43 protein-coding genes, 1 tRNA gene and 3 pseudogenes are annotated in these 43220 nt (G+C 45.9%); 13 read left to right on the top strand and 34 right to left on the bottom strand.

Features of this window, described 5'->3' with window-relative positions; translation table 11 throughout:
- Positions 1-125 precede the first annotated feature (125 nt).
- From HMPREF9443_RS00360 to HMPREF9443_RS00370, 3 genes are all read right to left on the bottom strand, one after another.
- On the bottom strand, positions 126-671 hold the full coding sequence (locus HMPREF9443_RS00360) for an HD domain-containing protein (RefSeq protein ID WP_009144473.1): 546 nt from the start codon (positions 669-671) through the stop codon (positions 126-128).
- Positions 672-970: 299 nt separating this feature from the next.
- On the bottom strand, positions 971-1273 hold the full coding sequence (locus tag HMPREF9443_RS00365) for a hypothetical protein (protein ID WP_009144474.1): 303 nt from the start codon (positions 1271-1273) through the stop codon (positions 971-973).
- On the bottom strand, positions 1274-4447 hold the full coding sequence (locus HMPREF9443_RS00370) for a helicase-related protein (RefSeq protein WP_050787072.1): 3174 nt from the start codon (positions 4445-4447) through the stop codon (positions 1274-1276).
- A 413-nt stretch (positions 4448-4860) separates the two neighbouring features.
- Between HMPREF9443_RS00370 and iadA the strand changes: the two genes are divergently transcribed.
- A complete protein-coding gene (gene iadA / locus HMPREF9443_RS00375; RefSeq protein WP_230197122.1) occupies positions 4861-5895 on the top strand; it encodes a beta-aspartyl-peptidase in 1035 nt (344 codons plus the stop codon).
- Positions 5896-5993: 98 nt separating this feature from the next.
- Here iadA and HMPREF9443_RS00380 read toward each other — a convergent pair whose 3' ends face one another.
- The 4 genes from HMPREF9443_RS00380 to HMPREF9443_RS00395 all read right to left on the bottom strand — a co-directional run bounded on the left by HMPREF9443_RS00380 (position 5994) and on the right by HMPREF9443_RS00395 (position 10278).
- Positions 5994-6950, bottom strand: coding sequence for a TIM barrel protein (locus HMPREF9443_RS00380; RefSeq protein ID WP_009144478.1), 957 nt, complete (start codon positions 6948-6950; stop codon positions 5994-5996).
- Positions 6951-7506: 556 nt separating this feature from the next.
- Positions 7507-8316 (bottom strand): ABC transporter ATP-binding protein, encoded by an 810-nt coding sequence (locus HMPREF9443_RS00385; protein ID WP_009144480.1) that lies wholly within the window; start codon positions 8314-8316, stop codon positions 7507-7509.
- Positions 8316-9338, bottom strand: coding sequence for a FecCD family ABC transporter permease (locus HMPREF9443_RS00390; protein ID WP_009144481.1), 1023 nt, complete (start codon positions 9336-9338; stop codon positions 8316-8318). The genes HMPREF9443_RS00385 and HMPREF9443_RS00390 overlap by 1 nt, the downstream gene beginning before the upstream one ends.
- Entirely contained in the window at positions 9328-10278 is a 951-nt protein-coding gene (locus HMPREF9443_RS00395) for an ABC transporter substrate-binding protein (RefSeq protein WP_009144482.1), read from the bottom strand. Before HMPREF9443_RS00395 ends, HMPREF9443_RS00390 begins: the two co-directional genes overlap by 11 nt.
- A 199-nt stretch (positions 10279-10477) precedes the next feature.
- Here HMPREF9443_RS00395 and HMPREF9443_RS00400 point away from each other — a divergent pair, with 199 nt between their 5' ends.
- The 3 genes from HMPREF9443_RS00400 (at position 10478) to fba (ending at position 12343) form a co-directional block, all read left to right on the top strand.
- Entirely contained in the window at positions 10478-10675 is a 198-nt protein-coding gene (locus HMPREF9443_RS00400) for a DUF896 domain-containing protein (protein ID WP_009144483.1), read from the top strand.
- Positions 10675-11328, top strand: a complete 654-nt coding sequence (locus HMPREF9443_RS00405; RefSeq protein ID WP_009144484.1) for an RluA family pseudouridine synthase — start codon at positions 10675-10677, stop codon at positions 11326-11328. The genes HMPREF9443_RS00400 and HMPREF9443_RS00405 overlap by 1 nt, the downstream gene beginning before the upstream one ends.
- An 85-nt stretch (positions 11329-11413) precedes the next feature.
- The gene (gene fba, locus HMPREF9443_RS00410) at positions 11414-12343 is read left to right on the top strand and encodes a class II fructose-1,6-bisphosphate aldolase (protein ID WP_040564486.1); all 930 of its coding nucleotides are present in this window, start codon (positions 11414-11416) and stop codon (positions 12341-12343) included.
- 90 nt (positions 12344-12433) lie between these two features.
- Here fba and HMPREF9443_RS00415 read toward each other — a convergent pair whose 3' ends face one another.
- Entirely contained in the window at positions 12434-14041 is a 1608-nt protein-coding gene (locus HMPREF9443_RS00415) for an MBL fold metallo-hydrolase RNA specificity domain-containing protein (RefSeq protein ID WP_009144486.1), read from the bottom strand.
- Between the two features lie 580 nt (positions 14042-14621).
- On the opposite strand from HMPREF9443_RS00415, the pseudogene HMPREF9443_RS10925 reads away from it, so the two are divergent.
- A pseudogene (locus HMPREF9443_RS10925) lies at positions 14622-15461 on the top strand (KilA-N domain-containing protein).
- Positions 15462-15630: 169 nt separating this feature from the next.
- Here the strand turns inward: HMPREF9443_RS10925 and HMPREF9443_RS00425 are convergent.
- Positions 15631-15707 (bottom strand) — tRNA-Pro (locus HMPREF9443_RS00425).
- A gap of 82 nt (positions 15708-15789) precedes the next feature.
- Positions 15790-16125 (bottom strand): hypothetical protein, encoded by a 336-nt coding sequence (locus HMPREF9443_RS00430; RefSeq protein ID WP_040564488.1) that lies wholly within the window; start codon positions 16123-16125, stop codon positions 15790-15792.
- A gap of 165 nt (positions 16126-16290) precedes the next feature.
- Between HMPREF9443_RS00430 and mscL the strand changes: the two genes are divergently transcribed.
- From mscL to HMPREF9443_RS00455, 5 genes are all read left to right on the top strand, one after another.
- Positions 16291-16719 (top strand): large conductance mechanosensitive channel protein MscL, encoded by a 429-nt coding sequence (gene mscL / locus HMPREF9443_RS00435; protein ID WP_040564500.1) that lies wholly within the window; start codon positions 16291-16293, stop codon positions 16717-16719.
- Positions 16720-16885: 166 nt separating this feature from the next.
- Positions 16886-18109: a tyrosine--tRNA ligase gene (gene tyrS, locus HMPREF9443_RS00440; RefSeq protein ID WP_009144492.1), complete on the top strand. Its 1224-nt coding sequence runs from the start codon at positions 16886-16888 to the stop codon at positions 18107-18109.
- 103 nt (positions 18110-18212) lie between these two features.
- A complete protein-coding gene (gene brnQ / locus HMPREF9443_RS00445; protein ID WP_009144493.1) occupies positions 18213-19538 on the top strand; it encodes a branched-chain amino acid transport system II carrier protein in 1326 nt (441 codons plus the stop codon).
- Between the two features lie 40 nt (positions 19539-19578).
- A complete protein-coding gene (locus tag HMPREF9443_RS00450) occupies positions 19579-20442 on the top strand; it encodes an Mrp/NBP35 family ATP-binding protein (RefSeq protein WP_050787075.1) in 864 nt (287 codons plus the stop codon).
- Positions 20443-20467: 25 nt separating this feature from the next.
- Positions 20468-20947 (top strand): YbaK/EbsC family protein, encoded by a 480-nt coding sequence (locus tag HMPREF9443_RS00455; RefSeq protein WP_009144495.1) that lies wholly within the window; start codon positions 20468-20470, stop codon positions 20945-20947.
- Between the two features lie 149 nt (positions 20948-21096).
- On the opposite strand, the gene HMPREF9443_RS00460 is transcribed toward HMPREF9443_RS00455, so the two are convergent.
- The 19 genes from HMPREF9443_RS00460 to HMPREF9443_RS00535 form a co-directional block, all read right to left on the bottom strand.
- Positions 21097-21672 carry a 4Fe-4S binding protein gene (locus HMPREF9443_RS00460; RefSeq protein ID WP_009144496.1) on the bottom strand — a complete coding sequence of 192 codons (576 nt, stop codon included), beginning with the start codon at positions 21670-21672 and terminating at the stop codon, positions 21097-21099.
- Positions 21665-21856: a 4Fe-4S binding protein gene (locus tag HMPREF9443_RS00465; RefSeq protein ID WP_009144497.1), complete on the bottom strand. Its 192-nt coding sequence runs from the start codon at positions 21854-21856 to the stop codon at positions 21665-21667. The genes HMPREF9443_RS00460 and HMPREF9443_RS00465 overlap by 8 nt, the downstream gene beginning before the upstream one ends.
- A 15-nt stretch (positions 21857-21871) precedes the next feature.
- Positions 21872-23134 (bottom strand): FAD-dependent oxidoreductase, encoded by a 1263-nt coding sequence (locus tag HMPREF9443_RS00470; protein ID WP_009144498.1) that lies wholly within the window; start codon positions 23132-23134, stop codon positions 21872-21874.
- Positions 23135-23181: 47 nt separating this feature from the next.
- On the bottom strand, positions 23182-23943 hold the full coding sequence (locus HMPREF9443_RS00475; RefSeq protein ID WP_009144499.1) for a DUF134 domain-containing protein: 762 nt from the start codon (positions 23941-23943) through the stop codon (positions 23182-23184).
- Positions 23944-24042: 99 nt separating this feature from the next.
- Positions 24043-24561, bottom strand: coding sequence for a DUF6125 family protein (locus HMPREF9443_RS00480; RefSeq protein WP_009144500.1), 519 nt, complete (start codon positions 24559-24561; stop codon positions 24043-24045).
- A gap of 315 nt (positions 24562-24876) precedes the next feature.
- A complete protein-coding gene (locus tag HMPREF9443_RS00485) occupies positions 24877-25962 on the bottom strand; it encodes a Coenzyme F420 hydrogenase/dehydrogenase, beta subunit C-terminal domain (protein WP_087942286.1) in 1086 nt (361 codons plus the stop codon).
- Between the two features lie 245 nt (positions 25963-26207).
- A complete protein-coding gene (locus tag HMPREF9443_RS00490) occupies positions 26208-28691 on the bottom strand; it encodes an excinuclease ABC subunit UvrA (protein ID WP_009144502.1) in 2484 nt (827 codons plus the stop codon).
- Positions 28692-29122: 431 nt separating this feature from the next.
- Positions 29123-29638 carry a metallophosphoesterase family protein gene (locus HMPREF9443_RS10200; RefSeq protein ID WP_009144503.1) on the bottom strand — a complete coding sequence of 172 codons (516 nt, stop codon included), beginning with the start codon at positions 29636-29638 and terminating at the stop codon, positions 29123-29125.
- Between the two features lie 15 nt (positions 29639-29653).
- On the bottom strand, positions 29654-29890 hold the full coding sequence (locus tag HMPREF9443_RS10205) for a metallophosphoesterase (RefSeq protein ID WP_009144504.1): 237 nt from the start codon (positions 29888-29890) through the stop codon (positions 29654-29656).
- 42 nt (positions 29891-29932) lie between these two features.
- The gene (locus tag HMPREF9443_RS10930; RefSeq protein WP_326569829.1) at positions 29933-30205 is read right to left on the bottom strand and encodes an AAA family ATPase; all 273 of its coding nucleotides are present in this window, start codon (positions 30203-30205) and stop codon (positions 29933-29935) included.
- Positions 30206-30579: 374 nt separating this feature from the next.
- The gene (locus tag HMPREF9443_RS00500) at positions 30580-31083 is read right to left on the bottom strand and encodes a tRNA(His) guanylyltransferase Thg1 family protein (RefSeq protein WP_009144506.1); all 504 of its coding nucleotides are present in this window, start codon (positions 31081-31083) and stop codon (positions 30580-30582) included.
- Positions 31073-31636 carry an RNA 2'-phosphotransferase gene (locus HMPREF9443_RS00505; RefSeq protein ID WP_009144507.1) on the bottom strand — a complete coding sequence of 188 codons (564 nt, stop codon included), beginning with the start codon at positions 31634-31636 and terminating at the stop codon, positions 31073-31075. The genes HMPREF9443_RS00500 and HMPREF9443_RS00505 overlap by 11 nt, the downstream gene beginning before the upstream one ends.
- A gap of 14 nt (positions 31637-31650) precedes the next feature.
- The gene (locus HMPREF9443_RS00510; protein ID WP_009144508.1) at positions 31651-31842 is read right to left on the bottom strand and encodes a hypothetical protein; all 192 of its coding nucleotides are present in this window, start codon (positions 31840-31842) and stop codon (positions 31651-31653) included.
- Positions 31843-31923: 81 nt separating this feature from the next.
- On the bottom strand, positions 31924-32889 hold the full coding sequence (locus HMPREF9443_RS00515; protein ID WP_009144509.1) for a WYL domain-containing protein: 966 nt from the start codon (positions 32887-32889) through the stop codon (positions 31924-31926).
- Positions 32890-33486, bottom strand: a complete 597-nt coding sequence (locus tag HMPREF9443_RS10935) for a WYL domain-containing protein (RefSeq protein WP_222859527.1) — start codon at positions 33484-33486, stop codon at positions 32890-32892.
- Between the two features lie 74 nt (positions 33487-33560).
- A complete protein-coding gene (locus tag HMPREF9443_RS10940; RefSeq protein WP_222859528.1) occupies positions 33561-34139 on the bottom strand; it encodes an ArsR/SmtB family transcription factor in 579 nt (192 codons plus the stop codon).
- Between the two features lie 310 nt (positions 34140-34449).
- Positions 34450-34710, bottom strand: coding sequence for a hypothetical protein (locus tag HMPREF9443_RS00525; RefSeq protein ID WP_040564492.1), 261 nt, complete (start codon positions 34708-34710; stop codon positions 34450-34452).
- A gap of 278 nt (positions 34711-34988) precedes the next feature.
- The gene (locus HMPREF9443_RS00530; RefSeq protein ID WP_009144513.1) at positions 34989-35702 is read right to left on the bottom strand and encodes a response regulator transcription factor; all 714 of its coding nucleotides are present in this window, start codon (positions 35700-35702) and stop codon (positions 34989-34991) included.
- Positions 35692-36837: a sensor histidine kinase gene (locus tag HMPREF9443_RS00535; protein ID WP_222859529.1), complete on the bottom strand. Its 1146-nt coding sequence runs from the start codon at positions 36835-36837 to the stop codon at positions 35692-35694. The genes HMPREF9443_RS00530 and HMPREF9443_RS00535 overlap by 11 nt, the downstream gene beginning before the upstream one ends.
- Positions 36838-36938: 101 nt before the next feature.
- On the opposite strand from HMPREF9443_RS00535, the gene HMPREF9443_RS00540 reads away from it, so the two are divergent.
- Both HMPREF9443_RS00540 and HMPREF9443_RS00545 read left to right on the top strand, forming a co-directional pair.
- Complete coding sequence (locus HMPREF9443_RS00540; protein ID WP_009144515.1) at positions 36939-38279, top strand: TrkH family potassium uptake protein; 1341 nt, start codon at positions 36939-36941, stop codon at positions 38277-38279.
- A gap of 20 nt (positions 38280-38299) precedes the next feature.
- A complete protein-coding gene (locus tag HMPREF9443_RS00545) occupies positions 38300-38947 on the top strand; it encodes a potassium channel family protein (RefSeq protein ID WP_009144516.1) in 648 nt (215 codons plus the stop codon).
- A gap of 89 nt (positions 38948-39036) precedes the next feature.
- Here HMPREF9443_RS00545 and HMPREF9443_RS00550 read toward each other — a convergent pair whose 3' ends face one another.
- The 5 genes and pseudogenes from HMPREF9443_RS00550 to HMPREF9443_RS00570 form a co-directional block, all read right to left on the bottom strand.
- The gene (locus HMPREF9443_RS00550; RefSeq protein ID WP_009144517.1) at positions 39037-39567 is read right to left on the bottom strand and encodes an LOG family protein; all 531 of its coding nucleotides are present in this window, start codon (positions 39565-39567) and stop codon (positions 39037-39039) included.
- Between the two features lie 340 nt (positions 39568-39907).
- Complete coding sequence (locus tag HMPREF9443_RS00555) at positions 39908-40684, bottom strand: ZIP family metal transporter (RefSeq protein WP_009144519.1); 777 nt, start codon at positions 40682-40684, stop codon at positions 39908-39910.
- A 513-nt stretch (positions 40685-41197) separates the two neighbouring features.
- Positions 41198-42094, bottom strand: coding sequence for an SIR2 family NAD-dependent protein deacylase (locus HMPREF9443_RS00560; protein WP_009144522.1), 897 nt, complete (start codon positions 42092-42094; stop codon positions 41198-41200).
- Positions 42060-42554: pseudogene (locus tag HMPREF9443_RS00565) on the bottom strand (macro domain-containing protein); the annotation flags it as partial. The gene HMPREF9443_RS00560 and the pseudogene HMPREF9443_RS00565, both read right to left, overlap by 35 nt.
- A 55-nt stretch (positions 42555-42609) precedes the next feature.
- Complete coding sequence (locus HMPREF9443_RS00570) at positions 42610-43005, bottom strand: pyridoxamine 5'-phosphate oxidase family protein (RefSeq protein ID WP_009144524.1); 396 nt, start codon at positions 43003-43005, stop codon at positions 42610-42612.
- Between the two features lie 59 nt (positions 43006-43064).
- Here HMPREF9443_RS00570 and HMPREF9443_RS10460 point away from each other — a divergent pair.
- Positions 43065-43220: pseudogene (locus tag HMPREF9443_RS10460) on the top strand (winged helix-turn-helix transcriptional regulator); the annotation flags it as partial.

The raw sequence follows: 43220 nt of genomic DNA on the forward strand, positions 1-43220 counted from the left end.
GAAATTTGCGCAAAACTATTGACAGTACCCCCGGCTGTTGTTTTCTGATTATATTGTAGCGTGAAAATAAGCAAAGCGCCCCACCCGAATGCATAATTTCGGGTAGGGCGAGGGGAAAATTTTTTTTAGCTTTGCAGCATAAAAACTTTTGAATATAAGTCTGACAGCTCTCTAAAGGCATGCTCTGTAGTTTTATCGGCAGCAAATACAGCCATTCTCTGAACCATTTCCTTATAATACATGCCAACCGCTTCACAAGGAGCATCAAGAGCATATATTGCCGCTTCGTCATCTTTATACACACGGTAAACAGAACGTAGCTCACTTACAGCTAAGGCCAGAGCCAGAAGCTGAATTTCTTTATCATCAATTTTAAAGATATCATTGAGGTATTCCAGCTTGCGTAAAAACCAAGGAACCGTTTTGTCCTCTGTATAAGCAGAAAGCAGCTGCGCTACCCTCAGACCGAAGCGTTCCTTTATGTCCTTTAAGTTCAGCAGCTTATCCGTAACGGCGGGCGCAAGCAGTCCGCTGATTACAAGAGATAGCGAAGCGCCCAAATCTCCGAGCAGGCTTGCTGTTCCCATCGCTTGCAAAATAAACGGCGTTTCCGTATCGAGTATCTTTTTGTCAGCATATACCTCGGCAGCGAAGGAAATCGTTATAACCATTAACAATTAAAAATTTTATAAAGAATGCATAATTAAAATCTTTGCTATCTAAACAAATACAAAATTTTAAATATTCAATGACAAAATATTGGGAACATATATCTCCAAACATTAAAAACACAAACCACGGCTCCCCAAAAAATCTCGACCAGCCTAACACGCAATTGTAACAAGTTGAGCCACAACTGTAAAACAGTCATTTCGCACTCATGTTAAAACACGTCCCATAACGTTGGACCAATTCCAACAAAAGCGACCAACTTTTTACGGTTGATCGCCTTTGGTTTGGGCATTTGCTGTCAATTTGCGTTTTCAATCAATTTTTTGGCATAGCTTCGCTGCGTGCTTCTGGAATTTTCAACATATCCTACGTTCTTCAGCTGTACCGCCATAACGATGATATTCTTTTTATCTGGTGTTTTATAATTACCCACATGAACGGAACCTTCAATATGAGACGAAAAATTCGTGAATTCCTTTCTAAACTTATCTGGAGATACCATGCTGACCTTAGGGAAAATTTCTCGAATCAAGTCAACATAGTTCTTTGTATCATACGAGCTTTTCAGTATCATTTCTATTTTTTTAACAACGGCATTCATTTATCGTGTACCTCCCGTTTTCAGATAGCAGGAAAGAACAATCTGTTTTTCCCCATCTACCTGTGTTTTCTGGCTCTTGCGTTCCTCGAAGTAAGTTGGAGGTACTAATTTCATGACTTCATAGTAAAGCTCCAGAACATCTCCAACAACTTTGCTCTTTTTCATGACATCCTTAGAAACCTTGGCCGGAATCTCACCGTTTTCCCAGAGCATAATAAGTTTGTCAATCATCTGCTCCTGGTCATCGGTAAGGCGTGGCTCCGTTTTCATGGCTTTCAGCAACCGGATAATTTTTGCATCGTTGCCTGCAACCATTACTTTTTCCATGGATACTTCTTCCTCTGCAACAAGCATCTGATCAAAGGCATCACTGTTACTATCAAACTGTTCATAAAATCTGCTTGAAACGCTGACTTTTTCATCATCAGGTTCTGCTTTAATCAAATCAATCGCCTGCATAAAAGACATCTGTTTTGTTTCGACCTCATCACTGAGGAAAAATGTCTTTAATGCGCCCTGCCGGATAAAGGTAACGGTAGAATCTCCTATTACTTTTTCAGAATTCTTACCGGCCTTTGCTTTTTTCGGCAAACGCTTAATCAAAGAAAATAATTTCGGATCATTGTCACGAATCTGACGAATAATAGCCAAATAAGCTAATTCAGGGTTCGTACTTTCTTCTTCACTGTCCAAATCGGATGTCAAATCTGAAAACAACTTCTTTGAAGATACTTCTTCCTCATCAGACAAATACTTAAAATCCTCGCCCAGAGTATCATGGAAAGCCTGTAATTTTTCCAAAATACGTTCTTCCAAAGGCATCTGTTTCTTACTCTGTGCCGTTGGGAAGAAATTAAATACATAGATACGGTCATATTCTGTACCTACACGGTTGATACGACCTACACGCTGCATAATGCGGGTTGGATTCCAGGGAAGATCATAATTCACAAGAACATTCGCACGATGCAGGTTGATACCTTCTGCCAACACATCTGTTGTGATAAGAAGGTCATATTTATTGTTGTTTTTATCTTTGAATTTTGGATTAAAACTATCTTCGATTTCAACTTTCAAAGCAGCACTGCTCTGACCGCTGAAATAGATAATTCTTTCTCCGTAGATTTCTTTCAATTCCTCATACAGATACTGTGCTGTTTCTGTAGATTCGGTAAAAACAATCGCCTTTTTTCCTTTCATCTTGGGATTCGTTGTAAGATTGCTCTTGAATTCATCCAACTTCGGATCTGTTTCAATCAACGACCAAATGAACTGCATGGATTTCAACTGCGCCAGATCTGCCTGCAAATCACGGAAGAACTGAGAAGAAAACTCCTTCGCTTCAAATTCCATAACGTCCTGCTGTTCAATCAAATACATCAGTTTCTGCGTATTTCCATCGTCCAGCAGATCATATACATTCACTTTCTTACTGATATAAATCTTTCCGTTCTTGGACATTTCAATGAATTTCTCATAGGATTCAATAAAACGATCCAAGGTCTTACGAAAAGCATAAAAACTACTCTCCAAGCGTTTTACAAGGATTCCCTTCATAAAGCCGCCCATATTGCGCTGAGCAGCAAGCATCGTTGCATACTTCTTTTTGTCTTTCAGATACAGCAAAGGTGTATAACGAGCATATTTGAAATCCTTGATAATATTGATCGTCTGAGAAAAAGCATCATCCGTTTCCTCATCAAAAGAGTAGATGATTTTCTCCGGGCTTCCAACCTTCGGAAAAGTCAATCCCTGCTTCGCAAGATCATCCGCATAATAATGTTGAATTTCACTTCTGGTACGGCGAATCATAACCTCACGAATCAGTTTGTCACGGATTATCTCAGAATTTTCCCGAAGCTGTTCCATATATGCCGCCGAGCCTTTCGGCTTTTTGGCAAGCTTCGCATTTAAACCACGGAAAAAGCCTTCGATATTTTTGATTCCGTTGATTGTACCGCTTTGCTTTGCCTGAAATAAATAAATCTGATTTTCCACATCGCTGGTATAATTGTTAATGGGAGTTGCCGAAATCAAAATGACTTTCTTACCACGACATATTTGGTGTAATTCAGTAAAAGCCTCTGTACTGCTATTGCGAAAACGATGTGCTTCGTCCACAAACACATAAGAATACTTTTCTGTGCCTTTTGCGATGATTTTATCCAGTTTACCCAACGATTCCACATCACAGCGAGCAACATCGAATTCTTGCAAAACACTTCTCCAGTAGTCCACCAAAACCGGCGGGCAAACAATTAGTTTATAAGTGTTGCGATTAAAACTATTGGCGAGCATAGCGCAGATATAGGTTTTACCAAGGCCGACAACATCCGAAATAAATACGCCATTATACGCATCCAGCTTCTGCCTTGCCTGTGTTACTGCATCCATTTGATACTGTAAGCGCATATACCCTTCCGGAAGTAACGTTTCGAAATTTTCCTTATCTGCGTTGATTTCTTCTTTGAAAAATTCATACAATGTTTTTAGATATAGCTGATACGGAGTAATATCGTTTCTCATCCAAGTGTGCTGTTCTACGGCTTCGATATATGTCTCACAAATATCCGTTCCTTTCACCCACAGCTCCTCAAATTTATCCAATGCAAATTTGACATCTGCGTAATCTTTCAATTCCACATTAAATTCAAGGTTATTTACCAAACCTGCTTCAGAAAAATTGCTGGAACCGGTAATTACGCTTCCAAATGTGTCTGGAACCTTCTCTTGATCCTTGCGCATAATATAAACCTTTGCATGAATTGGTGCTTCGGTATACATACGCATTTCAAGTTTTCCGGATTTCAGCCAATCCATAAAAACACGAACGCCTTTTTCCACCTGCGCAGAGCTTGCTGCTGACTCAAACTCTTTTTCTATTTCGTCTGCAATAATATTTTTGCCCTCAGCAGTCGAAATAGAAGCATATTGGGATTCATCCTTTGCACGGTCGATGATTTTAACCGTATATCTATCAACATTCAAGCCAACTAATATTCTGATTTTTTCTACCTGATCCAAAGCTTCGTACATTTTAAAAAAGCCGCTGGCTCTGAAATAACCAACCAAAACATCAAAGAATTGTGTATTGCTTTTCAAAATGGTCACAAAACGACTATATAAATCTCTTTCCGGCTCATTCGTAAAGAACTTCAAATCTGTATGAACCATGACATTTCCTCCCATATTATCTAAAATAACAATTTACAAAATACCTCTTTGGGTAACTACTTATTTTTATTCTCTTCAATCATACCATAAAAGCAAAACTATTTCATTTTCACTTCATCCCTCTTCCAATCTCTCCACACCATCATAACACGATAATTCATTTTTATTGTCTATATTATACCATTAAAACCCGAAAACTTTCTTGCTTCATGTGTTATTTTTATTAATTCAGTGTACAATTAAAGCATAAATAATTTTTCAGAAAAGGAGAATCCTCACATGAAATGCTTACTCATTAAAAACGCGGATGTCTACGCTCCGCAACCCCTCGGAATTGTCGACATCCTGATCATCAATGACAAAATCGCCAAATAGGCCAACAGCTTGCAGCACCGCAAGGCTTAGACTGCCAAATTCTTGATGCCCAAAAGCGCAAGGTAGTCCCCGGTTACGTTGACCAGCACGTACACATCATCGGCGGCGGCGGCGAATCCGGCCCCTACAGCCGTACACCGGAAATCAACCTCAGCGAGCTGACCAAGGTTGGCATTACTACCGTAGTAGGCGTTTTGGGTACAGACGGCACCTCCCGACACAACGAAAGCCTGCTGGCGAAGGCCAGAGGCCTGACGCACGAAGGCATCACCGCGTACATGCTCACCGGCTCCTACGAAATCCCCCTGCATAACATGACCGGTGATGTGCGCCGCGACATCATCCTGATTAACGAATGCCTTGGCATCGGCGAGGTTGCCTTATCCGACCACAGAAGCTCGCAGCCTACACGCGAAGAGCTGGAAAAGGTGCTTACACAGGCTCGCCTGGGCGGTATGCTTTCCGGCAAGGCCGGCGTTGTGCAGTTCCACATGGGCGTAGGCAAGCGTGGCATAGATGTCCTGCTGGCTATTGTACGCGAAACGGAAATCCCCGCCCGTCATTTTATCCCCACCCACGTCAACCGTGCCTTCCATCTTTTTGAGCAGGCCAAGGAGTTTGCCCGCTTAGGCGGTTATGTAGATATCACCTCCGGCATCAGGGAGCAGGACGGCTTCCCCGCCTGCGTCAAGCCCAGTGACGCCATCAAAATTCTTTACGAAGAAGGCGTGCCGATGGACAAAGTCACCATGAGCTCGGATGCCAACGGCTGCATGAGCGTTACACTTCCCGACGGCAGCCAAAAGCAGCTTGCCGTTTCGCCGGATTCCTTCCAAGAGGAAGTTAAGGATGCTCTGCTTGCAGGTGTTCCCACAGAGGTTGTGGCAAAGGTTGTCAGCAGCAATCCGGCGCAGGCCAACGGTCTGTATCCTCAAAAGGGCTGCCTGCAAGCCGACAGTGATGCCGATCTGATTATTTACAGCGACAGCTATGACGTAGATACCGTAATCGCCAAAGGCCAAATCATGGTGGCAGCAGGCGAAGCGCTTGTCAAAGGCACCTTTGAAAAATAAACATTGTAACGAAAATCCCCTGCACAAGCCTTTGCTTATGTAGGGGATTAATTTTTTTATGATATTTTCGTTATAGCTTGACGCACTCAGGCCGCTGCTTATCTGGCAACAGAAAGCTGCTGCTGCATCAGCGGAATCATTTCCTCGATAGTTTCATATGCCAGCTCATGATTGACATACTGCGGCTGAACGCACTGCAGAATCTGCTTGGCTGCCGTTGTAGTAAAAGGCTTATGCAGGTCAATCGCCGCAATATGACGCCAAATAGCTTCCGCATTCAAATCAGCCGGCACCTTGCGTTCAAAGCTGCGCAAATACTTGCCGGAAAGCGAGCTTGAAAGATGCACGCCCTTAATCAGCTCAGCATAAGGACCGAGCTTGTCCACCGTGCGGCAGACAAAATCCGCTGCCTCCTCCTCCGTGCGCAGACGCGGATTGGTATTCATCAGGTGACCGGTATCCAGCATAATACCGACGTTTTTGCGCTCAATGCGCTCAAAGAAAAACTTCACCTTGCGCGCATCCGTCAGGCGCAGACCTGGCCACCACAAATTTTCAAACAGCACCGTAACGTTGGCAGGAATCTCATCTGCCACAGCATTAAAAACATCTGCCGAAGCAGCCAACACCTCGCGGTCATCGTAACGGAAATCAAAGGTAAAGATTGTTTCGGTATCGGCCTCCGCCACATGCCACACCAGATATTCCGGCTTCTGCGAAATGGCAGCGCAGATATTACGGCGGATTACAGCCAGCCATTCATCACAGCTCATAGCTGTCTTAAAATATGTCTGGCGTTCGTGGATACTGCGAAACTGCTGCTGCAAGCGTTTAGCCTTTCGCAGCCAGAAATCCATCCAATACGGCCAATAATTCAAATGTGCGCCAATCGTCAGCTCCTTGTAATCAGGGAAAGCTCCCGGCTCTCTGTAAATAAACTGTTCAATACCGTCAACACCCAGCTGCTGCACTAAACCGGCTAAGGTCATCCCCTTACGCTTCAATTCATCTTCATACCAATCAATCGGACAATAGTTAATAAGATGCTTCGTCATTTCTCACCCTTCTTTGCTACATACTGCACGCTCTTAGCGTTTGCTCTAACTGTGCTACCGGCAAATAGCTTGGAATTCTTGTTTCATAAAAAAACTGCGGCGGTCACGCTGCAGTCTTAATTTAGCTCACGCAAGCAGCACTACCGGAATACTAAAGATGGTTTTACCATCCTTCCTTTCACCTGTACATCGCAAGCTTGCGGAAAAAACTTTTGGGCATAGGCACTCTGACTAAGCTCATCACCGGGACAGCATCTTGTGAGGATATGCGCTGCCAGGCTCACATTACAGTTGCGGTACAGTACCAGATTCACACTGGTTTTCCTTCTGCTCAAAGCATATTAAGTTTTTATTGTCTTGCTTTCTTTATCTGACGAAAGCTGTGTAATAGTAATATCTACTATTTATAGCACAATTAGTATATCATTAATCAGCTTTTTTGGCAATAGAATTATGAAATTTTTTCCACATCTGTACTGCAGAAATAATAAACTCCCGCAAGCACGATGCTTTCGGGAGTTTGTTGTTGAATATGCGCCATGACGCAGACAAGGCTTTAGCGACAGACTGTAATAGGAACGAGGGCGGGCAGCCCATTACTGCACGCAAACTCATCCGCCTGCACGCGGAACACGTCCGCCAGCAGCTTGGACGTAACAATTTCTTTAGGCTCACCGCTGACTACCAGGCGTCCTGCCTTGATAACGGCAACATAATCAGCGTACTGAATGGCATGGTTCAAATCATGGATAACCATAACCACCGTCAGCCCCAGCTCCTTGTTGAGCTTATCAAGCAGCTGCATAACCTCCAGCTGGTGACAGATATCAAGATAGGTCGTAGGCTCGTCAAGCAGCAGTACCTGCGGTCTTTGCGCCAGCGCCATTGCTATCCAGGCGCGCTGACGCTCGCCGCCGCTCAGCGTATGCAGAAGACGGTGGCTCATCGACGTCATATTGGTCTGCTCCAAGGCCCAGGCAACGTGCTGAGCATCGTCTTTATCACCGCGCCCTAAAAAGCTGCGATGCGGAAATCGTCCCATCTCAACCAAATCCTGCACCGTCAAATCGGTAGGCGCAACCGGTGACTGCGTCAAAATTGCCAGACAGCGGGCAAACTCGCGGTGCGACAGCCTATGGATATCCTTGCCCAGGAAGCTGATGCTGCCTTTAGCGCACGGCAAGATGCGTGCAATCGCCTTCAGCGTTGTACTCTTGCCACAGCCGTTGGGGCCAATGATAGCGGTAATCTTACCCTCGGGAATCGCCAGCGATAAATCATGGATGATTGTTTTTTTGTTAATTGCTATATCAATATGCGTTGCCTCTAAAACAGCTTTAAAGGGCGCTGCATTATTTTGTGTCATCAGATTTCCCTCCTTAACAGGAATAAGAAGAAGGGCGCGCCCAAAAAGGCCATAATAATACCAACAGGCAGTTCAATCGGCGCAAAAATTACACGCGCAAAGGTATCACTGAGCGTAACAATGGCAATGCCCAAAAGTGCGGAAGCAGGCAGCAGAAAGCGGTAGTCGCTGCCTATCAGCAGTCGCGCCGCATGCGGCACCACAAGGCCGACAAAGCCCAGCAGGCCGACAACGCTGACAGCGCTGGCTGCGAGCAAAGCTGCAATAGCCGTAAGGATAATGCGCGTTACCTCAACATTGACACCAAGACCGCGCGCCATCTCATCGCCCAGCTGCAGGATGTTCAGATAAGCGGCACTGGCAAGCGCCAGAATCAGGCCGATAACAGCATATGGCAGAATAATATTTACATGCGGCCAGCTGCGTGCGGCAAGACCGCCTACCATCCACATTAAAGCACCATGCACTCTGTCACTGTAAAAAATCATCAGGCCGCTGATACCTGCACCCAAAAAGGCAGATACCGCAACACCGGCCAAAATAATACGCACCGGCTTAATGCCGTTTTTCCACGCCAGAATATAAATGCAGACAGCAGCCAGCATCGCACCGATGAAGGCAACAGGCGTAATCAGATATTCCATCGCCGGGAACAAAATCATAATCACAACGCCTGCCAGGCCGGCGCCGGAGCTGATGCCGATGATATGCGGGTCTGCCAGCGGATTACGCATAATCGCCTGCAGAATCGCACCGGAAAGTGACAGGTTAATGCCGACCAAGGCACCGACGATGGTACGCGGCATACGGATGTTCCAGATAATCTGACTGCGAGGATCATTACCGGGATTAAGCAGAATATCGGTAATCTCCTTGATGCTGATAATGCTGGAGCCTTTTGTTAAGCTCAAAAAGCTGCCCAATAGTGCCAAGAACAAAAATATCACAAGAATAGTAATACGCCATTTAGTACGGCCGATACCAAAATGCTCCGTCTGCTCTGCAGACTGCTTATTTTCCATTAGTAAAGACCTCCGGATAAACCTGCTGTGCCATAAACTTTACAGCCTCAGGATAGCGCAGGCCGGGGTTAATCAAGAACAGTTTTTCCGGCAGCACATATACTCTGCCTGCTTTTACAGCCGACAGACTGTTCCAGGCGGGGTTATTTTTAAAGTCGGTGCGCAGACGATTTTCAATTTCCTCAGGCTTGCCCATAGAGGTAATAAAGATAATTTCCGGATTCTGCTCTACCAGTGTTTCCATGCTGTAAGGAGTTTTGTTGGATTTTCCCTTGAGCGCTGCAGCAGCAACGTTTTCAAAGCCCAGGATATCGCTTACACAGCCGGCAATGCTGTGCGAGCCTTCTACCGTAACGGCGCTGGCTGTTGCATGCATAATAACGATGCGTTTCTTTTCCTTAGGAAGCTTACCGGTAACGGCGGCAACCTGCTTATCCAACAGCTCATTTTCCTTTTGGGCCTTATCCTGCGTACCATAAATATCGCCCAAGGTTTTGATGGTACCCTTTACATCCTCAAAGGTTTGGGTATCAAACTCCACTACGTTGATTTTATTGGATTGCAGCATCGGAATAAATTTATCATGCTGATTTTTGCTGGCCAGAACCAGATCAGGCTTCAGGCCGACAAGTGCTTCCATATTAATATTGTAGACCATGCCTACCTCCGGCACAGACTTCATAGATTCGGGAATCTTGCCTACCTTAGAGCTGGCGCGACCGACTACAGTACCGCCGACGGCCTCAATCATACTCAAATATGAAGGACTTAGGCTTACCACCCTTTCAGGCTTTTTGGCAAGCGAAACCTGTCTGCCTACAGCATCGGTAAGCTGCAGATAAGCCTTATCACCGCCTGTCTGCGTTCCTACGCCGCCACAACCGGCAGCAAGCAGCATAGCCGCACATAATAGACCACAAGCAATTTTTTTCAAGAACATGTTAATCACCTCATACTCAACTTACATTGCCCAAGCCCCAAGCTTTGGCAATATATATAACTCTCTGATAAAAAAAGCTTAATAATATCGCCCTCATAATAGCACAAATCAGAAGTGTAGTCAATGAAAGTTGCTAAGAAGCGCACATAATAGTATAATTAAATGAATAAGCTTGTTATAACAAAGGAGTAAAAATATTATGGAAATCAATGCAATGATTAACCGCATAAATGCATTAGCCAAAAAGAAGAAAACTTCCGGTCTTACCCCGGAGGAGTTGGCAGAACAAAAGGAGCTGTACAAGGAATATCTGGCCAACATCCGCAGCCAGCTGAAGGCTCAGCTCGATAACATCGAGGTAGTCGACGAGCAGCCGGATAAAAAACAGCTGCACTGATGGCTGCTATCCTGTCGCCATCCATGCTGGCCTACGAGGACGATTTTCTGCTGATTATCGATAAGCCTGCAGGCATGCTGGTACACCCCACCGTCAGCGAGCGTGGCACTACGCTCTACGATTATGTAAAGGCATATTATGAAGCCACCGGCATTAATGCCGTTATACATCCCGTGTCGCGTCTGGACCGCAACACCTCCGGCCTCGTTATTTTTGCCAAGGAGCCTATTGTACAGCACTGGCTTAGTCAGCAGCAGGTTGAAAAGGAATATCTGGCGCTGGCCTGCGGCCGCTTTGAAACCAGCGAAGGTATTATCGAAGCGCCCATCGCCCGCAAGGAAGGCAGTATCATTGAACGCTGCGTTGACTACACGCGCGGCAAATACGCCAAAACAGCCTATGAGGTTTTGGCGTCTTACAGCAATCATACGCTGCTCAAGGTCCGTCTTTTCACCGGACGCACGCACCAGATACGTGTCCACCTTGCTTCTATCGGCCACCCGTTAGTCAATGACAATCTTTACGGCACGCCCGGTCCCCAGGCGCGCCATGCGCTGCATGCCTACCGCCTGGCCTTCAAGCATCCGGTCAGCGATGTGTTTTTAGAAATTACCCGTTCTTTACCAAATGATTTACTGAAACTTCTGTACTAAATAAGCAGACCATGATATAATTAGTGTATACTAATGTAAAGACAGAGTAGCTGTAAGACTACCCTGAATAAGGAGGAATAGACAAATGCCCTTAGTTACATCTACTGAAATGTTCAAAAAAGCTTACGAAGGCCACTATGCTGTTGGTGCCTTCAACGTCAACAACATGGAAATCATCCAAGGTATCGTTGCTGCAGCTCAACAGGAAAAATCCCCGCTGATTCTGCAGGTAAGTGCCGGCGCCCGCAAATACGCCAACCACATCTACCTGATGAAGCTGGTTGAAGCAGCAATCGAAGACACAGGTCTGCCTATCTGCCTGCATCTGGACCATGGCGAAGATTTTGACATCTGCAAAGCTTGCATCGACGGCGGCTTCACCTCCGTTATGATTGATGGCAGCAAGCATCCTTTCGAAGAAAATATCGAAATGACTCGTCGTGTTGTTGAATATGCACACGAAAGAGGCGTTGTAGTTGAGGCAGAGCTTGGCCGACTGGCAGGCGTTGAAGACGCTGTTAAGGTTAACACAAAGGATGCTACCTACACCGATCCCGATCAGGCTGTAGAATTTGTTGAACGCACCGGTTGCGACAGCCTGGCTATCGCTATCGGCACCAGCCACGGCGCTTACAAATTCAAAGGCAAACCGGAACTGGACTTCGCTCGTCTGGAAAAAAACACCAACATGCTGCCCGGTTATCCGCTGGTTCTGCACGGTGCTTCCACCGTTATTCCATCCTTTGTTGAAGAATGCAACAAATACGGCGGCAAGCTGGACGGCGCTCAAGGCGTACCTGAAGACATGCTGCTGCAAGCAGGCAAATTCGGTGTTTGCAAAATCAACATCGATACCGACCTGCGTCTGGCAATGACCGCTTCCATCCGTAAACACCTGGTAGAAAACCCCGGCGACTTCGATCCTCGCCAATACCTGAAACCCGCACGTCAGGCTATCCAAGACATGGTAGCTCACAAAATGCGTGACGTACTCAACAGCAGCAACAGACTGTAAGCTATAACGATTAAAAAACTAAAATGCACCATTCCCGAGTGTTAAGGAATGGTGCATTTTTTATTTATGCAAAGCGTATATCATTTTTTCTTACAAATCCTTCAGGATATCATCCATGTACTTATGCAGCTTTTCCAGCTTCTTGCGTACCATAACAGCCTTATCCGGGTTACGCGCCACAATCTGCTCGATTTTGCTGCGTTGCAGCAGATAATCGTGTTCCATGCCACGCATGTAAGCACGCAGGTCGATAGCAGCAGGCTCAACCTGAACCATTTCGGATTCATGCATCTGCCACTCGGTACCATGGATTTCGGCGCAGTCACCAAAGTGCGGGATGTAGGTTGCCGTTCCCAGATTGCGTCCCAAAGAATCTGCCAGCTCCATAGCTGCATCAAGCTCGCCATGCGTAACGAAAAAGGCCTTAGGCACCTCTTTCATGCTGCTGTACCAGGCTAAAAGCTGTTGCTTATCCGCATGGGCGGAAAAGCCCTTCATATTGTAAATTTTGGCGTTGACTCTGATATCCTCGCCCATAATCTTAATGCGCTTAATACCTTCTATCAGCCTGCGTCCAATAGTGCCCTCCGCCTGATAGCCGGCAAATACTATGCTGCTGTCCTCACGCCACAGATTATGCTTAAGGTGATGCAGAATACGTCCGGCATCTGCCATACCGCTGGCCGAAATAACAATCTTACTGCCCGGAATTTCGTTAATCGCCATGGATTCCTGCACCGTGGCTGTAAAGCGCAAATTATGCATAGACACCAGCCTGCGTCCCTGCATAGCGTAAAGCGCCCGCGCTTCCTCATCGTATTCCTCTGGATTCGTCATAGTAATCTGCGTAGCTCTGTTGGCCATAGGACTATCTACATAAATAGGAATCTCCGGAATTTTGCCTTCCGCCTGCAGCTTTTGGAAATAATACAGCAGTACTTGCGTACGCCCGACAGCAAACGCAGGAATGATAACGTTACCGCCACGCTCGACAGTATCGTTGATAATATTCGCCAGCTCGCCTTCCTTATCGTAAGCTTCGTGGATGCGGTTGCCGTAGGTAGATTCCGTAATAATAAAATCCGCACCGCCTGCTACCGCCGGGTCCTCAATAATCGGCTGATTCGGCTGACCGATATCGCCGGTAAAAATCAAGCGCGTCTTTTTATCGCCTTCAGTAACAGACATTTCTACAAAAGCAGAGCCCAGGATGTGTCCTGCAACGCGGAAGGTTACGGTAACACCGGGAACAATATTAAACGGTTCGCCAAAGCTGCGCAGCTTGAACAAATGCAAAGCGCGAGAAGCGTCATCAACCGTAAACAACGGCTCGACAATCTTTTTGCCGGCACGCATACCCTTGCGGTTGGCGTATTCCGCCTCACCCTCCTGAATGTGCGCACTGTCCGGCAGCAGAATCGAGCACAGCTCCTCCGTCGATTTAGTGCAATAGATGGGGCTGCGGAAGCCTTCCTTGACCAGCTTCGGCAACAGACCGCTGTGGTCAACATGGGCGTGCGTCAGTACAACAGCCTCAATCTCTCCCGGATGAAACAAAAATTCCTTTTCGTTCAGCGCCTTAATCAGCTTGGAGCCCTGGAACATGCCGCAGTCTACCAAAAACTTATGTGCGCCGACCTCCAGCAGATAACAGGAACCTGTAACGGTGCGCGTTGCACCTAAAAAAGTTATTTTCATCGCAAAGCCTCCATTCTGCAAGTAGTATTTTCAGTTATATTTTATAATTCTACAAAACGAAGGAAAAATCCTTTTTATAGGGGGAATTAGTGGGATGAAGAAAAGAAGCAGGCTCTGAGTTTTCGCTCAAAATCTGCTTAATCAATCATTATATTTTAAATACGCTATTCATTCTCACTTCTAGGCATACTACGCTCAAGGTATTTTTTTGATAATCTCTAATTGTTCTTCAACTGTTTTTGGCGAATCATCAAGGACGAATCCCTGAAAATCGTTATTTCTATTGTCACCTACAACTTGTTTTTCTTTTTCCATTACTAAGCGACTCCTCTTCATAAGACCAAATATATATTCACTAAAACATTTGACACACTGTAATATATGGCGTTATAATAGAATTATAATATGTAAACATTTTTTCACTAATAAAGGGATATAAAAATAAAATATTACCCGTCAAAAGCACTACCGCCAAAACACCTTAGTACTAACCTACCAATCTATTGATTACCACAAAACCGAAGCGTGAAAGCTTTTGATCTGATGTTTCAATGCAAATTTTTTAGAAAGGATTTTTATTATGAAAGACGTAAAGAGTACAATCAACGCCAACGGCGTAGAAATTCGCGTGGCAAGTTCAAACGAAGCATATTATATTTCATTGACGGATATAGCCAAAAAGCGCAATCCTGAATTTCCGGCAGATGTTGTTAAAAATTAGTTACGTTCGAGAAGTACAATTGAATTTTTAGGATTATGGGAAAAGATTTATAACCCTGATTTTAAACTGGTCGAATTCGACCAGTTTAAAAATGCAGCTGGCGAAAACAGCTTTGTTCTAACACCACAAAAGTGGATAAGCACTACTAATGCTATCGGTATTACATCTAAATCTGGACGCTACGGCGGTACTTATGCTCATTCCGATATAGCATTCGAATTCGCATCCTGGATTTCTCCGGAATTCAAGTTGTATATAATTAAAGATTATCAACGATTAAAAGCTGATGAAAGCCACGCCAAGTCCCTAGACTGGAATATAAAACGCGAAATAACAAAATCAAATTACCGTATTCATACCGATGCGATAAAAGAGAATTTAATCCCTAATCTTACTCCACAGCAGATAGCTTGTAAATATGCCAGTGAAGCTGATTTGATAAATGTTGCTTTGTTCGGACAAACTGCAAAACAATGGAGAAATCAGCACTCTGAATCTAAAGGTAATATACGTGATGAAGCTAAAATTGAACAGCTTATAGTTCTAGCCAATCTCGAAAGCTTGAACGCAGAATATATCAGGGAAGGAATATCGCCTGCTGAAAGATTATCCAAATTGAATAAAATAGCTATTTATCAGCTTAATTCTTTGTGGAATAACTCCCTCAAGAGTATAGAAAAACTAAAGAGCTTAAAATAAAAATATCAGAACGCTGATGGCAGGAGAATTTTGAGCATAATTCCGAAAGGGGTACAATTTGTACCCCTCTTAAACTACTCACACCTGACGGAAAAAGTAATTCAAATACTGTATTTAGTCGCAAAAACAAAAAGAACCGCATTCTCATGCGGTTCCTAAGTTTTAAATTTGGTCGGGGCGGCGAGATTCGAACTCACGGCCTCTTGTACCCGAAACAAGCGCGCTACCAAACTGCGCCACGCCCCGACATTTGTTGTTGCTGTTCATCAGCAACGAATATGATTATAAAGCATCTTTAAGCTTTTGTCAACACTTTTTTTGAAAACTTTTATCCTTGGGTCACAACGCGGATGCTGGTAACCTCAAAAGCCTCAGCAATAGCCGGTAAAATTTCTCTTTCAATGTTGGTACGGTGCAGTTCGCTTTCAGCAACAAGCATGATACGGGTATCAGCATAGTTGATGTTATGCACCTTGCTTACCAGGCGCTTGAAGGTTTCCTCACCGATAATTTCCTTCAGCTTTTGCAGACGTGCAAACACCTCCGGTTTTTCCTTCTGCATACGTTCTTCCAAGGGAGAGAACGGTACAGTCACAACTCTGGCATCACGGGCCAGGACATAATTTTCCTCGCCTTCGCCAGGTACTACTAAATCGTCACGCATAATTCTTCCTCCATCTCTATATCTAACTAAATGAACCTGCATAACGCAGAATTTATTCCCTTTTATTATATGTCACAAGCACTTTTTCGTCAAGCAGCAGGATTTTTAGCATTTAACGAGAATACTATAAAAAATACTTTTAACGAGGGGTGTTCATATATGTCTATGAAAGAAGATTTTAAAAAATTTGCTATGCGAGGTAATGTTATGGATATGGCCGTCGGCGTTATCATCGGCGGTGCTTTCGGCAAAATCGTCAGCTCGCTGGTAAATGATGTCGTTATGCCTCCATTAGGTATGGCGCTTGGCAAGATGGATTTTTCCAATCTGTTTATCAGCCTCAACGGCAAGGAATATGCTACACTGGAAGCAGCAAAAAAGGCCGGAGCTCCTGTACTTGCCTATGGCAGCTTCATTAATTCCGTACTGGATTTTCTGATTCTCGCTTTTGTCATCTTTATGATGATTCGTCAGATCAACAAGCTCACTCCGGAACCGGAGCCTGCACCGGAGCCACGTCTGTGCCCTTACTGCAAATCCGAGATTGCCGATGACGCAACCCGTTGCCCGCACTGCACATCTCATTTGGAATAACAGTTTACACTTTCGGCTGATATTCGGGATTTTTTCCTGCATATCAGCCATTTTCACTTTTATAAAGTCTTTTTCATTTGCTAAAAACGAGCTTATATTGTATAATGTAGATTATATATATCGCCTAGGCTGTTTTTCACAGCTTAAATTTTAAGGAGGTTATCTGATGTCTGTTTATGACGTGCTTATGGAACGTGGCTTTATTAAGCAAATGTCCCATGAAGACGAGATTAAAGAATTGTTAGAGAAGGAAAAAATTACCTTTTATATCGGCTTTGACCCCACCGCGGACAGTCTGCATGTAGGCCATTTCATCGCCCTGATGATGATGAGCCATATGCAACGCGCAGGCCATCGTCCTATCGTACTTTTGGGCGGCGGCACCGGCATGGTAGGCGACCCGAGCGGCAAGGACGAAATGCGTAAAATGCTCACTCCGGAATTCATCGCTCACAACATTGCCTGCTTCAAAAAGCAAATGAGCCGTTTCATTGATTTCGGTGAAGACAAGGCTATTATTGTCAACAATGCTGACTGGCTGTTAGACTTGAACTATGTTCAGCTGCTGCGCGAGGTTGGCGTACACTTTACCGTTAACCGTATGCTGGCTGCGGAATGCTTCAAAAAGCGTTGGGAAAAAGGCCTGACCTTCTTTGAATTCAACTATATGATTATGCAGGGCTACGACTTCTGGAAGCTGCACCATGACCATAACTGCATTATGGAGCTGGGTGGCGACGACCAATGGTCCAACATGCTTGCCGGCGTAGAATTAATCCGCCGCAAGGATCAAAAGCCTGCATACTGCATGACCTGCAAGCTCCTGACCACCAGCGATGGCCGCAAAATGGGCAAAACCGAAAAGGGTGCTCTGTGGCTTGACCCGGAAAAAACTTCTCCGTATGATTTCTATCAATACTGGCGTAATGTTGCCGACAGCGACGTAGAAAACTGCCTGTCCCTGCTGACATTCCTGCCGATGGATGAAGTTCGTCGTCTGAGCGCACTGAAGGATGCAGCTATTAACGAAGCTAAAAAAGTTCTGGCCTATGAGGTTACCAAGCTTGTTCATGGCGAAGAAGCAGCGCGTCAGGCGCAGGAAGCTACCGAAGCACTCTTCGGCGGCAATGCCAAAGACATGAGCAACGTACCGGCAATCGAAATTACCTCGGAAGATATGACTGCCAAGATTATCGATGTACTGACTGCCGCTAAAGTTTTCAGCAGCAAACGCGAAGCTCGTCAGTTAATCGCCCAAGGCGGCCTGACTGTAGCAGACACTGTCCTGCAGGATGCAGAAGCATGCCTGAGTGCAGACATGTTTGATGCAGATAAGAGCCTGTTAATCCGTAAGGGTAAAAAGAAATATTTCCGTCTGCTGGTAAAATAAGCCTTTTAAAGCCATCTATGCTCCTGACGGACTAGGTGGCTTTTTCTATGATTTCAAAATACAGACTACTCTTTTAATTAAGGTAGTAAAAAAGGAGCACTTAATGCAAAACGATAAGATAAACCTTTCATTAATCATTCCCATCGGCCTGATGTTATTTTCCTTTTTCTTCGGTGCCGGCAACTTAATTTTCCCGCCTGTTTTAGGACAGATGGCAGGTGAAAACATTTCCTGGGGCATGCTCGGCTTCTGCCTGAGCGGCGTTGGCTTCCCGCTTTTGGGCGTACTTGCTATGGCTATGAAGCAAAGCGATAACCCGGACTCCATTGCTATGCCTATGCATCCCCTGTATGCCCGCGCCGTTACCATTCTCTGTGCGTTGGCTATCGGCCCGCTGTTCGCTATTCCGCGTACCGCTGCCGTTTCCTTTGACACCGGTATTCACAGCCTGCTGCCTGCTTCCTGCGAAGCTATCGGCCTGCCGGTATACACCGTGTTCTTTTTCATCCTGACCTATTTCTTTTCCATTAATCCGTCAAAGATCATCGGTCATATCGGTAAATTTTTGTCCCCCATGCTTTTGATTTGTCTGGCAGTTCTCGTGGTCTGCGTTTTCGTAAATCCTACCGGCAGCCTGAAAATGCCTAATCCGGACTTCGCTGCATCTCCGTTCTTCCGTGGCTTCCAGGAAGGCTATAATACCATGGACCTTCTGGCAGCAATTCTGTTCGGTTCTATTACTATCAAGGCTATTGAAGCTCAAGGCATTACCGATAAAAAGGTTCTGACCAAGCTCTGCTCTTATGCCGGCCTGATTGCAGCCTTCTTCCTTGCTATCATCTATGCAGCACTGGCTTACACCGGCGCACTGAGCATCAATGTTTTCGGTGTTATCCCCAATGGTGCAACTCTGCTCAGCAAAATCTGTACCTATTACATGGGCTTCGGCGGTCAGGTTGTCTTGGCTTTGATTATTTTCTTTGCCTGCCTCACCACCAGCATCGGCCTGACAACCGCTATCTCCGGTTATTTTGCCGAACTTAGCAATAACCGTATGCAATACGAGCGACTGGTATTCTTCGTCTCTGCTTTCAGCCTGGTAGTAGCTAACTTCGGTCTGGAAAACATCATCAAGTTCTCCATTCCTGTTATCTGCATGCTCTATCCAATTATTATCGCTCTGGTAATTCTCAACATCGGTCGTGCAATTATCCATGATGATCAGCTGACCTTCCGCATCTGCCTGATACTGACAACTATTTTCGCTGTTTTCGACGGTCTGCGCGTTGCCAACATCCGCTTCATGGCATTGGATAACTTTCTGGCGCAGAACCTGCCACTGTTTGACATCGGCTTCGGCTGGGTTGTTCCCTGCTTCGGCGGTATTGCTGTAGGCCTGCTGCTGAAGGCTGTAAGAAAAGCTAACTAATAAATTTATTCATAATCAATTAGAGAGTAAGGTGTAATTTATGTCTAACGAACAACAATGCAGCAATGCATCTTCCTGCGGACGCAGCAGCTGTGAAGGCTGTCCCTCCGCAGCAGCTGCTGAAAAAACACAGGCAACTGATTTCCGTGCGCAGCTCAATCCGATGAGCAGCGTCAAAAAGGTTATCGCCGTAGTCAGCGGCAAGGGCGGTGTAGGCAAGTCCATCATCACCGGTCTTTTAGCAAGCAGTATGCAGCGCCGCGGTAAGCGCTGTGCTGTTTTAGATGCTGATATCACCGGTCCGTCCATGGGACATAACCTGGGCGTAAACGGCAAGGCCAAAGCCAACGAAATCGGTATTCTGCCTCTGACTGCTCCCTGCGGTCTGGAGGTGCTTTCTGCCAATATGTTTTTGAAGAATGATTCTGACCCTGTTGTTTGGCGTGGGCCTCTGCTCGCCGGTATGGTAAAGCAATTTTGGAGCGATGCCATCTGGACAAATATAGACTTTATGTTTGTTGATATGCCGCCGGGAACCGGTGACGTACCGCTGACCGTCTTCCAATCCCTGCCTGTTGACGGCATTATCATCGTAACTTCTCCGCAGGAGCTTGTTTCCATGATTGTTGCCAAGGCAGTAAAAATGGCACGCATGATGAACATTCCGATTCTCGGTCTGATTGAAAACTACGCTTACTTCCATTGCCCCGATAACGGCAAGGATTACGAAATTTTCGGCCCCAGCCATCTGGCAGAAACTGCCGATGCCTACGGTCTGAAGGTGCTCGCCCGCCTGCCGATTAACCCGTCCCTGGCAGCGGCCTGCGATGCAGGCAAGCTGGCGGACTGCCATGTAGCAGAGCTGGACGATTGCTGTGATTTTTTAGCTGATAATTTTCAGTAAGCATTTTTAAAGGGAGGCTTTTGTCATGTCTATAGAAAAGGTTCGTACATACTTGAAACAATTTAATGCAGATAATCGTATCATAGAGTTTGCAACCTCCAGCGCTACCGTAGAGCTGGCAGCACAAGCAGCAGGCTGTGAGCCTGCGCGCATTGCCAAAACCCTTTCCTTTAAGCTGCATGATGACAGCGTTATCCTCATCGTCACAGCAGGCGATGCTAAGGTAGATAACGCCAAGTACAAGCATTTCTTCTGCTGCAAGGCCAAGATGCTGACTGCTGACGAAGTAGAGCCTGATATCGGCCACGCTATCGGCGGCGTCTGCCCCTTCGGCATCAATGACGGCGTTAAGGTTTATCTTGACGTTTCCCTCAAACGCTTTGTAACCTTCTTCCCTGCCTGCGGCAGCCACAACAGCGCTATTGAGCTTACTCCGGACGAGCTGGAGCAGTACAGCGCCAACTGTCAGGGCTGGGTAGATTTGTGCAAAGGCTGGCAGGAATAAGCATCGATAACAACATCAAATTCAATTTTTAATACGCAGCAGATTCAGCGTCTGCTGTGTTTTTTTACGCATAAAAAGACCTCCCGTAAGCAGCTTTTACTGCTGACTGCAGGAGGTCATTTTTCATATGCTTGTAAATTTTTCACAAGCTATTTTTTCATTTTGCAAATCATCTGCGTCATAGTACCCATCGGGCAGAAGGTACACCAGGTTCTTGGCTTGAACAGCGCCATTACAACTAAGCCAAGCAGCATAGAAGTGAGCATTACGCTGTAAAAGCCAAAGGCATATTGCGCAACCCATGCCGAAGAGCTGCCTGCGGTATAGGCCCACGCCCAAGGAAGCTTAAACATCCAGAGCAGTGTCACTACCTCGCGCAAAGACTGCGCCTGCGCAGCTACAAGATAAGTCTGCCACAGCATATTGCCGAACATGGCCATAAAGAAGCATAAAAAGCCGAAGCGGAACCATTTGGCGACCAAAAACTCCTGCGTAGCGCGGTTACGCGACCACTTCCACTCGCCGCCCAGCTTTGCCAAAAGCAGTCCGCGTCCGCAGTAACGGTTGCAGAACAGCTTGTTGCCGCCAAACAGTGCCAACAAAACAGGCACCATAAAATCAATCATTCCCAGCCAGGCAAAAAGGATATTGAAAAAGCCCAGGACAAAATAAATTATCGGCCATAGCCAAAGATAATCATACCAATGCTGTACTTTCTTAGCCATCTGTTGCCACCCTGATGCTGCCTGCAGGACAGGTTTTGGCACAGATACCGCAGCCAACGCAGCGCTCCCTGTCCACTCTTGCAAAGCACCCCTTGTATATACTGATTGCCTGACGCTGGCACACCTGCGTGCAGGCACCGCAGGAAACGCATCTGTCCTCGTTTACCGATGCAAATCTTTTCATAATGCCACACGTCCTTTAACGCAAATACTTCAAAGCACTCTGAGCCGCAATAGCACCGTCATTAGTCGCCGTTACAACCTGACGCAGCACCTTGTCGCACACGTCACCGGCGCCATACACACCGGGAACAGCAGTCGACATATCGCTTTTCACAACAAGATAGCCCTTGTCATTAGTGATGCCCAAATCACGGCAGAAATCTGTTACAGGGTCCGCGCCGATATAGGGGAAGACGCCTTTTGCGAGCATCGTTTCCGATGCTCCCGTCTGTTTATTAAGCACCTTGAGTCCCGCAACGCGATTATTTTCGATAATAACCTCCTGCGGTACACGCCATGTCAGCACTTCAATCTTCGGATTAGCGGTCACCTTATCCTGCGTAATCTGCTCAGCGCTAATAACATCACGACGCGCCAGAATCGTAACCTTCGACGCAAATTCCGCAAGATACAGTGATTCCTCAAAAGCAGCATTGCCTGCGCCCACAATAATTACATGCTTATTGCGGTAGAACGCCGCATCGCAGACAGCACAGAAGCTGATGCCGCGGCCGATCATCTCCTGCTCGCCCGGAATGTTCAGCAAGCGCTCCACAGTACCGGTAGCGATAATCACAGCAGGTGCCGTAAACTCCGCACCGCTCGCACAGCGCACACGGCGCTCCGCTCCTTCAATCTCCAGAGCAGCAACCTTCTCATAAAGATAGGTTGTGCCTAAGGCCATCGCCTGCTCGTAAATATCGTAGGCCAGCTGTGAGCCGTTAACATTCTTGATGCCGGGCCAGTTTTCAATCTCAAAGGTTTTTATCAGCTTGCCTCCGGGAGCAAAGGATTCCAGCACCAAAGTTTTCAAACCTGCGCGGCGCGCATAAACAGCTGCCGTCAGGCCGGCAGCACCGCCGCCGATAATAATCAGATCATAGCTTCTATCGGGAGCCTGCTCCACCGGCGGTTCGTTGCCCAACAGCTTTTCCAGTCTTGCCTGCAGGCGTTCCTTCGGCAGAAAGCCTGCGTAACGCGAAGCAACCTCGCCGTTCTTGATAAAGAACAGACCGGGAATAATGGTTATATCCATTTCCTCCGTCAGCTCCGGCTCCCTATCTATATCAATCTTCACGATATCTATGCGCTCGCCCATCTCTTTAGCAATATCCTCCAGCACGTAACTGAGCATCTTGCAGGGACCGCACCAGGTCGCATAAAAATCTGCCAGGAAGGTTTTCTTTTCGGCCAGCATCTGCTTGAACTCTGCAGCCGTCGGGTTTACAATAATCGCCATTTACATCAGGCCTCCTTTGTAATAATGTATTCGTAGTTTATCTTATATCAGTGATGACCGCCGCAGCCATGCTCGCCACAGGTGTGACCTTCGCCGTGCTCACCGTGGTGATTGCATTTAACAGCGGGGTTGTAGTCCAAATTGCCTGCCAGCAAAGCCTCTACCGCTGCATCCGCGCTGCCGCTTACGCCGCCGTACAGCTTAATGCCTGCAGCAGCCAAAGCCATCTGTGCACCGCCGCCGATACCGCCGCAAATCAGAACGTCTGCCTTCAGCGCGGTCAATACGCCTGCCAAAGCACCATGACCTTGGCCGTTGGTATTCACAACCTCGGACGCAACAACTTTGCCGTCCTGCACATCATAAACCTTAAACTCCTCAGTATGTCCGAAATGTTGAAAAATCTCGCCGTTTTCATAGGTTACTGCAATTCTCATAATATCTTCTCCCTTTTCCTTGTATTTTTCATATAATTTTTGCTTAAAGCAATCAACACAGCCGCAGCCTGTACTGCTGCCGTTACAGAGCTGGAAATCTCCGCCTTCGATACGCAGCGACCGTCCTTCCACAACAAAATCCGCCAACTTCTTGCGCGCCGTTTCGTAAATGCGCTGCACTGTCGTCCGCGCAATCTGCATAAAGGCCGCGCACTGCTCCTGACTCATACCGCGCCTGTCAATCAGGCGTATCGCTTCGTATTCGTCAACGGTAAGAAGAATAGGCTCCTGCTCTGCATTATTGTTTTGCGGTAAAAACTCCAGCGTTTGCGGGTAATGGCAAACCTTTCTGCATTTTACTTTCCTAGGCATCTGATTTCCTCCTCTCTAAGTCCATTATATAAGCGAAACGGGCATATGTCAATTATATTTTTGACATATGCCCATTTAAATTTTATAACAGCAAATATTCTACTCTTCTTCAAGATAAAATTCCCACACACAGCCGTCAGGACTTTCCGTACAATCAGGGAAGCAGCTCAGGCAACGGCATTTGATGCGCGCGTCAATCGTAGCAGCAAAACCGCTGTATTCGTAAATACCGACCGATTTGCACGGATGATACGGCATACCCTTGCGGCTGCGCGCCGTCTGCACACGGCAGTCGCGGTTGCGGTAAACAAGCCTGTTGCCTTCACGAATGCATTCATGCTCGTTCAAATTGCCGTAAAAGCGATAGTGCAGCGCCTGCTCCAGGCCCTCAAGTCCAGGATTCTCCGGCAGCTGCAAAAACTCCTTGATGCGCTTGGCTTCAATCACAGTAAATCGCTTCCACGCTTCCTCATCATGGTACATGGCCTCCGCCATACCGAATTTGCGTTCAATCGACTGAAACCAGACACCATCATGCGCCAGCCAGTTTTTCGCGTAGAGCTCAATCAGCTCCAAAAGTTCTTCTTTGCTTAATTCCGCAAGATATTTATTGTACATGATGAATAACCTCCTTTGTGGGGGAAATTATTTCCATTCAATATGTAATCTATTGAACCTACTGCTTATTAAGTGTTTTCACCATTACTACAATGGAAATTATTAAAAACGCTATTACTACTATCGAAATCAATTCTTGCATTTTCACGAAATCAGCGATACATTTTGCTTAAAATTATTAGTCCTCATACTTGTTATAAAAGATCATTTTCTTTATTATATCGCTAATATCATTCCCTCCTCTCAGTATCTTAATCATATCATATTATCTAACTTTTATTAACAATTGTTTTAATAGATGTATACTATCCCCACTCACTCCAAGCACCTCTCTACCATCTCTTTCAGCGTATACTCATCAAGATGCTCAAAGAAAAATGTCCGCTTAGGATTTAGCGGCAGCGACTTGCTCACCGCCAAATTATATTCTGCTCCCTTGGCAAAGTCCGTTGTCAAAAGCTCCGCCTTATCCTTAACCTGCGCCAGTAATTCCGCTCCAGCCTTACTGTTCACCAGCACCAGCGTAACGCCCTTATCATCATCAAATTCCGGGTACTGCTTATCTATTCCCCAATAATCGGCAATCGTGATATCCGCCAGGCTACGCTTATTATTAAACGCACACTCACCGCAGGACGGACGTATGCTGATATTATTCAGGAAAAGGCGCATATACGTTTCCTGCCGCTTGCTCGCCCCGAAGTGCTGATGCTCGGTAAAGAACAATGTCTCGCCCTGCTTCCAACCCTTCGCCTTATCGCGGAAATTCACCTGCACAACCGGCTCGCCTGCCTCCTGCGCCAGCTCCCGCAAATGCTTTTGATAAACCTTGGGACTAGGCACACCATGACAAACCACATCAATCGTCAAAAGATTCTCCGACGGCTTTACCAGATATTTCTTTAAACCGGCAATTTGGCAAGGCGTACCGCTGAACAGAACCTTTCTGCCTGCACGTAAAATTTGCCGTACCTCACTGTAAATCTTGCCGATTTTGCTCTGCACATATTTCGAACCACGCAGCTTAGGCAAATCGGCAAGGCTATCCACCAACACATGCTGCACATTAAGCTGTTCGTCCAGCGCCGCGCCAACCACAACACCGCCCTGCTTTAAGATTGCCTCAGCAAAAAGCGTGAACATTCCCCCACTGGAGCTAGTAAAGCGCACTGCATCATCGTTGTTCTTGGCACCATACACCGCAAGCAGCTCATGCTGCTGCGGTTTGTGCAGCATAGGGCAGACATTTTCACATAAACCGCAATCCATACACATTTCTTCGTTAACCTTGGGATACAAAAAGCCTTCCTCGTCCGCAGTCATTTTTATACAGCCACGCGGGCAGATATTGGCGCAAGCACTGCAGCCTGTACAGTTTTGCTTGCTGCTCAGCTCAATCATGTGTTTAACCTCCCTGTTGCCATAGCCTTTTACAGCTTATATTTCAGCATAAGACTCTGCTTAAGTGATTTTTCTTTTATTATATCACAAAAAAGCCCTCTTGCTTGCACTATCTGCGAGTTTGCCACTATGCGCCGACACTGCTTGACAGCGTAATTTCTAACGCACAAAAACAGAGCTGACTTTCGCAATTCGCCAAAATCAGCTCTTACTTTTTTACTATTCTCTTATCACTCCACGCTCAATCACAAAAATCTGCCGGTAATACTGTTTGCGTTTGCTTTAATCTCTGTCGGCGTTCCGCACGCCACAAGCCTTCCGCCTGCATCACCGCCGCCGGGGCCCATATCAAGCACATAGTCAGCGTTACGGATAACGTATAAATCATGCTCAATGACAACGACAGTTGCCCCATTATCCAAAAGCGCCTGAAAAACCTCCAGCAGTACCTGTACATCCAAAGGATGCAAGCCAATCGAAGGCTCATCAAAGACAAAAACAGAATCATGCTGCGTTCTGCCGATTTCGCTGGCCAGCTTCAAGCGCTGTGCTTCACCGCCCGATAAACCCGGCGTTTCCTCGCCCAGCGTCAGATAACCAAGACCAAGTTGACGCAACACGTTCAGCTTTTGGCTGATGCCCTTCATATTTTTGCAGAACTCAAGAGCAGTGTTTACGTCCATAGCCATCAGCTCCGGCAGCGAAGCGCCTTCCCCTGCCTCGTTCGTCAGCCTGATATCGTAGGCCGCCTTCGCGTACCGCGAACCGCGGCAGTCCGGGCAGGGTATATCCACATCCGGCAAAAACTGCACATCCAGACTGACAACGCCTGTTCCGTCACAGCCAGGGCAACGAAGCGAGCCTGTATTGTACGAAAAAGCACCGGCCTTATATTCATGCGCTTTGGCATCTGGCAATTTGGCGTAAAGCTTGCGCAAATCATCGTGAATGCCTGCATAGGTGGCGACAGTAGAGCGGACGTTGATGCCGATAGGCGTAGCATCAATGAGCTTTACGTGCTCAATCCCCTCAGCGTTAATGGCACGGATATGCTCAGGCAGCGCCTTGCCGTCAATCGCCGCAGCCAGCGCAGGTACAAGGCTTTCCAAAACCATTGTGGTTTTACCGGAACCGGATACACCGGTGACAACCGTCAGCCTGCCCTTCGGAATATCTATCTCCAATGGCTTAACGGTATGTATCGATGCAGTAGCAAGATGAATGGTACCGTCAGCAAACAGCTCCTGCTTCTGAGCGCAGCTTTTCCGCTTTGCCGCTGCCTTTCCGGCAAGGAACGGGCCGATTTGCGAAGCAGGATTTGCTTCAATCTCCGCTATCGTTCCCTGCGCAATTACATGGCCACCGCCGGCGCCTGCCTCCGGTCCCATTTCCACAAGCCAGTCTGCTTCCTGCAAAATCTGCGTATCGTGGTCCACAAGGATTACAGAGTTGCCGTCTGCCACCAGGTCATGCATTACGCCGGTCAGTCCCACGATATTGGAAGGATGCAGACCGATTGACGGCTCATCCAGCACATAAAGAACTCCAGTAGTACGGTTGCGGACAGCACGCGCCAGCTGCATACGCTGCCTCTCTCCCGTAGAGAGCGTAGCAGCGGAGCGGTCAAGCGTAAGATAACCGAGTCCCAAGTCCAGCAGACGTTTTGCAGTGCCGGTAAAAGCTTCACAGATGCGTTCCGCCATCGGGCGCATTGCCTCCGGCAGGCTTTTGGGAACACGCTGCACCCATGTCACAAGCTGTGCCAACGTCATGCTGCAGGCCTCGTCCAGCGAAATGCCTAACAGCTTCGGCGCACGCGCTGCTGCAGACAAACGCGTACCGTGGCAGTCGGGGCAGATATCTTCCTTCAAAAACTTTTCTACGCGCTTCATGCCCTTTTCATCCTTAACCTTAGCTAACGCGTTTTCTACTGTATAAACAGCTTTGAAATAGGTAAAATCAAGCTCGGCAAAATCATTGGAGTTGCTTTTCTTCGGATGATAGAGAATATGCTTTTTCTCCGCAGGACCATGATAAACGATATCCTTCTCCCGCTCCGTCAGCTCGCGAAACGGCACATCTATGCGCACGCCCATCTCCTTGCAGACATCAGTCATCAGCGACCACATGAGGCTGTTCCAAGGTGCAACAGCGCCCTGCTCTATGGTAAGCGATTCATCAGGCACTAGCGTGCTTAAATCTACCGTACGGACGCTGCCGGTACCGCCGCAGGTTTTGCAGGCACCCTGCGAATTGAAGGCCAGCTCCTCGGCAGACGGCGCATAAAACTGTGCGCCGCACTCCGGGCAAGTCAGCTTCTTGCCTGCGGCAACCAAAAGCGTCGGCTCCAGATAATGTCCGTTGGGACAGCGATGGTTGGCAAGGCGCGAATACATGAGGCGCAAACTGCTCAGCAGCTCCGTACCTGTGCCGAAGGTACTGCGGATTCCAGGCACTCCCGGACGTTGGTGCAGAGCCAAGGCAGCAGGAACATACAACACTTCATCTACGGAAGCCTTGGCAGCCTGCGTCATGCGTCGGCGCGTGTAGGTAGAAAGCGCCTCCAGATAGCGGCGTGAGCCTTCGGCGTACAGCACGCCAAGCGCCAGGGATGATTTGCCGGATCCGGATACACCCGCAATGCCGACAATTTTCCCCAAGGGAATATCTATATCGATATTTTTCAGATTGTGGACCTTAGCGCCACGAATAAGCATTTTATCAATCATTGTTCTGCTCCTGTATGAATTGAATCGCTTTTAAAATATGCATGATATGTTTAATTTAGTCTAACACTATAACAATACAAGTGCAACTTATGCGCAAGCTTTTTTCCACGATTGATGATGTTGCTTATGATATAATCGAATTCCCGGCTGATGGAGTGTAGCATCATACTTGGAAGTCAGTGGTCGGATGAGGGGGACAGATGCTTTGTTAGTCCCTCCCACAAAGAACTACCTGTAATTCGTTATTGGGGCACTGTGTCACCAGCTTCTAACGTACGGGAGTTCTTTTTTATTCTTAAAATTTAAAGCACGCAAAAAGGCATAACAAGCTGCATTATCACAGCTTATTATGCCTTTGCTTATTTTCGCATCTTATAAAACAGACTTCCGATAGCCTAAAAGTTTTACACGCAGGACTTGCGCTCTTCAAACTACTTGCTCGAAGCAATCATCTTCGTCACAAAGCCATCCTCGCTAAGCTCTAGCTCCCGCAGCTGACCGCCCATTTCCACCGCTCCGTCCAGATTAAAGCAATGCTCGTTAACCTCCGCAGTCACGCCCTCATAATTGCGGTATCCGTGAACCTGATACTCGTCCGCAGCAGCATGCTTGGCAAAGCATATATCAACGTCCAGCGCATCCTCATACACGCCGGTGCCGTAAACCAGCTCCGCTGTTGCCACCAAAGATAAATTCTCCGGCATACGTGCCAAGCCGCCATGGCTTACTAAAACCTTTTTGCCCTGATATGTATAGCAGAAGCACTGCGATAATTTCCTGTAAAAATTATATACCGCCTTCCTGCTCAGGCCTGCTTGCGCCAGCTCCGGTGCCGTATGCATGCGGAACTCCTTCGAAGCAACGCCATCCGGCAAGCCGTAATCCCGCAAGTTAGCCTCATGGTTGCCCTCCAGCAGCGTAACGTTATCTAATGTGGCAAGCTGCAACAGTAATTGCAGGACCTAAGCATTCTCGCTGCCCCTGTCAATGTAATCGCCAAGAAAAATATAGTAGTTTTGCGGATTTATTTCCTCAAGATATTCCTTCAGCGGCTTATAGCAACCATGAATATCACCGATATGAATTACCTTTTTATAGGCAGATAAATCGCGTGGTTTATACCAAATTTGCGCCAGATCCTCCGGTTTGATTACGGTAATGCCGGACGGAACCTTATTATCCGCCAGCTGAGCATACATTCTTTCAATAACATTTTCCGGAACCTGTTTGTATTCCTCACGCTACAGGTTCCTTTTCTTTGCTTCCTCAATAGTAATATCAGTAAAATCAACCACATAAACACGATATTTATACTCATTGGCAAGCTTTTTGTACGCAGTTATATCTCTGCCGCGGATGTTGGTGGCATCCACGACCGTAAAGCAGCCACGCTTCATGCGCTCCTCCAGCGTCTGCAGGCAAAAACGGCCACATCTGCTTGTCAAAATGTGGGCTGATGCACCATCTGCCTGCGTTATCCAGCATCGGCGAAGCATATAACAGACGCAGTACATACGCGCTCAATGTATAAGGCTTCAGTCCCTGCTCTTTTATAAACGTGCTCTTGCCGGAGCCCGGCACACCACGCATCAATAATAATATTCTCATATCAATCACCTTACTTAACTAATACTTTGTAGCTAAAAAACTGCCTATAAATGACGAATACATTTCAGCTATGGGCAACTCATAATCTGCTTCAAAGCTCTTTCTTTTTACGAATACAATTTTTCTCGAAATCGGATTGTAGCCTTGGCGAATATACTCCTTGCTGTATACACCAACGCCTCTTTTCTACCATTGCGGTACATCGTTGTAGTTTATATTCCTTGCAAAGAGAAGCTCATTTTTGAAGGCAACACTTTTTGCCCTCAAATACTGCGTAGCCTCATTTTTTTGACAGTCCCTCCTTACGCAACGTCCAATAATACCAAGAGTTAAGCGCATTTCGGTTTGCATCCTCCTGCCGCCACAAAAAATAATCCTTTACGAGTTCAATGTTAGGCAAAGGCACAACTCTGCAGTCAAAGCAGACCGCCTTACCAAGTGCCAAGGAAAAATAACCACTGGCCTCACCTGCTAATATAGTATTTATTTTGCGTACTTTGTTAGCAAAAGCGCTATTATCGGGACTAAACAGCAAGGATATTTCATCACTTTCTGTATAACCGTACAAAACCTTGAAACCGCAATTCATAATATGCTTAGTTGTATCAACCATCAAATTACGAAAACGCGTGTCAAATAGTGCCTCAAATTTACATATTTCACGCGTTAATTTGGTAAAACTGCGTCCGTCAAGCCTTGCTACTATATACATTCCCGGAACTATATATTGATCAATGCTCTGTTCATACACTCGCATCCGCTTATCAAAATCGTCAAATTTCACTATCTAAAGCTCCTTCCAATTCCCGTAAAAACTTCTTGGGCACGCTTTCTGTCAGCCACACGCCGTTGGCCGAAAGGTAAAACTTGTAGCCCGCTCTCGCCATTTCGCCTGCCAGAACTACGTAGATAAACGGCTCTCCATGTCTTTTGCCGACATTATGCGCTGTTTCTACATTCGCCGACAAATGCACATACAGCCTTTGCCTGGCGATAAGTCCCTGCCTGTTAATACTCGCAACATATTTAACGCCTGTCCCGTGATACAAAAGCTCCGGCGGCGCAACCTCCCAAAGTTCCACATCAACCTTCACGGAATGCCCCTGATTCGCTCTTATTCTCTTCTTATCCTCGCTGAATGCGAAACGCTGCTTGCCATCTTCGGCAACAATCTGCTCCAGCATAAGCATATTAAACGCTTCTATCCGGTTAAAGGCAGCCAGCAGTGCTTCCACCTGAGCCCAACCATGCGCATCCAGCTCAATACCAACTGCTTGCGGTTTATGCCGCAGCACTAGCGCCAAAAATCTTCCCCATTCGTTCAAGCTCTTGCTCATAGCATTTCCCCGCCTTATAAAAAAGCAGAACTCCCGAATCTATAGCCATAGTCTCCGGAGTTCTGCTTTTTATTACGATTATAAATTTTTGCCGAAGCCTTGACCTTGGTAATCGGCTTCACATTTCCCCAGTTGCCTCGTTTGGAGGCGTTGACTATCTTTTGCTGTTTTTTCGACATTTTCTCATAGCTTACAAATTTTTCCATATGCTTATTCCTCCATCATCTGTTCTGTTTTATAAAAATAGCTTGTTGCTATGTTAATCTTAACACAGCAGCAAGCTATAATCATGGAAAAAAACATACGCACTTAAAATTCTGCGCTGCATTGCAGCTGTTCTCTGAGCTTTTTCTTATAAGCTCCTTAAAGTCCTCCGGCTCACGCACCTTAATCGTCGGCCCAAAGCTCAATACACGGAAAAGCATTTCGGTTTCATCGCTCTTGTCATATTGCACTGTCAGCAGGTAGTGCGACTCGTCCAGCTTTTCCGTTTCCTTCGCCAGGTCGGAAAAATGCATCAATGCGCGCACCATCGTACTGCGTTCATCCTCAATTTCCAAAACCAGCGTCTGCTCGGCAAGTTCTCCCTTCTTCAAGCTTTTTACATGCTCTACCGCCTCTCCCGCTTCTACGGATATTATTCTGCCTAAATTCAGCGTCACCTGCTTACGCTCGGCTATTGCCTGCATGCGAAACTTATCATCCTTAGCCGAATATTCCAAAGACACCGGCACCAAATCCGTCCAGACGATAATCGTTCCCTTATTGCTCCGGTACGAAGCATTCAGATAACGCTTTTCCCGCACGGCATGAAGAATTTCCCTAAAGTTTACTCTGTATTTGGGATTGGTATAAGCATCGCCATCCACAAAGCGGTCGAAAAAGACAAACTGCTCAGGCCTGCACAAAGGCTCTACAGACTGCAATGCAGCCTGCTGCCTCGCAATCTCCTCATCAGAAAAGAATAAGCTGATTTTTTCATCAAGCAGCAAGGTTTTCAACCATCGTTTCTGCAGAGCAGTCAGGGGCATCGTCGGCTTATTTTTCAGCGGTGTCCCAAGCTCCGGCGTCAGCAGCTTCCATGTACCGTCAGCAAGTGCAGGCAAAAGCTGCAGCACGCTGTCGCCATAAGCACCCTCGCAGACAAGCTGCTGCATGCTTGCTGCAGACAGTTTTCCGTCAAGCGCCTGCGTCAGCACCTTCGCCACAACATTATAATAGGTTCCGTAAACCTCACTGAACACTGTGCTCATCTACGCTTCACCTGCTTTCTTCACGCCATACATAGCGTACACCTCCGCTAAATCCTGCCAAAACTTTTCTTCCACAGCCTTATTGCTGCAGGAAAAACTTTCAATGCGACCGATAAAGGTACGCAGCCAGGGCAGCATTTCGCCTGCATCATGTACATCGGCAATAAAACGATAATGCTCAGCATCTGTTTTTTCCACTCGTCCGCAGCGCTTTTCCCGCTCCAGGCATTGTAAAATATACGGCTCGTCACTGCTGATGCGCACTACAAGCTCCACATGCTCCAAGGCATCAGCAGCAAGCCATCTGTTCATAGATACGCCCCACAAATGCTGTTCCATCTGCTTTGCCATAGCGCAAAACTTGTCATAATCGCGCACAGGCTTCGCTTCCAGAACACGTTCAAGATTATCCAGACGGCAGAAAATAATCCTATGCGCCTTAAAGAACCAGCACATCACATAACGCCTGCCGCTTTGCGTGCTTACGTAAATCTTCAGCGGCAGCACGCGGAAAGAAATGTTCTTGCCTCTGGAAGAAGAGCTTTCAATACGCACGCACTGCCTGCACTCCATCGCCGCCAGTAAATCAAGCAACACGTCACTCTCCAAGGCATGCAGCAAATAATGATGTTTATAGGAAAATACGTTGCTGCCTGCAGAAAACTTATCCTCTATAAAGCTGCCACAACACCTATCTGATTCGTTTCGGCAAAAAAGCTCACGGCATCGTGCCAAGCATCTAAATTGACCTCATCCCTGCTGCGCTCATAATATAACTCACGCCCGCACTTTTCACTTTCTATTAAACCAAGCTCTGCATATTCTGCCAATTTCTTGCGCACAGTGGAAATGTCCAGCGCCACTGGTTCGTCAAAACAAGATAAATACGCTGCATCCAGCCTTTCCATAAGCTGACGCAGAGTAAATTTTTCACCAGGCTGCAAAATATCCAGCAGAAAAAAATGCAGCATGATATCATTAGCCGTAAAGCTCTTCGCCTTCAACGCCTTGTAAAAAGGATTATGCCAGATTTTTCTGCTGTCTACGGAAATAAAGCAGTTCTTGCCGCCGGTATTCTGACGAAAATACATATATTCGCCCAGCCAGCTTTCAATACGTCTGCGCTCATTGTCATAGCTGCGGGCGCTTTTATCCGCAAAATCAGCTCTGCTCCTAAAGCCAAAGACATAAAAATCACGCATCAGCAGGCGTATATTATCAAAGTTTTTTATTAACTCATTAAAAGCCACAAGCAGCACCCTCCTTCCGCAGTAAATCCGATAAACAGTATTCCCAACTTCAGCGCCTTTTTTTCACTTAAGCACTGATTTATCTTTAGTATAGCACACACTAATGACAGATTTTGTCTATGTCAAATAATTGAATACACCCTAAAACGAAAAATCAAATGCAGCTTTTTTGCGGGTTTCACAGGCAACAAGAAAAGCGCAGCTATCAGCATGCTTTATGCATGTATAACAGCTGCGCTTTTGGGTTACCATTGATAAAAATATGCGCACTTGCGAGCTTAGAGTTTATGTGCGGATTTTGCCGAAAGCCTCAGCCTTCATCCTTAATATTTTCTATTTCATCCTGCACGTCATTACGCCGCTCTTCCAAATTGTCATAGCTTTCACCGTTGGCCTGTCTTTCTGCTATTTCATCCTCTATATCGGACTTTTCTTCTTCAAGATCCAACAGCTCTTCCCTCGAAGCATACGCATAATTATCTTGAGAAAAAACAAGCGGCATAACCACAAATAACGACATTATCAACAGCGCTTTAGCTATAATACTTTTTATTTTCATAATTACACCCACGAAAATTTATCCTCTAAGCATTTTGCAAAATCCAGCTGACATATAAGTTATTATTTACCACTCCAAGGTCAGGCCAACCCCAACCTCCTTCACCGTCAGCTGTTTATGCAAAGCAAATTTCGCAGCCAGATTTGTACAATGGCATTGTTCTAATTATACCATGCTTGTAAAAATCATAACACCTATATTAAAAGAAAGCCCGCCCCTGTGCTGTGAAAGCATAAGGACGGATTTTAGTTTATCATTATATTAGCCATCTGTACACTTTCCGGCAGATCCTATTCTTCATCTTCTGCCAGCATACGATAGCCTACACCAAGCTCATTAACAATATAGCGCTTTTCTCCGGGTGTCACGCCCATTTTTTTCCTGATGTTTTTCATATTTACCTGTAGCTTTTTGACACTGCCATAATCAGAATATCCCCATACTGCTTGGATTATGGCAGCATAAGTCAGCACCTTTCCCGCATGGATGGAGAGGAAAGTCAAAATATTGTATTCCGTCTGTGTCAGGTCGATTTCGTTTCCATCGACCAAAACCTGCCTTTTATCGTAATCAATCATCAAATCCTGAAATTGAAATTTACCGATGTGATTACCCTCGTTTTTCTCACTGTAACGATGACTGCGAAGCACTGCACGGATACGAGCCATCAGTTCCTCAGTTCCAAACGGCTTAGTAATATAATCATTCGCGCCAAGGTCTAAGGCTTCCACCTTGTCCATTTCGCCGGAACGGGCAGAAAGGACAATGATGGGAACAGTATCCGCTTCTCTAACATCCTGAATTAAGCTCAAGCCATCACGGTCTGGCAACCCGAGATCCAGAACAATGAGGTCCGGATGATAAGAAGCATACATCATCATTCCAAGCGCACAGGTTTCTGCACAGATTACCTGATAATCACTTATTTCCAAATTTGCTTTGATAAAGCTTAGGATGTTTGCTTCATCCTCTACGATTAAAATTTTGAATTTATTATTGCTCATTATCGCACCCTCTTGCCAAAGAAAAGCGGAATACAGCACCGCCGCCCTTCCTGTTTTCCACAAAAATCTCGCTGCCATGCGCCTTAATAATAGCAGCGCAAACCGAAATACCGATGCCCATATTGCTGCGCGTTCCGTCTATCGGTGCTGCAGACTTTTTATAGCATCCGGTAAAAATCTTATCCAAAATCTCCTCCGGAATGCCACACCCGTTGTCGGCAACTTCAAATATGGCCTTATCTCCTGCAAGGGAAACCGACAGCTTCAGCTCTGTCATTCCTTTCGCATGAAAAACGGCATTTTCCAAAAAGTTCAACAACACCTGCTCGATAAGGATAGAATCCATAGGAATATCCACAAAGTCGGCCGGTATCTGCGTAATCACCTTCTGATTCGGGTGCTTCTTGGAGAACTTCATAAGCACAGAGTCAATCAGTTCATCCAAAACGATTGGCGTTTTCACAACCTTGACCTTAGCACCGTCGATTCTTGTAACAGCCAGCAGGTTTTCGACCATGCGGATAAGCCACTCGCTATCCTCTTGAATTTCTCCCAACAGCTTTAGCTGCTGTTCTTCCGAAAGTGCATCCTTCTTGGAAATCAGCGTAGAAGATGAGCCATATATTGATGTAAGAGGTGTACGCAAATCATGAGAGATTGCCCGCAGCAGATTGCCCCTCATCCTCTCCTTTTCGCTTTCTGCCCGCAAATTCTCCTGATCACGTATCCTACTGTTCAACGTACTGGTGGAAACGGCAACAACCAGCATAATAATAGCAGACAAGATGCTTTCTTCTACGAAAAAATCTAAAGTATAATAAGGATAAGTAAAAGCGAAATTTACGGCAAATACGCTTAAGACAGCCGAAACAATACCATAGCAATACCCGTGCGTTTTCAGCGATATCAGAAATACGCCAAATACAAAAATCATAGGAACCAGCGTTTGTGTTGTAAAGAGTTTCCGAATCAGAAGATTAATGGCAAAAGCGCCGAAAAAAACACAGACCGAAAACAAAATATCTTCTTGTCGTTGTTGATGCTTCATAATGCTTCTCCTAATTATTTTTACAAACCCATTATACTTCACGAGCAAAAGCGCTTCAAGGTACAGCACCGGATAATATTGCTCCATACCCGTTTCTTTACCAAATCTACACCGCAGAAATGCTATGATAGAAACAAGCAAAGCAACGCTCAATAAACACATCACTTGATGAACAAGAAGGTGTAATTATGTCAGAAGAAATAATTGGGAGAAGATTTCAGCTTTCTTCTTTTCAAATTATCATATTAGGTTTTGCAGGAGTCATCCTGCTGGGTGCATTACTGCTGATGCTGCCGATTTCTACGCAGGAAGGTTGCATAACGCCGTTTAACGAAGCTCTTTTTACCGCAACCTCCGCAGTTTGTGTAACAGGTCTTGTAATACATGATACCGGCAGCTATTGGTCGGCCTTTGGGCAGACAGTCATTCTGGCGCTGATACAGATTGGCGGTCTTGGTGTTGTAACAGTAGCGGCATCATTTGCACTCCTGTCCAGACGAAGAATTTCTTTGATGCAGCGCACCACCATGCAGGACGCAATATCAGCGCCAAATGTAGGCGGTATCGTCAGGCTTACGAAGTTTATCCTGTGGGGAACATTTTTGATTGAAATGATTGGTGCACTTGCCATGCTGCCGGTGTTCTGCCGCGACTATGGCTGGCACGGTATTTGGATGGCAGTCTTTCATTCTGTTTCCGCCTTTTGCAATGCAGGCTTCGATATTTCGGGAACCGCTGAAAACCTCTACCCCTCCCTTACCGGTTACGCGCAGAATCCTATGATAAATATAACAATTATGCTGCTTATCATAATTGGCGGTATCGGCTTTTTAACTTGGGAGGACATTTGGGAAAACAAGCTGCAGTTCCGGCGCTACAGAATGCAGAGCAAGGTAATCCTCATCTTTACGTTAATTCTGATTATCTTTCCGGCAATTTTTTTCTTCTTTGCTGATTTTGCTGCTCTTCCTATCGAAGCGCGTCTTCAGGCAGCTCTCTTCCAGTCAGTCACAACAAGAACAGCCGGTTTCAATACAGTAAATTTATCTGTTATGTCAGGCTCGTCGCAAGGCATTATGATTCTTTTGATGCTGATTGGCGGTTCACCGGGATCAACTGCCGGTGGTATGAAAACGACAACCTTTGCCGTCCTGCTTGCCAACATTGTTGCGACCTATCGCCAGCAGGACAGTGCCCATTTTTTTGATCGCAGAATCGATTACAATGCAATCAAGCTTGCCTCAACTATCCTCACCATGTATATTGCACTATTTTTTTGGGGAGGAATTTTTATCAGTGCCTATGAGAACCTGCCACTGTCATCCTGCTTATATGAAACAGCATCAGCATTGGGAACAGTCGGATTGACGTTAGGAATTACACCGCAGCTACATGTACCCTCACAACTGATACTGATTTTACTTATGTATCTTGGCAGAGTAGGCAGCCTTACGCTCATGTACGCAGCATTATCCGGCAAAAAAGCAGTTAACTCAAAACTGCCGCTGGAAAAAATCACTATTGGCTAAACAAAAGGAGTGGATATCCTATGAAAAATATTTTATTGATTGGAGCAGGTCATTTCGGGCGTCATATCGCTATGCAACTTTCACAATTAGGGCATCAGGTCATGGCGGTTGATACTGACGAGGAAAGAATTAACGATGTACTGCCGTTTGTCACCAAAGCACAAATCGGTGACAGTACCAATGCAGAGTTTTTACGTGCTCTTGGCATCAGGAATTTTGACGTTTGCTTCGTAACTATCAGCGGTAATTTTCAAAACTCGCTGGAAACTACTTCGCTTTTAAAAGAACTGGGCGCAAAATGTGTAGTATCTCGTGCTGAACGCGATGTCCAGGCAAAGTTTCTGCTTCGTAACGGTGCAGACAATGTAGTCTATCCTGAAAAACAGATGGCTATATGGGCAGCCAAACGCTACACCGCAGACCATATTTTCGATTATATTGAAATTGACAAGCAGCACGCTATTTTTGAAGTAGAGGTGCCAAAAGCATGGGTTGGTAAAAGCATCGGTATGTTGGATGTCCGCAAGAAGTTTGGCATCAATATTCTTGGTATAAAACGCTTAGGAAAAACTGATGTCTCCATAACACCTGACACCGTATTATCCGAGGACATAACTATGTTAGCATTAGGTGAGTATACAGCACTGCAAAAGTGTTTCCGGATATAAATATAAGCACAGAATATTTACGGCAGCAAAAAAGCTGACGCCTTGCGTAAATGCGAAGCGTCAGCCTTTTTATATTCTCGTCAACTCTTTTATTTCAATAATTCCTTAATTTTTTCCAAGCTTTCCGCAAAATATACTCCCTGCTGCTTTTCCTCTGAAGAGAAACCTTTAGCAATCATCTGCTGCAGAAAGTGCTTTATATCATCATAATAACCGTCAAGATTATAATAGATGCACGGCGCCTGCAGATGTCCCAGTGAAATCTTTGACATAATCTCACTGACCTCCTCCAGCGTTCCCACACCACCGGGAAAGGCAATAAAAGCATCGCCAAGCTCAATCATCTTCGTTTTGCGCTCTGCCATATCTTTGGTAACTATCAGCTTCGTCAGTCCCTCATATTGATATTCCTCATCTACAAAAAACTGCGGCTCCACGCCGATAACCTTACCGCCTGCCTGCAGAACGCTTTGTGCCAGCTCTCCCATCAGGCCTGTCTTGGAACCACCGTAAACCAATGTATTACCACTCGCACCAATCCAGGTGCCAAGCTCTTTAACCGCAGCCTCAAATTTATGATCATTGCCTGTCGACGAGGCAAGATATACTGTTATATTCACGTATATTCACGTTAAGTCCTCCGAGTATTGTTTAATTTAGCCTACCACCATAAAAATACCTGTGCAAGCGATATGGAATAATTATATATATAGCTTGATGATGAGTACGTCAGAATCTGTCTATGTGCAAAAGAAGATGTTAGGCATGCCAGATAAACTGTTTAATTAAAGAGAGATTACTGTGAAGTGCAGCATTAAGAAGCTCGATTTTGCCATCAAATTTCTTAATGCTGTTTTTGTTTTCACAGCAATCTCTCATTTCATAATATTCTTTGTCTCTTTCAGGCTTTCCGCTATACTGTTTGCAAGCGGCAGTATTCTGATATACCGAAATTATTCTCTACCCTAACGCAACATCCAGCACCATCATCACACTGAAGCCTACGGCAAAGAAAATCGTGCCGATATTGGAATGCTCTCCCTGCGACATTTCAGGGATAAGCTCCTCTACAACAACATAAAGCATTGCACCGGCAGCAAAGCTCAAAAGATATGGCAGCACCGGTATTACAAACTGAGCGGCAAGTATCGTCAGCACTGCTCCGATTGGTTCCACAACACCGGACAGCACACCACCCCAAAACGCTCTGCTCTTACTCTCTCCCTCTGCACGAAGCGGCATAGAAATAATCGCGCCCTCAGGGAAGTTCTGAATAGCAATACCGATGGACAGGGCAAGCGCCCCTGCTGCCGTAATTGACGTATTACCCGCCAGAAAGCCGGCATATATTACACCTACTGCCATTCCCTCAGGTATGTTGTGCAGCGTGACAGCCAAAACCATCATCGCAGTACGGCTCAAATTTCTTTTGGGACCTTCCGTCTGCTCACTTCCCACATGCAGATGGGGAATCATGTGGTCAAGCAGGAGCAAAAACAATATTCCAATCCAAAAGCCGATAAACGCAGGGAGGAAGGACAGCCTTCCCATGCTTTCGGATTGCTCGATAGCAGGAATCAGCAGGCTCCAGATAGATGCTGCAACCATAACACCGGCTGCAAAGCCCGCAAGCGAGCGCTGCACCATATTACTCAGCGATTTTTTCATAAAGAACACGCACGCCGAACCGAGTGTTGTTCCGATAAAAGGTATCAGTATTCCGATAAAAGTCTCCATTACTTCACCATCCTTGTATAAAAAATTTGTTTCTTGTCAACTTAATTATACCACAATGATAGGAATTATGATAGCTGAAGCGGAGATTTCTTTGGGGTTATATCACCTACTTTTCTGCGTCGGAGTTTATGCTGCATGTATAATCAGCGTCAGCATCAACCTGCAGAAAGCATATTCGACCTTAAGGACTTAATCTATCCTCCTTATATCGAGCAATAATAAATCAACGCGCAACTTTTTTCCACGATTACCTCGTTATTACATGTTATACTTTGTTCATCGGTTGAACACCGACATGTTCCTTGATCTGAGCATAAAAAACACAGTTATTATCAAGCTTCTTGCATGTGTAATAGCTGCGTTTTTTGTTGGCACGAAAAACTTTAAACAGAATATCATTTGCCAAAGTAACAGGCTGACGCCTTGCGTAAATGCAAAGCGTCAGCTTTTTTTGCTATGCTATGAATTATGGATATAAATGCCTAAAAATTTGTAGCTTGTTGATTGGGGATATTAAAAAATGTCCTGCACTGAACCTCTATCAATAAGCTTCTGCAAAGCTACCCCTATATCCTCGTTAATGCAAATTGATTTTGCCTCTATTTCTTCCGGCGCATAGGCTTCGCCTAGATTAATGCAGGCATAAGCAGCATTTTCCCACTCATTTGCCAAATGCCAGAAAGGAAATTTTATAATCGCCGGTGTGTTCATCCCAACGCCAAGTTCCAGAAACAGCACCCTCAAGCCCTTATGCTGCTCAAGGAACTCCTTGTACCGCTGCGACGCACGATACCAGCCATCATCCTGCACAAAGGTAGCATCGCAGTGCAGGTTCATTGTCATAGGCTTGCCACAGATAGGGCAATACGGAATCAGCTCAGCAGAAACTCGCATATCCTTCTGCTCTTCCAGCATTTTCCGAATTCTGATTTCATTATCATACGTTTTCCGGCAGCATGGCTCACTGCACTGAAACAAGCCATAATCTCCCTGCATATAGAAAAGCCGCTTTTTATCAAAGCCAGCTTTCTGAAAACAATGGTCTACATTAGTTGTGATGACAAAGTAATCCTTATCTGCCACCAGGCGCAAAAGCTTTTCATAAACAGGCTTCGGTGCATCCATATAACGGTTGATAAAAATATAACGGCTCCAATAACCCCAAAACTCTTCCTGCGTAGGAAACGGATAAAAGCCACCAGAGTACATGTCACGAATGCCATATTTCTCCGCAAAATCTGCAAAATACTTTTGAAACCGCTCCCCTGTGTAGGTATACCCAGCCGCTGTCGACAAGCCGGAGCCTGCACCGATAACAACAGCCTCACATTCCTGCAGTGCAGCTTGTAAACACTTAATTTGCTCCGAGTAATTTTTAGTAGATGTTTTTGTCCAAATCTTTGAAAACATTGAATATTACTTTCTTTACGCCCGTCTGTAGCCTGAAAAACTTCTTAACACTCTGCACGGCAATCTCTGCCGCCAACTCATTGGGAAAATGGAATTCACCTGTAGAAATACAGCAGAATGCAACACTTTCTAATTTATTCTCCGCCGCCAGCCCCAGGCAAGAGCGGTAGCATGATGCAAGCAGTTCTCTCTCGTGCTTTTTCACCTTGCCGCTGATAACAGGACCTACGGTATGCAATACATACCTGCTCGGAAGATTAAAAGCCGGCGTAATTTTAGCACCTCCTGCAGGTTCAGGGTAGCCTTGCTGCTCCATCAAATTATCGCATATAAGGCGCAGCTGCATGCCGGCGAAGGTATGAATTGCGTTGTCAATGCAGCGATGGTTGGGAATATAACAGCCTGTCATAGCGCTGTTGGCAGCGTTCACAACAGCATCACATTTCAGAGTAGTAATATCTACTTTCTATAGCATTACAGCAGCCTCGCTTTCGCAAAGGCTGCTGCATTATTTTTTAGAATTCGTAGGGGGGATTTCCTGAGAAGTCAGCAATAATCCTGTGAGCGTTTTCCAGATATAACACCTCAAAGATGGGATTGGTGGCTTCACCATATTGACCTTTTACAATGGGATTCTGCAGGCACATTTCCTTGGCTGGCATATTGTTTTCAAAAACAGCCTTGCCATGCAAACGAATCCATGCATACTCCGGACTGGACACGGAAAGCTCAACTTCCGGATTTTTCAGCATATCCTTGTAGACATCCTTTTGGCTATTAGTGCAAAACCACAGCTTCCCGTCAAGCAAGCCAGCAAACATAAAGGGGCGGCATTTTGCCTTGCCATCGCGACCAACGGTGGCCAGATATTGCACAGGGTTAGCATTCAGAAATTCTACTACTTTTTTCATTATAAGTACCTCCAAGCTATAGTATGTTTCGTGATGCTTTTATTGTAATACGCATTGAGCAGCTGCGTGCCATGGAGGAAAGTGGCCTTGTCCATCGCCAGGTCTACGCTGAAGTGCCGCCGAAGGTAGAGTATTCGCTGACTGAGCTCGGCCTAAGCTTGAAGCCAATCCTTGACTGCATGTGGGTACTGTCAATAGTTTTGCGCAAATTTCTT

It is taken from the genome of Phascolarctobacterium succinatutens YIT 12067, from assembly GCF_000188175.1.
Taxonomy (GTDB): domain Bacteria; phylum Bacillota; class Negativicutes; order Acidaminococcales; family Acidaminococcaceae; genus Phascolarctobacterium_A; species Phascolarctobacterium_A succinatutens.

Excerpts from the sequence above, each read along its gene's own strand:
- HMPREF9443_RS10930 (WP_326569829.1), bottom strand. The coding sequence starts at position 30,205 with ATGTACTGCGTCTGTTATATGCTTCGCCGATGCTGGATAACGCAGGCA.
- HMPREF9443_RS00390 (WP_009144481.1), bottom strand. The coding sequence starts at position 9,338 with ATGGAAAATAAGCAGTCTGCAGAGCAGACGGAGCATTTTGGTATCGGC.
- mscL (WP_040564500.1), top strand. The coding sequence starts at position 16,291 with ATGAAAGAAGATTTTAAAAAATTTGCTATGCGAGGTAATGTTATGGAT.
- HMPREF9443_RS00545 (WP_009144516.1), top strand. The coding sequence starts at position 38,300 with ATGAAAAATATTTTATTGATTGGAGCAGGTCATTTCGGGCGTCATATC.
- HMPREF9443_RS00370 (WP_050787072.1), bottom strand. The coding sequence starts at position 4,447 with ATGGTTCATACAGATTTGAAGTTCTTTACGAATGAGCCGGAAAGAGAT.
- tyrS (WP_009144492.1), top strand. The coding sequence starts at position 16,886 with ATGTCTGTTTATGACGTGCTTATGGAACGTGGCTTTATTAAGCAAATG.
- HMPREF9443_RS00415 (WP_009144486.1), bottom strand. The coding sequence starts at position 14,041 with ATGAAAATAACTTTTTTAGGTGCAACGCGCACCGTTACAGGTTCCTGT.
- HMPREF9443_RS00380 (WP_009144478.1), bottom strand. The coding sequence starts at position 6,950 with ATGACGAAGCATCTTATTAACTATTGTCCGATTGATTGGTATGAAGAT.
- HMPREF9443_RS00475 (WP_009144499.1), bottom strand. The coding sequence starts at position 23,943 with ATGCCTAGGAAAGTAAAATGCAGAAAGGTTTGCCATTACCCGCAAACG.
- HMPREF9443_RS00485 (WP_087942286.1), bottom strand. The coding sequence starts at position 25,962 with ATGATTGAGCTGAGCAGCAAGCAAAACTGTACAGGCTGCAGTGCTTGC.
- HMPREF9443_RS00555 (WP_009144519.1), bottom strand. The coding sequence starts at position 40,684 with ATGGAGACTTTTATCGGAATACTGATACCTTTTATCGGAACAACACTC.
- HMPREF9443_RS00530 (WP_009144513.1), bottom strand. The coding sequence starts at position 35,702 with ATGAGCAATAATAAATTCAAAATTTTAATCGTAGAGGATGAAGCAAAC.
- HMPREF9443_RS00460 (WP_009144496.1), bottom strand. The coding sequence starts at position 21,672 with ATGGCTAAGAAAGTACAGCATTGGTATGATTATCTTTGGCTATGGCCG.
- HMPREF9443_RS00430 (WP_040564488.1), bottom strand. The coding sequence starts at position 16,125 with ATGCGTGACGATTTAGTAGTACCTGGCGAAGGCGAGGAAAATTATGTC.
- HMPREF9443_RS00480 (WP_009144500.1), bottom strand. The coding sequence starts at position 24,561 with ATGTACAATAAATATCTTGCGGAATTAAGCAAAGAAGAACTTTTGGAG.
- HMPREF9443_RS10205 (WP_009144504.1), bottom strand. The coding sequence starts at position 29,890 with ATGTATGCTCAGCTGGCGGATAATAAGGTTCCGTCCGGCATTACCGTA.
- HMPREF9443_RS00535 (WP_222859529.1), bottom strand. The coding sequence starts at position 36,837 with ATGGAGCAATATTATCCGGTGCTGTACCTTGAAGCGCTTTTGCTCGTG.
- HMPREF9443_RS00510 (WP_009144508.1), bottom strand. The coding sequence starts at position 31,842 with ATGGAAAAATTTGTAAGCTATGAGAAAATGTCGAAAAAACAGCAAAAG.
- HMPREF9443_RS00365 (WP_009144474.1), bottom strand. The coding sequence starts at position 1,273 with ATGAATGCCGTTGTTAAAAAAATAGAAATGATACTGAAAAGCTCGTAT.
- HMPREF9443_RS00470 (WP_009144498.1), bottom strand. The coding sequence starts at position 23,134 with ATGGCGATTATTGTAAACCCGACGGCTGCAGAGTTCAAGCAGATGCTG.
- HMPREF9443_RS00405 (WP_009144484.1), top strand. The coding sequence starts at position 10,675 with ATGGCTGCTATCCTGTCGCCATCCATGCTGGCCTACGAGGACGATTTT.
- HMPREF9443_RS00540 (WP_009144515.1), top strand. The coding sequence starts at position 36,939 with ATGTCAGAAGAAATAATTGGGAGAAGATTTCAGCTTTCTTCTTTTCAA.
- HMPREF9443_RS00465 (WP_009144497.1), bottom strand. The coding sequence starts at position 21,856 with ATGAAAAGATTTGCATCGGTAAACGAGGACAGATGCGTTTCCTGCGGT.
- HMPREF9443_RS00490 (WP_009144502.1), bottom strand. The coding sequence starts at position 28,691 with ATGATTGATAAAATGCTTATTCGTGGCGCTAAGGTCCACAATCTGAAA.
- HMPREF9443_RS00360 (WP_009144473.1), bottom strand. The coding sequence starts at position 671 with ATGGTTATAACGATTTCCTTCGCTGCCGAGGTATATGCTGACAAAAAG.
- HMPREF9443_RS00455 (WP_009144495.1), top strand. The coding sequence starts at position 20,468 with ATGTCTATAGAAAAGGTTCGTACATACTTGAAACAATTTAATGCAGAT.
- HMPREF9443_RS00400 (WP_009144483.1), top strand. The coding sequence starts at position 10,478 with ATGGAAATCAATGCAATGATTAACCGCATAAATGCATTAGCCAAAAAG.
- HMPREF9443_RS00450 (WP_050787075.1), top strand. The coding sequence starts at position 19,579 with ATGTCTAACGAACAACAATGCAGCAATGCATCTTCCTGCGGACGCAGC.
- HMPREF9443_RS00570 (WP_009144524.1), bottom strand. The coding sequence starts at position 43,005 with ATGAAAAAAGTAGTAGAATTTCTGAATGCTAACCCTGTGCAATATCTG.
- fba (WP_040564486.1), top strand. The coding sequence starts at position 11,414 with ATGCCCTTAGTTACATCTACTGAAATGTTCAAAAAAGCTTACGAAGGC.
- HMPREF9443_RS00515 (WP_009144509.1), bottom strand. The coding sequence starts at position 32,889 with ATGAGCACAGTGTTCAGTGAGGTTTACGGAACCTATTATAATGTTGTG.
- brnQ (WP_009144493.1), top strand. The coding sequence starts at position 18,213 with ATGCAAAACGATAAGATAAACCTTTCATTAATCATTCCCATCGGCCTG.
- HMPREF9443_RS00505 (WP_009144507.1), bottom strand. The coding sequence starts at position 31,636 with ATGAGCAAGAGCTTGAACGAATGGGGAAGATTTTTGGCGCTAGTGCTG.
- HMPREF9443_RS00560 (WP_009144522.1), bottom strand. The coding sequence starts at position 42,094 with ATGTTTTCAAAGATTTGGACAAAAACATCTACTAAAAATTACTCGGAG.
- HMPREF9443_RS00395 (WP_009144482.1), bottom strand. The coding sequence starts at position 10,278 with ATGTTCTTGAAAAAAATTGCTTGTGGTCTATTATGTGCGGCTATGCTG.
- HMPREF9443_RS00385 (WP_009144480.1), bottom strand. The coding sequence starts at position 8,316 with ATGACACAAAATAATGCAGCGCCCTTTAAAGCTGTTTTAGAGGCAACG.